General features: G+C 64.6%; 50 protein-coding genes (2 of these 50 cut by a window edge). 23 read left to right on the top strand and 27 right to left on the bottom strand.

Annotation, left to right across the window (positions count from 1 at the left end):
• The 3 genes from BB934_RS08005 to BB934_RS07995 form a co-directional block, all read right to left on the bottom strand.
• Nucleotides 1-594 carry the 5' portion of an MBOAT family O-acyltransferase gene (locus BB934_RS08005; protein WP_099509158.1) on the bottom strand. Its footprint begins 780 nt before the window's first position, so the window shows 594 of its 1,374 coding nt (coding positions 1-594); its start codon is at nt 592-594; its stop codon lies off the left edge, out of view.
• A gap of 350 nt (nt 595-944) precedes the next feature.
• Nucleotides 945-1,781 carry an LssY C-terminal domain-containing protein gene (locus tag BB934_RS08000; protein WP_099509157.1) on the bottom strand — a complete coding sequence of 279 codons (837 nt, stop codon included), beginning with the start codon at nt 1,779-1,781 and terminating at the stop codon, nt 945-947.
• A 57-nt stretch (nt 1,782-1,838) separates the two neighbouring features.
• Entirely contained in the window at nt 1,839-3,371 is a 1,533-nt protein-coding gene (locus tag BB934_RS07995) for a sensor histidine kinase (RefSeq protein ID WP_175608881.1), read from the bottom strand.
• A 688-nt stretch (nt 3,372-4,059) separates the two neighbouring features.
• On the opposite strand from BB934_RS07995, the gene BB934_RS07990 reads away from it, so the two are divergent.
• Entirely contained in the window at nt 4,060-4,350 is a 291-nt protein-coding gene (locus tag BB934_RS07990) for a hypothetical protein (RefSeq protein ID WP_099509155.1), read from the top strand.
• A gap of 119 nt (nt 4,351-4,469) precedes the next feature.
• On the opposite strand, the gene BB934_RS07985 is transcribed toward BB934_RS07990, so the two are convergent.
• From BB934_RS07985 to BB934_RS07965, 5 genes are all read right to left on the bottom strand, one after another.
• Entirely contained in the window at nt 4,470-5,309 is an 840-nt protein-coding gene (locus BB934_RS07985) for a hypothetical protein (protein ID WP_099509154.1), read from the bottom strand.
• A 1,165-nt stretch (nt 5,310-6,474) separates the two neighbouring features.
• On the bottom strand, nt 6,475-7,938 hold the full coding sequence (locus tag BB934_RS07980) for a metal-dependent hydrolase family protein (RefSeq protein ID WP_099509153.1): 1,464 nt from the start codon (nt 7,936-7,938) through the stop codon (nt 6,475-6,477).
• Nucleotides 7,939-7,951: 13 nt separating this feature from the next.
• On the bottom strand, nt 7,952-8,197 hold the full coding sequence (locus tag BB934_RS07975) for a hypothetical protein (protein WP_210422178.1): 246 nt from the start codon (nt 8,195-8,197) through the stop codon (nt 7,952-7,954).
• Nucleotides 8,198-8,252: 55 nt separating this feature from the next.
• On the bottom strand, nt 8,253-9,254 hold the full coding sequence (gene glsA / locus BB934_RS07970; protein ID WP_099509152.1) for a glutaminase A: 1,002 nt from the start codon (nt 9,252-9,254) through the stop codon (nt 8,253-8,255).
• A 133-nt stretch (nt 9,255-9,387) separates the two neighbouring features.
• On the bottom strand, nt 9,388-9,960 hold the full coding sequence (locus BB934_RS07965) for a DUF1269 domain-containing protein (protein ID WP_099509151.1): 573 nt from the start codon (nt 9,958-9,960) through the stop codon (nt 9,388-9,390).
• A gap of 251 nt (nt 9,961-10,211) precedes the next feature.
• On the opposite strand from BB934_RS07965, the gene BB934_RS07960 reads away from it, so the two are divergent.
• Complete coding sequence (locus tag BB934_RS07960) at nt 10,212-12,131, top strand: metallophosphoesterase family protein (protein ID WP_099509150.1); 1,920 nt, start codon at nt 10,212-10,214, stop codon at nt 12,129-12,131.
• Here the strand turns inward: BB934_RS07960 and BB934_RS07955 are convergent.
• Nucleotides 12,025-13,053 (bottom strand): AI-2E family transporter, encoded by a 1,029-nt coding sequence (locus BB934_RS07955; RefSeq protein WP_237050299.1) that lies wholly within the window; start codon nt 13,051-13,053, stop codon nt 12,025-12,027. The two genes, BB934_RS07960 and BB934_RS07955, sit on opposite strands and share 107 nt — an antisense overlap.
• Before the next feature lie 394 nt (nt 13,054-13,447).
• On the opposite strand from BB934_RS07955, the gene BB934_RS07950 reads away from it, so the two are divergent.
• The 3 genes from BB934_RS07950 (at nt 13,448) to BB934_RS07940 (ending at nt 18,217) form a co-directional block, all read left to right on the top strand.
• Nucleotides 13,448-15,001: an AbgT family transporter gene (locus BB934_RS07950; RefSeq protein ID WP_099509148.1), complete on the top strand. Its 1,554-nt coding sequence runs from the start codon at nt 13,448-13,450 to the stop codon at nt 14,999-15,001.
• A gap of 64 nt (nt 15,002-15,065) precedes the next feature.
• On the top strand, nt 15,066-16,268 hold the full coding sequence (locus tag BB934_RS07945) for a M20/M25/M40 family metallo-hydrolase (RefSeq protein WP_099512693.1): 1,203 nt from the start codon (nt 15,066-15,068) through the stop codon (nt 16,266-16,268).
• A gap of 116 nt (nt 16,269-16,384) precedes the next feature.
• Nucleotides 16,385-18,217 (top strand): SLC13 family permease, encoded by a 1,833-nt coding sequence (locus BB934_RS07940; protein ID WP_099509147.1) that lies wholly within the window; start codon nt 16,385-16,387, stop codon nt 18,215-18,217.
• 22 nt (nt 18,218-18,239) lie between these two features.
• On the opposite strand, the gene BB934_RS07935 is transcribed toward BB934_RS07940, so the two are convergent.
• Nucleotides 18,240-18,812: an HdeD family acid-resistance protein gene (locus BB934_RS07935; RefSeq protein WP_099509146.1), complete on the bottom strand. Its 573-nt coding sequence runs from the start codon at nt 18,810-18,812 to the stop codon at nt 18,240-18,242.
• Nucleotides 18,813-19,193: 381 nt separating this feature from the next.
• Between BB934_RS07935 and BB934_RS07930 the strand changes: the two genes are divergently transcribed.
• Both BB934_RS07930 and BB934_RS07925 read left to right on the top strand, forming a co-directional pair.
• Entirely contained in the window at nt 19,194-19,469 is a 276-nt protein-coding gene (locus tag BB934_RS07930; protein ID WP_099509145.1) for a glycine zipper domain-containing protein, read from the top strand.
• 163 nt (nt 19,470-19,632) lie between these two features.
• Nucleotides 19,633-20,547 (top strand): hypothetical protein, encoded by a 915-nt coding sequence (locus tag BB934_RS07925; RefSeq protein WP_175608880.1) that lies wholly within the window; start codon nt 19,633-19,635, stop codon nt 20,545-20,547.
• A gap of 64 nt (nt 20,548-20,611) precedes the next feature.
• Here BB934_RS07925 and BB934_RS07920 read toward each other — a convergent pair whose 3' ends face one another.
• Nucleotides 20,612-21,115: a single-stranded DNA-binding protein gene (locus tag BB934_RS07920; protein ID WP_099509144.1), complete on the bottom strand. Its 504-nt coding sequence runs from the start codon at nt 21,113-21,115 to the stop codon at nt 20,612-20,614.
• 343 nt (nt 21,116-21,458) lie between these two features.
• Between BB934_RS07920 and BB934_RS07915 the strand changes: the two genes are divergently transcribed.
• A complete protein-coding gene (locus BB934_RS07915) occupies nt 21,459-22,268 on the top strand; it encodes a class I SAM-dependent methyltransferase (protein WP_099509143.1) in 810 nt (269 codons plus the stop codon).
• Between the two features lie 68 nt (nt 22,269-22,336).
• Here the strand turns inward: BB934_RS07915 and BB934_RS07910 are convergent, their stop codons facing one another.
• From BB934_RS07910 to BB934_RS07900, 3 genes are read right to left on the bottom strand one after another with little or no spacing between them, the layout of a single operon-like run.
• Nucleotides 22,337-22,612, bottom strand: coding sequence for a hypothetical protein (locus BB934_RS07910; RefSeq protein ID WP_099509142.1), 276 nt, complete (start codon nt 22,610-22,612; stop codon nt 22,337-22,339).
• Nucleotides 22,613-22,640: 28 nt separating this feature from the next.
• Complete coding sequence (locus BB934_RS07905; RefSeq protein ID WP_099509141.1) at nt 22,641-23,054, bottom strand: hypothetical protein; 414 nt, start codon at nt 23,052-23,054, stop codon at nt 22,641-22,643.
• Between the two features lie 5 nt (nt 23,055-23,059).
• Nucleotides 23,060-23,665 (bottom strand): hypothetical protein, encoded by a 606-nt coding sequence (locus BB934_RS07900; protein ID WP_099509140.1) that lies wholly within the window; start codon nt 23,663-23,665, stop codon nt 23,060-23,062.
• Between the two features lie 286 nt (nt 23,666-23,951).
• On the opposite strand from BB934_RS07900, the gene BB934_RS07895 reads away from it, so the two are divergent.
• Genes BB934_RS07895 through BB934_RS07885 form a run of 3 tightly spaced genes read left to right on the top strand, consistent with a single transcriptional unit; the run spans nt 23,952 to nt 27,072 of the window.
• Nucleotides 23,952-24,248, top strand: coding sequence for a hypothetical protein (locus BB934_RS07895; RefSeq protein WP_099509139.1), 297 nt, complete (start codon nt 23,952-23,954; stop codon nt 24,246-24,248).
• The gene (locus tag BB934_RS07890) at nt 24,245-26,080 is read left to right on the top strand and encodes an AAA family ATPase (protein ID WP_099509138.1); all 1,836 of its coding nucleotides are present in this window, start codon (nt 24,245-24,247) and stop codon (nt 26,078-26,080) included. The genes BB934_RS07895 and BB934_RS07890 overlap by 4 nt, the downstream gene beginning before the upstream one ends.
• Nucleotides 26,077-27,072, top strand: a complete 996-nt coding sequence (locus tag BB934_RS07885; RefSeq protein WP_099509137.1) for a metallophosphoesterase family protein — start codon at nt 26,077-26,079, stop codon at nt 27,070-27,072. Before BB934_RS07890 ends, BB934_RS07885 begins: the two co-directional genes overlap by 4 nt.
• A 210-nt stretch (nt 27,073-27,282) precedes the next feature.
• Here BB934_RS07885 and BB934_RS07880 read toward each other — a convergent pair whose 3' ends face one another.
• Nucleotides 27,283-27,933 carry a hypothetical protein gene (locus BB934_RS07880; RefSeq protein WP_099509136.1) on the bottom strand — a complete coding sequence of 217 codons (651 nt, stop codon included), beginning with the start codon at nt 27,931-27,933 and terminating at the stop codon, nt 27,283-27,285.
• A 355-nt stretch (nt 27,934-28,288) separates the two neighbouring features.
• Here BB934_RS07880 and BB934_RS07875 point away from each other — a divergent pair, with 355 nt between their 5' ends.
• The 3 genes from BB934_RS07875 (at nt 28,289) to BB934_RS46960 (ending at nt 31,467) form a co-directional block, all read left to right on the top strand.
• The gene (locus BB934_RS07875; RefSeq protein WP_099509135.1) at nt 28,289-28,954 is read left to right on the top strand and encodes a trna delta -isopentenylpyrophosphate transferase; all 666 of its coding nucleotides are present in this window, start codon (nt 28,289-28,291) and stop codon (nt 28,952-28,954) included.
• Nucleotides 28,955-29,047: 93 nt separating this feature from the next.
• Nucleotides 29,048-31,237 (top strand): SF1B family DNA helicase RecD2, encoded by a 2,190-nt coding sequence (recD2, locus tag BB934_RS07870; RefSeq protein ID WP_099509134.1) that lies wholly within the window; start codon nt 29,048-29,050, stop codon nt 31,235-31,237.
• Between the two features lie 62 nt (nt 31,238-31,299).
• On the top strand, nt 31,300-31,467 hold the full coding sequence (locus BB934_RS46960; RefSeq protein ID WP_157934080.1) for a hypothetical protein: 168 nt from the start codon (nt 31,300-31,302) through the stop codon (nt 31,465-31,467).
• Here the strand turns inward: BB934_RS46960 and BB934_RS07865 are convergent.
• Nucleotides 31,464-33,290, bottom strand: coding sequence for a glycosyltransferase family 2 protein (locus BB934_RS07865; RefSeq protein ID WP_099509133.1), 1,827 nt, complete (start codon nt 33,288-33,290; stop codon nt 31,464-31,466). The two genes, BB934_RS46960 and BB934_RS07865, sit on opposite strands and share 4 nt — an antisense overlap.
• Nucleotides 33,291-33,357: 67 nt before the next feature.
• Between BB934_RS07865 and BB934_RS07860 the strand changes: the two genes are divergently transcribed.
• The gene (locus BB934_RS07860) at nt 33,358-34,245 is read left to right on the top strand and encodes a transporter substrate-binding domain-containing protein (RefSeq protein WP_099509132.1); all 888 of its coding nucleotides are present in this window, start codon (nt 33,358-33,360) and stop codon (nt 34,243-34,245) included.
• 107 nt (nt 34,246-34,352) lie between these two features.
• Nucleotides 34,353-36,086: a lysine--tRNA ligase gene (locus BB934_RS07855; protein ID WP_099509131.1), complete on the top strand. Its 1,734-nt coding sequence runs from the start codon at nt 34,353-34,355 to the stop codon at nt 36,084-36,086.
• Nucleotides 36,087-36,093: 7 nt separating this feature from the next.
• Here the strand turns inward: BB934_RS07855 and BB934_RS07850 are convergent, their stop codons facing one another.
• Nucleotides 36,094-36,726, bottom strand: coding sequence for a S24 family peptidase (locus BB934_RS07850; protein ID WP_099509130.1), 633 nt, complete (start codon nt 36,724-36,726; stop codon nt 36,094-36,096).
• A gap of 154 nt (nt 36,727-36,880) precedes the next feature.
• On the opposite strand from BB934_RS07850, the gene BB934_RS07845 reads away from it, so the two are divergent.
• Nucleotides 36,881-37,225 carry a DUF952 domain-containing protein gene (locus BB934_RS07845; protein WP_099509129.1) on the top strand — a complete coding sequence of 115 codons (345 nt, stop codon included), beginning with the start codon at nt 36,881-36,883 and terminating at the stop codon, nt 37,223-37,225.
• Complete coding sequence (locus tag BB934_RS07840) at nt 37,222-38,307, top strand: quinone-dependent dihydroorotate dehydrogenase (RefSeq protein ID WP_099509128.1); 1,086 nt, start codon at nt 37,222-37,224, stop codon at nt 38,305-38,307. Before BB934_RS07845 ends, BB934_RS07840 begins: the two co-directional genes overlap by 4 nt.
• On the opposite strand, the gene BB934_RS07835 is transcribed toward BB934_RS07840, so the two are convergent.
• Together BB934_RS07835 and BB934_RS07830 are read right to left on the bottom strand one after the other, a co-directional pair.
• On the bottom strand, nt 38,304-39,644 hold the full coding sequence (locus tag BB934_RS07835; protein ID WP_099509127.1) for an MATE family efflux transporter: 1,341 nt from the start codon (nt 39,642-39,644) through the stop codon (nt 38,304-38,306). The two genes, BB934_RS07840 and BB934_RS07835, sit on opposite strands and share 4 nt — an antisense overlap.
• A gap of 18 nt (nt 39,645-39,662) precedes the next feature.
• The gene (locus tag BB934_RS07830; protein WP_099509126.1) at nt 39,663-39,926 is read right to left on the bottom strand and encodes a DUF6460 domain-containing protein; all 264 of its coding nucleotides are present in this window, start codon (nt 39,924-39,926) and stop codon (nt 39,663-39,665) included.
• A 96-nt stretch (nt 39,927-40,022) separates the two neighbouring features.
• Between BB934_RS07830 and BB934_RS07825 the strand changes: the two genes are divergently transcribed.
• Nucleotides 40,023-40,964 (top strand): alpha/beta hydrolase, encoded by a 942-nt coding sequence (locus BB934_RS07825; RefSeq protein ID WP_099512692.1) that lies wholly within the window; start codon nt 40,023-40,025, stop codon nt 40,962-40,964.
• On the opposite strand, the gene BB934_RS07820 is transcribed toward BB934_RS07825, so the two are convergent.
• From BB934_RS07820 to BB934_RS07805, 4 genes are all read right to left on the bottom strand, one after another.
• Nucleotides 40,961-41,632, bottom strand: a complete 672-nt coding sequence (locus tag BB934_RS07820) for a response regulator (protein WP_099509125.1) — start codon at nt 41,630-41,632, stop codon at nt 40,961-40,963. The two genes, BB934_RS07825 and BB934_RS07820, sit on opposite strands and share 4 nt — an antisense overlap.
• A 236-nt stretch (nt 41,633-41,868) precedes the next feature.
• The gene (locus tag BB934_RS07815) at nt 41,869-42,321 is read right to left on the bottom strand and encodes a secondary thiamine-phosphate synthase enzyme YjbQ (protein ID WP_099509124.1); all 453 of its coding nucleotides are present in this window, start codon (nt 42,319-42,321) and stop codon (nt 41,869-41,871) included.
• Nucleotides 42,322-42,323: 2 nt separating this feature from the next.
• The gene (locus tag BB934_RS07810; protein WP_099509123.1) at nt 42,324-44,198 is read right to left on the bottom strand and encodes a cisplatin damage response ATP-dependent DNA ligase; all 1,875 of its coding nucleotides are present in this window, start codon (nt 44,196-44,198) and stop codon (nt 42,324-42,326) included.
• On the bottom strand, nt 44,195-45,250 hold the full coding sequence (locus BB934_RS07805) for a ligase-associated DNA damage response exonuclease (RefSeq protein ID WP_099509122.1): 1,056 nt from the start codon (nt 45,248-45,250) through the stop codon (nt 44,195-44,197). The genes BB934_RS07810 and BB934_RS07805 overlap by 4 nt, the downstream gene beginning before the upstream one ends.
• A 76-nt stretch (nt 45,251-45,326) precedes the next feature.
• Between BB934_RS07805 and BB934_RS07800 the strand changes: the two genes are divergently transcribed.
• Nucleotides 45,327-46,250 carry a class I SAM-dependent DNA methyltransferase gene (locus BB934_RS07800; RefSeq protein WP_099509121.1) on the top strand — a complete coding sequence of 308 codons (924 nt, stop codon included), beginning with the start codon at nt 45,327-45,329 and terminating at the stop codon, nt 46,248-46,250.
• Between the two features lie 148 nt (nt 46,251-46,398).
• Here the strand turns inward: BB934_RS07800 and BB934_RS07795 are convergent, their stop codons facing one another.
• Nucleotides 46,399-47,220 (bottom strand): SDR family oxidoreductase, encoded by an 822-nt coding sequence (locus BB934_RS07795; RefSeq protein WP_099509120.1) that lies wholly within the window; start codon nt 47,218-47,220, stop codon nt 46,399-46,401.
• 267 nt (nt 47,221-47,487) lie between these two features.
• On the opposite strand from BB934_RS07795, the gene BB934_RS07790 reads away from it, so the two are divergent.
• The 3 genes from BB934_RS07790 to BB934_RS50865 all read left to right on the top strand — a co-directional run bounded on the left by BB934_RS07790 (nt 47,488) and on the right by BB934_RS50865 (nt 51,445).
• Nucleotides 47,488-50,112, top strand: coding sequence for a ligase-associated DNA damage response DEXH box helicase (locus tag BB934_RS07790; protein ID WP_099509119.1), 2,625 nt, complete (start codon nt 47,488-47,490; stop codon nt 50,110-50,112).
• Nucleotides 50,109-50,810, top strand: a complete 702-nt coding sequence (pdeM, locus tag BB934_RS07785; RefSeq protein ID WP_099509118.1) for a ligase-associated DNA damage response endonuclease PdeM — start codon at nt 50,109-50,111, stop codon at nt 50,808-50,810. Before BB934_RS07790 ends, pdeM begins: the two co-directional genes overlap by 4 nt.
• A 266-nt stretch (nt 50,811-51,076) precedes the next feature.
• Nucleotides 51,077-51,445, top strand: a complete 369-nt coding sequence (locus BB934_RS50865) for a double zinc ribbon domain-containing protein (protein WP_418294734.1) — start codon at nt 51,077-51,079, stop codon at nt 51,443-51,445.
• Between the two features lie 50 nt (nt 51,446-51,495).
• Here the strand turns inward: BB934_RS50865 and BB934_RS07775 are convergent, their stop codons facing one another.
• The 3 genes from BB934_RS07775 to BB934_RS07765 all read right to left on the bottom strand — a co-directional run.
• Complete coding sequence (locus BB934_RS07775) at nt 51,496-52,260, bottom strand: TIGR02186 family protein (RefSeq protein ID WP_099509116.1); 765 nt, start codon at nt 52,258-52,260, stop codon at nt 51,496-51,498.
• On the bottom strand, nt 52,257-53,186 hold the full coding sequence (locus tag BB934_RS07770; RefSeq protein ID WP_099509115.1) for a sulfite exporter TauE/SafE family protein: 930 nt from the start codon (nt 53,184-53,186) through the stop codon (nt 52,257-52,259). The genes BB934_RS07775 and BB934_RS07770 overlap by 4 nt, the downstream gene beginning before the upstream one ends.
• A 103-nt stretch (nt 53,187-53,289) precedes the next feature.
• Nucleotides 53,290-55,912, bottom strand: the 3' portion of a protein-coding gene (locus tag BB934_RS07765; protein ID WP_099509114.1) for an SEL1-like repeat protein. It continues 569 nt past the right edge of the window; 2,623 of the gene's 3,192 nt are visible here — the last part of the coding sequence; its start codon lies beyond the right edge, outside the window; its stop codon occupies nt 53,290-53,292.

Raw genomic sequence — 55,912 nt, 5'->3', positions numbered from 1 at the left:
CGCCAGACCGCAGACCAGCAGCATGAGCCCCCGCGCGAAGCGCTCGGCGGCATCGGGCCGCCGGTACGGCCGCTCCCCGAACTGGTGCATGATCTCGCTCCAGCGCACGAGAGGCCCTGCGAGAACCTGCGGGAAGAAGGCGATGTAGAGACCATAGCGGACGGGATCGTAAAGGGGCGCCGTGCCCTTCTTCAGATCCGTCAGGTACATGATGTGATGAAACGTGAAGAACGAGATGCCGAGCGGCAGCGCAATCTCGAAATGGCGCGTCGGCAGACCCGGGATGTAGGCCGCGAGATCGGCGAAGAAGTTGAAGTACTTGAAGATCGCGAGGACGAGCAGGTTGGCGGCGATTGCAAGCGGAATCAGAATGGAGAGCCCCGAGCGCACGAAGGCGTTCGCGACGAGCCAGTTGAGAACGATGGAGCCAGCCAGCAGCGGCACAAACCGCCAGTCCCAGTAGCCGTAGAAGAACAGCGACAGTCCCAAAAGCACAGCCAGCCGCCATTCCGGCCTAAACCGCTCCACGGCCCAGTGGGCCAGCAGCGCAGCCGGCAGGAAGGCGAACAGAAAGATGAAGGAGTTGAAGAGCATCCCAGCTGAAACATCGTTGACGCGGAACGCCCTGTTCCGCACTTCGAGAGCGCGTTCTTGTGCGGGAATGCGGGCGCAGCGTCAACTTTCGACGACGGAAGTTAACGAAGGCTGCCCGGATGCGTGTCACACCGGATCCACTTGCTGCACGATGCGCCAGCGGCGGTGTATGTTACAATATTTCTAATAATTTCTGACAAGGTTAAGGAGGAGTAGGCGGTCAGAGCCGTCAGCGGTCTCTCGTCGAGAAGTCCGTCCCAAGCGCAGCAGGCCGCCTCCAGACCACCTCGCAGTCGTCCAGCACGCGATGGAAGAGGTAACGCTCGCACAACGTTCACACTGGCTTCGCGTCAACGGCCATCGACCACAAGGCTCGCCAACGTCACTCGCCCGTCGGTCGTGTAATGGTTGACGCGTTCCGTGGCGAGACATTGGCCGGCCTGATACACTTTCACCGCCTCGATGGACCCGATGTTCTCCAGTTCGGCGATGATAAAGTCGCGTTCGACATTCGTATCCGAGTCCGTGGCGTGGGTGACCTGGAAGGTGAGGTGGGTCAGGGACAGGCCCGTGTCTCTCGTGCCCGCCCCGACCCAGAGGACGCGTTCGTCGTCCGGCGGTCGGTCGGTGTTCAGCCAGAAGTTCGCGGATCCCCCTGCCCAAGTTTCCTCGGCCCGCACGAGGCTCAACGACCAGAACCGGATGTGATGGCGCTTGCGAGGGCTGTTGTCGATTGCCTTCTGAAACCCGACGTCCTGACCGCGGCCGAACAGGTAGAGGGTGCTGAACGGAGCCGTCGGATAGGGTGAGTTGAACACGAAGGCACGGATCATGCCCCAGGAACTGGCCAGGCCGAGCCGGTCGGCCTCCGACCAGCCGAGGGCTGCGAAGGCGGCGCGGAGCTGTGCGAGCGTTCCGACGAGCGCCACGTTGACGGGATCCCCCGGCAATCCATCGCCTGTCGTCGTGAAGCTCGGCACCCGCTTCCGGTGGAGAAGCTTGAGGCCCATGCGAATGACCCGTGGAAGGATGAGATAGGCGGCAATTCCGTAGGTGAGGCCCACGGCCAGAATCCACGGCAGCCTCCGGTCCGCGGTGTCGAAGACCACGAAGACGATCAGCCAGACGGAGAAAATGCCCAGCCCAAGGATCACGAGACGTTGCAGGAGGCGGTTCAGCATTCTCATGAGCCCAGCTCCGTCAGACGACGGCCCTCGAGATCGCGTTCGCCACGCATTGGACGATCACCGTACAAGATTCGCGAGCGGCACCGTCAGCCGGATGACCAGTCCCTCAGGCGCCCATTCGTGTTCGATCCCGCCGCCGAGCTGCTCGGTCGAGCTCCGCATCGCCATCACGCTGCCGAATCCCAGCCGCTGCGGCGGGCCGGGAACCGTTGGTCCGCCGCTCTCGCTCCAAATGATCCTGTAGCTGCCTTCCGACCGGCTGCCCTGGATGCGGATGCGGCCGATGTCGGTCGAGAGAGCGCCATACTTCATGGCATTGGTGGCCTGCTCGTGGATGATGAGGGCAAGAGCCGTGGCAGCATTGCCTCCGACCAGCGCGTCGTCTCCCGAGATTTCAAACCGGTCATGGAGATGCCCGGCATAGGGCGTCAGCAGTTTGGCCACGAGATCCTGGAACGTATGCCGGTCCGATCCGGCGAGGCCTTGAGGGCTGGCATGCTCATGCGCACTCGCAAGAGCGCCGATGCGCTGTTGGAACTCCCTGGCGAATGGCATGGCGGCCGGATATCGGCGGGCCGTCAACGTTGCCAAGCCGCCGACGACCGTGAAGACGTTCTTAATGCGGTGCGACAGCTCCCGTGTCAGCAGCTCGCGTGCTTCCTCGGCCTGCTTTCGCTCGTGAATGTCGAGGGCGATGCCGATCCACTGGACAACCTCGCCGTTCGCGTCATGGACGGGGCTCGCGCGGACGACGAACCAGCGATATTCCCCGTCGCCGGACCGCCGGAAGGGGATCTCGACCTCGAAGGCCGTGAATGAGCCGAGCGCATGCTGCCATCGCCTGACGATGCCGTCGCGATGATCCGGATGAATGACGTTCGCCCATCCGCCGTCGCGCGTCTCCTCGAGAGTGAGGCCCGAGAATGCGTGCCAGAACGGGTTGCAATATGTCATCTGACCGTCGGCCCCGCAGAACCAGACCACCTGCGGGCTGAGCTCGACGAGTGCGCGGAACCGCTGCTCGCTCTCGCGCAAGGCCTGATCGGACAGGTGGCGTTCGATGACGAGTGCGGCGGTATGGGTGACGTGCGCGATCACCTCGAGATCGTCGGCCGTCGGACTCCGCGGCTCGCGGTAGTAGTTGCCGAAGGTCCCGAGCAACCGTCCGTCCGCTCCCCTGATCGGGATCGACCAGCATGCGCGCAGGCCGTGCGCCAGCGGCAGCTCCGCAACCGCGCCCCACAGCGGGTCGGTCGCGATATCCGTCACGAAGATGGCCTCCCCACGGTGCGCGGCGGTCCCGCACGACCCGACGGCCTCGCCGATTTCCACCCCGTGGATCGCCTCATTGTAGGCGGCCGGCAGGTTCGGGGCGGCCCCGTGCAGCAGATGCCGGCCCTGCTTGTCGAGCAGCAATATGGATCCGAGCAACTCGCCATTGGCCTCAGCCTCGACCGCGAGCACCAGCTCCTCGAGAACCTTCGCGATCGGAACGCCTGCTGCGACCTGGCCCAAGACCCTCTTTTCGCTTTCGAGGAGCCTGAAGATCTTGCTGTCCGGTGCGCTCCGATAACCGGTATGAATGGGCATTGCATCTCCCCTTGCATCCCTTGTCCCGGCTGCACGGCCCGCACGACGAGACAGACGCTGCGGCCGGAAGCGGGCCATGGGATCGCACCGCACACGCCCTTGAGCATCGGACCCGAAAGTGGACACCACTTTTGGGATCCGCCCGATGCTTCTTCCCTACACCGGCGCATCGTTCGGCGCGGCCCTTCGGGTCCGCACGATGCGCTAGAATGCACTTCAATGACGCACCGATCCAGCCCGGATCTCCCAAGCCGCAGCCAGAATACAGAGATTCATCTCCTCCCGCTTGACCGTTCGCGACGTATCCTTGGCAATTCGGGACACCGGATGCACCGTGCAGCGGCCCGAAGGCTGAGCGTAGAACGATGAACGTCTCCATCCTGGCGACCTCCGTGCTCGGGCGACTTGCAAGATCGTCATCGCGCTCCTTCGGATCGCAGGATTGGAAAAGTCTGCTTGTCGCCCGTTTGGCGGATCAGGGTTTGACCTCCGTGCGGTGCCGTCAAGCGAGGTTCCGGTTCATCGATTTAGCCGAAGGCCGTGTATGGATTTGCGCACGCTATGCTGCCTTCATTGTCCATAAGCAATAGTTGTGGACGCTTTCCGTCCGAAAGCGCACAGTGGGCTGCGCGATCCGGGGGCAATCGTCTGCGTCATTCGCAGAAGACGCTTAACGGAGGAAAGAGCCATGCACGCCGTGGTCAGAACCTATTCTGGTGAAGGAGCCAAGGAGCTCTTCGATCTGCTGGAGAAGCGTAAGTCGGATGTCGAAAGCCTGATACGGACGGTAAAGGGATTTGTCAGTTATTCTCTTGTTCGCACGGCTGATGGCGGCATCTCCGTCACGGTCTGTCAGGACAAGGCAGGCGCGGATGACAGCGTCCAAAAAGCCAAGGACTGGATCGGCGGCAACGCGTCGAACATCGGCGCGAGTGCACCGAAAGTGTCGGAAGGTTCGGTCATTCTTCATTTGAAATAGCGTGAACGGCCACGCGCGTCGTGTTGGTTCTCCGGAAGATGGCCCGCGCAATCCGACCGCCGATACTTTCTCATGCTCGAACGGGATCCGTTCAGGAGGGCCTCGCCCATCGACTGCGCCTATTTCGGGAACAGGAGTTGCACCTGGGCCCTGAGTTGCCAGTCGGCGCCGCCGGTGGGCCTTGCGACGTTGTAATAGGCTTCGAGCACCATGTTGACGGGCTGGCGGTCGATTTTGAACACGCGCCCGAAGCCGCCTCCGACCGGCACGGTCCAGCGGTCGCCGTCGTCGGCTTCCCAATCGGCGGTAATGATCGGCGACGACGTCAGGTACCAGCCGCCGGGCAGGTTGTAGTTCACGAAGGGCTGAAGCGTCATCTGGTTGACGGGACCGCGGTTGCTCTTGCCCGCGAAGGACCAGACGTTGTTGACGAGCACGCCGAGCACCCAGGGGCCCTGGATCGTCAGGGCGACGAAGGTCGGACCGACCGAGTACTTGCCGGCCGTGAGGGTCTTGTCGGTGCCGGTCGGGAACACGAAGGTCGGGCCGATGCCCCAGATGATGCCGTGCGTCGGCAGCTTGGGCGAGAAGAAGAAGCTCGGGTTGATGTCCCCGAGGCCGAACTCGCGCTCGCCCGTCACCGTCAGCGGCGGTTGCGAGATCACCGGCGTGATCCAGCGCGTGATCAGGTTCCAGTCCCGGTCCAGTGTGATCGGAATGACGGGCTGGATGTTGAGGATGTCCTGAAGCTGGTTGTGCGGGCCGACATGGAAGTTGAAGTTGTTCTGGAAGGGCACGCTGATCATGTCGGCAATGGGGTTCTGCGCCGCCTTGGCGAGATCGCTCGTGCTTGCCTCGTGCTGCTCCTGAGCGAAGGCGAGAGAGCTTCCGAAGCCCGGGGACATGGCGAGCGCCAGCCACAATCCCAACAGCCCGCAGGTCGAGCGTCGTTCAGCCATGAGATGCTCCGTCCGAACTCCTCAGCCCGCCCACGATAAATCAAGCAGAATTCCGTTCGGGGCGATAGACGGCGGGCCGCCTGGCCTGCGCAAAGTTGCAGCCTGTTGTTCACGGGTCACATGACGGCACGACGGGTTGCGACCGGTATACACCGGCGGTAGGCGGCAGGTTGGAACTCTTGTCACGCAAGCGCTTTGAGAGTGCGCTACCCCAGTCCTCTTCTGGGCGCTGCCCATTGCACTTATGTGGCTCTTCCGTCCAACTCTGACCAAGTATCGTTCGGCTTTTCAGCCAACGCGGTCACTCTTGATCTCCCTATAATTGACAGATCGGATGCCGAGGGATCACCATTCCTGAGTGGGGCGCCACAGACTTACACATTCCGGCCGCTCAACAAATGTCAGGTCACTAGCGGCGAATTGGTCCAAGCTCGTTGGTCCGAGGAGTGCCGGGAAACGACATTTGGAGCAGAGGTCGGACGGCATCGTTCAGTCGACAAATGTCCTTACGGCCTTGGGATGAGCAAATTCGCTTCAAGAGGAGCAGCCCTGGCAGAGGTCGCTGTGAGCGCTACCTGATTACGGCAGCGGAACCGTAGCAGCCAAACTGGCAATAAGGATGATCCATGCAAATAAGGGTTCTCGGGCGTGCAGTCGCAGCGGTTCTGTCTCTGACGGCGTGCAATACGATCACTCGTGGAGTCGAGGAAACCGTGACCATCAGCGCGACACCAGCCTCGGCACGTATCTGGACTTCGCTCGGGCACGATTGCCCTCGGTCGCCGTGCGTTGTGAAAGTCAGTCGCAAGACGGAGTTCACGGCCCACGCTTCAGCCAAAGGATACCGATCCGGCTCATTGCTCGTGAAATCGACACTCACCGAGAAAGCCGCTCCCGGCGTGATCGGGAACGCGGTTCTCCCCGGTGGATCGTTAGGCCTTGTTCTGGACGCGGCCAACGGGGCTATGCTGGATCACATGCCTAATCCGGCACACATCGACCTCGTTCCACTGGGTCGAGCAAGAGCCCGCTAGCGCATCGTGCGGAAAAGTGGATCCGGTTTTCGCTTGCGCGGCCCGCTGGGTCCGCGTTCAACGATGCGCCAGCCAAGGGAAGGAGCATCGGATTTGATCCCAAAAGTGGGTCCACTTTTGGGTCCGATGCTCTAGCCCGGCAGCGTGTTCTTGTACACCGTTCCGTCCTTCATGATGACCAGGAAGGTCTTGTCCGGATTGGCGACAGGCGCGATGTCGTCAAGGGGATTGACGTCACTCACCAGCAAATCGGCAAACGCTCCTTCTTCGATGACTCCAAGCTTTCCGGGGTAGGGGTTGCGCTGGCCGGACATCGCCAACAGCTCGGCGTTGCCGGATGTCGCCATCGTGAGGATATCGGCGTTGTCGTACCAGCGGGCCAGATGGGTCAGCATGATGCCCTGCCGCTCTGCAATCGTGCTGGAGAACAGGAGATCCGAACCGAAGGCGGTCTTGATCTTGTGCTTCTTCGCAAGTGTGTAAACCGAGTCGGTGCCCGCGATCACCTGCAGCAGGTTCGTCCGGCTTTGCCCGGCCAGCGGAGGCGTATCCTCATCGCTGACGAATGGTTGCGTGCTGAGCCATATGCCGTTGTCCGCCATGAGTCTGGCGGTGGCCTCGTCCATCAGATGCCCGTGCTCGATGCACTGAGCGCCTGCAGCGATCGCCCGCTGGATCGCCGCAGACGGATAGGCGTGCACCGCCGCGTAAGTGTTTCGGTCGCCCGCCGCCTGGACGCCGGCACGGAGCTCGGGCTCGCTGAACGTCAACATGTCCAATGTGGTTCGCGGCGATGCGACGCCTCCGCCGCCCACGAGCTTGATCTGGGAAGCGCCCTGGAAGAGCTGTTCGCGCACCCGCAAACGGACCTCGTCCGCGCTGTCCGCAACATTGGCGGCGCCCGTCTGCTCCATGAAGCTCAGTGGACCGCCCGGACTCCTCGGCAGGTCGGACAGAGATCGCATGTCTCCGTGGCCGCCGGTCGTCGTGATCATGGCGCCGGAGGGATAGATGCGCGGCCCGGTCGCGAGCCCGTCGTCGATGGCCTGCTTCAGCGCGAAGGAAGGGCCGCCGAGATCCCGGACGGTGGTGAAGCCGCGCATCAGCGTTCGCTCGGCCTCTGCGCTCGCGGCAAGGAAGATATAGCCTATGTCCGCCGTCAACAGCGTGGCGACCGGAAGCGCCGCGAAGACCGCATGCCAGTGTGCGTCGATCAGGCCCGGCATCAGGACGCGCCCGCCGCAATCGATCATCCGCGCGCCGTCCGGCGGAGGCGGATCGCCGCTGGCGAGCTGCTTGATGCGATTGCCCTCGACAAGGATGCGAAGGCCTTCTCGAAGAACTTTTGACCTTCCATCGAAAAGCTGGAAGTTTGCAAACACGATCGGGGGTGTGGGGCGAGGCGAAGCCGGTTGCGCACCGGCCGGCCGGGTAAACCCGAGCGAGGCGAGCGAGGCACCCGCCCCGGCGATGAACCCGCGCCTGGAGAGGTCCCTGTCGATCCGACGCGCGACGGCCTGAAGTTGCGGCTGGCAACAGGAGCAGCTCGAAGGGCCGGAAATGTCGGCTTGGTCGGCGGACACGCACGAAAACATGGACAACCTCCCGCTATTCGAAGGGGATCTCTCCCTGACGGTAATTCCGAAGACGGCTCGCAAACATGGAATAGACCACGATGCCGGTGGCGATTGTGGTCGGCGGAACGCCGAAGCTCTCCACCATGCCTCCCAGCACAACACGCAGGGATGACACATTGAACGACATGATCGCCTGGCCGAGCGCAATGGCGATCATGGGGATCCAGGATGCCTTCTCGCCGGCATGCACATGGTTGACGGTCGTTGTGCCTGTCATCGATGTCCTCGTGATTGACCGGCCTGAAGGGATGCAGAGGAATGGCGGAGCGCACTCAAGTCTGCGGCACCGAGACGAGCAGATCGAGGCCGAGGCGCTGCGACAGGAACTGCGCCACCAATTGCCCCTTGATGCTGTTGCCGGCTTCGTCGAGCGGCGGAGCAAAGGTGCCGAGGCCGCCCTTGCCGGGGGAGACCGTGACGATGCCGCCGCCGATGCCGCTCTTGCCCGGCAGGCCGATCTCGTAGAGCCAGTCGCCGGAGGTCTCGTACATTCCGGCCGTGAGCATGACGGCGAGCGCGCAGTGGCAGATATCGGGGCTGACCACCTGCTCCCGCGTTACCGGATTGAAGCCGCCGTCGGCGAGAGTCGCGCCCATGATCGCGAGGTCCTTGGCGCTCACGTCGAGCGAGCACTGGCGTGTGTAGAGATCCGTTGCCTCGGCGGGATCGCAGTAGATGCGGCCGACGCTCTCGATCATCCAAGCGATGCTGCGGTTGCGGAAGTTCGTTTCCGAGGCCGAGGCGTAGACTTCCTCGTTCAGCGACAGCTCCCTGCCTGCGAAGCGGGAGAGCCCCTCGTGGATGAAGCGCCACTTCACGTCCGTGTTCTCGCCGGGCACGAGGCTCGTGGTCGCGATCGCGCCTGCGTTCACCATCGGATTCGTGCACCCGTCGGGATTGCGCTCGATGCCGGCAAGCGAATTGAAGGCGTGCCCCGTCGCGTTGACCCCCAGCCTCTCGCGGGCCTCCGTCGCACCGATCAGGTCGCAGACGAGTGCGAACAGGAAGGGTTTGGAGACACTCATGATCGTGAACTCATGCTCGACATCGCCGGCTGAATAGACATTTCCCTGAGCACTCACGACGCAAATCCCGAAAAGGTCGCGTGGAACGCGCGCAAGTGCCGGATAGACCTGCGAGACCTGTCCCTGGTCGACAGACCGAAAGCGCTCGTGGGCGTCGACCACGAGCCGCTTGACATCCTCCGCCGCCGGCAGGTGTCCGGTGGAGACGAAGGAGACTTCGGATTTCACGCTCGGGTTCAACAAATCCATGGTTCGGCTTCCATGAGATGTCGTCCTGCCTGATGTGATCGACCCTGTGCGACCCGTCACCGCCTGAGCCGATGAGTCCTGGCCGTTTGGGACGGCGCCACCGTCGATGCTGCCGTCCCGAGCGGGTTAATCATCAGGTCTTCGGCTGCGCCGCTACGGCGCCCGCGGCCTCGACGCCTTCACTCGGGCTCGGCGGGTGCGCGCTCTCGAGAGCAGCCTGAAGCTTGGCTTCCTGCTCCGGCGACAGCGAGGAACGGATCACGCGCCCCTTGAATCCCGACAGCTCGGCGAGAACCTTTTCGGGCTGTGACTTGCGGATCAGCAGGAACAGGGCCGAGGTCTCAGGCTTGAGCGTGTCGCCGATCGACTTGATGAAGTCGTCGTTGATGCCGTAGTCGATCATATTCCCCGACAGGGCACCCGAGCCCGCTCCGACGGCGCCGCCGATGGCGAATCCGGCAATCGGGTTCAGGAAGAGCAGACCGATGAGGCTGCCCCACATCGCGCCGGACAGGCCGCCCGAGGTCGCTCCAAGCTTCACCAGGTTGACGCTCTGTTTGATGCGGACTGCGCCGTCCTGGCCTCGGATGGCCACGACGGCGTCCTCGAGATCGATGAGATACTCCTTCTGCAGACGCGTGAGCTCGGTCAGGACGCGATCCGCATCGGTCGGGTTGTCGAACCCGACGACCACCAGTTCAGCCATGGGTTACACTCCTCAAACGTCGATAGTGCTGCGCTTCGCGCGATGGGTAGGCTACCAACAGCCTTCATGCGGGACCATCGGGTGAAACCCTCATTGGCCGCGAAAAACTCCCCCATGTGCCTCAGTGTTTCGCTTAAGCGGCACCTGAACGCTATCGAAGCCCGAAGCAAGGGAAGAAGACCGGCTCCTTGACATGAGATGACTTGAGGCGGAGCAATGATTGCCTTGGATGCCGGCCTCGGAGCTAGGCTATGCCGATCGACGCGCAGACCATCGAAGGCGGCGGCTTCCGAGGCGAGGGTGACCCGGAGGACCAGGATCCGACTCGCCCAGCGTCGTTGCATGGATGGCAGCCCTTGCTGATAGATCCCCGCCTCGGAGATGCGGAGGATGATATTGCCAGCACCAAGAGCCGATCCCTTGTCGCCATCGGTGGACGTCTCCTCGCGGAAATCAGTCTTCCGAAGCTCCTCCTGGCCTGGATCATGCTGATCGGCCTGCCTGCCGTCCTGCTGGGCCTTGCGCCGTTGGTCGTTCTGGGATGGGCAACCACGATACCCGGAAGGGTTGCGGCGGCGCTTGCGGGATTCTGGTCCCTGCTGATCGCCGTCGGTCTCGTCGCCCTTGCCTGGTTCGGCGGCAGGCCCGTGCTGCGTGTGGCCGAGCAGAGCTTCTGGTCGCTCAATGCACTGGCCATCCAACCGATCTATGCTCTTTTCCGAGAGGGGCTGAGGCACATCGGCGTCAAGCTCGCTCCCAATCTCGGTCCTCGCCGTCGCACACAGCTTTACGCGGCGGCTGCGATCGGAGGCGGCATCCTGGTCAGTGCTCTGTCCGTCTGGTGCGTGACCCTTGCCTGGCCCGCATCACGCTGGGTCGGCGACGCGGCAGACCTGATGGCGCCGCTCCACCTGATTGTTCCTGTCCTGGCAAATGCCGTCGTCATCGTCGGGTGCTATGTCATGGTCGCCGCGCTCGTCTGGGCGCTGGCGGACGGCGCGATGGGCCGGCCGGCCGATCTGATGGCTTTCGACGAGATCCCGTCCGGGTCTCGCACATGGCGCGTTGCACATCTTTCCGACCTTCACGTGGTCGGGGAGCGGTACGGGTTCCGGATCGAAAGCGGGCGGACAGGGCCTCAGGGCAACGAGAGAGTGCGTCGGGTCTTCGATCAGCTGGAAGCCTTCCACGACGATCAGCCCTTGGATCTCGTTCTGATCACGGGCGATATGACGGATGCGGGACGATCCGCAGAATGGGCCGAATTCCTCGACGCCGTCGCGGCTCACCCCCGTCTCGCCGAGCGCATCCTGATCCTTCCCGGAAACCATGACGTGAATGTCGTCGACCGCGCCAATCCGGCCCGGCTCGAACTGCCGACGAGCCCTGGGAAACGGCTTCGCCAGCTGCGCACCCTGTCTGCCATCGAGGCCCTGCAGGGTGACAAGGCTCTGTGCTTCGATTCTCGGACGGGCCGATTCGGCCCCTCCGTAACGGAGAGTCTGCGTCCCTATCGGGACGATATCGACGCCTTTGCGGATCTGGGCGGAATCCGGCTGTCGCATCGACTGGTCGAGGTCTGGGACGACGCCTTTCCGATGATCGTTCCACCTTCGGTGGAGGATGGGCTCGGCGTGGTGCTGCTCAATTCGAATGCGGAAGCGCATTTTTCCTTCACGAACGCCTTAGGGATCGTGTCGGTGCTTCAAGCACAGGCCCTCGATGCCGCCATGAAGCAATATCCGCGCGCCGGATGGATCGTGGCGCTCCATCACCATCTCGTGGAGTATCCCACACCGGCAAAAGCATTCTCCGAGCGCATCGGGACCGCTCTCATCAATGGATCCTGGTTCGTGCGGCAATTGCGGCCCCTCGCCGAACGAGTGATCGTGTTTCACGGTCACCGGCATACCGAATGGATCGGACAATGCGGCGGCGTTCGCATTGTCTCAGCCTCCTCTCCCGTGATGTACCCGGCCAGGAACGGCGAGGTTTCCTTCTTCGTTCATACCCTCGCAGCCAATGACGGTAAGGTACGACTCGCGGTACCGGAGCGGCTGAAGGTCAGCCTTCGAGGCGAGCAGGGTCGGGAGCGGGCAGGTCCCCTTCATCCGGCGGACCGAACTGAACCGCCAGCCAACGGGTCGCTGGATCCTGAGCACAGAACGTAAGGATCGCAATCGTGATCGGCAGGCCGATGAAGGTTCCCGGCAAACCCCACAGGAATGTCCAGAGAAAGATCGAGAACAGGACGACGAAGGGCGACATCGCCAGAACGCTGCCGGAAAGGCGCGGCTCGATGTAGCTTCCGACCACGAACTGAATCACATTCAGGCAGGCGAAAACCACGATGACGGCCTGCCAGGTTTCGAACTGGACCATCGACAGCAAGGTCGGAAACAAGGTCGCGATAAAAGGACCGATGAACGGGATGTAGTTCAAGGTGAAGGCAATCACTCCCCATTCCTGGGCGAGCGGCAAGCCGGAGAGCATCGCAAAGCCCCAGACGAGCGCGCCGGTCAGAATGCTCATCTGGGTTCGCACAATCATGTATCGCCTGATCTTGAGGGCCGTCTCCGCGCTGCCGGAGAGCAGAATGCGTGCGGCGCGGCGGCTCGGGAGAGACCCGATCTTCCTGACCGTCCCTTCGACCTCGAGCAGGCCGAGGATCACGTAGACGAGAACGACCAGCCAGAAGCTCAGGGTCGTATTCACCTGACCGGTCAATCTCTGTGCGAAGCTTACGACCCAGCGGACGTTGAAGTGGTCGGCCCAGAGGCCTGCCATCACAACCCCATGGTTCTCGAGCCAAAGCGTCACTTGATTATAAAGCGCTTGAAACTGACTCAAGTTGAAGATCACCCAACGCCCGACGCGGCCGAAGGCCCAGACGGCGAGCGAGGCGAAGGCGCTGAATGCCACCACGAGCACCATGATGCTGATGGCCAAGGCGATAAGGCGTGGAACATGGGCTTGGAGACGCGCCTGCAACGGCCAGACCATCGCGATGAGGAACAATGAGAAAGCAACAGGGGCGATAACGGCCTTGGCGACATAAACCGCTCCCAACAGGCTTAGAATCACGAGGACAATCCAAGCCCATTGCACGGAGAAAAAGTCAGATGCTACGCGATGCGCTTCGTCCAAGGGAGTTTGAGGTCGATCCACTTTGTCTCTCCCGGTTGCTATAGCGTCGAAGATCGCAGAACGACCTGCTCCTTGCAGCACTCGAAGATTTTATTGCTTGTCAACCTGTAGGAAAAGGACCATATTCGGGCACTTAGTGATCCAGGTACAGGGCATTTTGTCCGTAGGAGACAACGGTTTCTCCTTATCGGGTCGTGATTTCCGTCTCAATACACACGCCATTTTAAAAGACGAACGATTTAGATCCGCCAGTGCTGAGTGTTGCTGGGTAACCGACTTGTAAGCACAGCTGAGTGTCTTGATCCCCTGCCGTGGGATCGTTTTGGCTCAAGGGCTAATCATGACGAGCAGCACGGAAGCCGCATCGAAGACCGCCATGCAGCGGTTTCTCGACGGTGTCGAACGAGTGGGGAACATGGTTCCCCATCCCGTGGTCATTTTCCTGATCCTCATCGCTATCGTCGTCGTGCTCTCCGCCCTGCTCAGCCTGTTCGGAGCGGCCATCTCCTACGAACGCATCAACCCGGACACGCACCAGGTCGAGACCGCGACCACGGAGATCCGCAGCCTGCTCAACACCGACGGCATCCGCTTCATCTACGCGTCGCTGATCCCGAACTTCATGAGCTTCACCGCGGTCGGGCTCATGATCGCCGCGATGATCGGCGCCGGGGTGGCGGAAGAATCCGGTCTCGTCACCGCGCTGATCCGCAAGCTCGTCATCGTATCGCCGCACTGGGCGCTGACCTATATCCTGTCCTTCGTCGGCATCATCTCCAGCATCGCCGCCGATGCCGGCTATCTGGTCCTGATCCCGCTCGCCGGCATCGCTTATCTGGCGGTTGGACGGAATCCGCTCGCCGGCCTCGCGCTTGGCTTTGCTGCCGTGGCCGCCGCCTTTACCGTCAACATGCTGATCAAGCCGCTCGACGCCGTGCTCGTCGAATTCACCAACGACGCAGCTCATCTCGTCGATCCCAACCGTTCCATCGGCCTCACCGCGAATGTGTGGTTTTCCTTCGCCTCGGTGCTGTTCCTCACCGTTGTCATCGCCTTCATCACCGACCGCGTGATCGCGCCCCGCCTGGGGGCCTACGATCCGAATCTCGCGGCGGAAGGAACCACGACCGAGCAGGGCGCCGTCCTGTCGGAGCAGGAGTCGCGCGGCCTGCGTTTCGCCGGCTTTGGACTGCTCGGACTGATCGCGGTCTTCTGCCTCCTGACCCTTCCTTCGGGGGCACCGTTGCGCAATTCCGACACCGGGGAGCTCATCGGCAACTCGCCGTTCATGAACGGGCTGATCGCGCTGATCATGCTGACGTTCCTCGTCACGGGCTGGACCTACGGCATCGGCGCCGGCACGCTGAAGACGCTGCCCGAGGTGATCGCGGCGATCGAGAAGTCGATCAGGAATCTCGGCGGCACGATCTTCCTGTTCTTCGTCCTGAGCCAGTTCGTCGCTTATTTCACCTACACCAACATGGGCACGGTGATGGCGCTCAGCCTGTCGGGGGCTCTGCAGGCCGCCAATATCGGCGCGCTGCCGCTGCTGCTCGGCTTCATTGTCGTCGTCGCGATCATCGACCTGCTGCTGACCGGCGCCATCGCCAAATGGGCGATCTTCGCTCCGGTCTTCGTGCCATTGCTCATGAAGCTCGGGGTCGAGCCGGAAGCAGTGCTCGCAGCCTATCGCGTTGGTGACTCGCCGATGAATGCGATCACGCCGCTGAACGCCTATTTCGCGCTCGTTGTCGGCTTCGCACAAAAGTACGACCGGTTCGCAGGCGTCGGCACTGTCGTATCGCTGATGCTTCCTTATGTCGTGTGGATCTTCATTCTCTGGACTGCCCTCTTCGCCATCTGGCAGATGCTCGGGCTCCCATGGGGACTATGAGCCGATGCCAAGGGCCGACCGGCCCCTGTCGGAGCAAGGCAACCGCAAGCAACGGAATAAGACGATGAGCAGCACTGCGATTCCCCTTGATGTCGCCGCCGCGGAGGATCACCTGATGCGGTTTTTATCGGTCGAGGGCGTCACCGGACAGGAGGCCGCCATCGCGGCGGCCGTTTCCGACACGCTCAAGACGGCCGGCGTGCCGGCGTCCGCAATCCGCTTCGACGAAGCGCACAGGCGCATTCCCGTCCCGACGGAAACCGGCAACCTGATCGTCGATCTGCCCGGAACGCGGCCGGGAGCGCGGCTGCTGTTCTCGACCCATCTCGACACCGTGCCGCTCTGCGCCGGCGCCAAGCCGAGGCGCGAGGGCGACCGGATCGTCGGGGATGGCACGACGGCGCTTGGCGGCGACAATCGCACGGGTTGCGCCATTCTCGTCGTCCTCGCGGAGACGCTCCTGAAGCATGACCTGCCGCACCCGCCGATCACGCTGCTCTTCACGGTCCGCGAGGAGAGCGGCCTGCACGGCGCACGCGAGCTCGATCCCGCCGATCTCGGCGGCGCCGTAATGTGCATCAACGTCGATGGCCAGGACCCGTCGGATCTGATCGTCGGGGCGGTCGGCCAGGAGAATTGGGAGGTCGAGATCACCGGCAAGGCCTCGCATGCGGGCGTCGCGCCCGAGAAGGGCATTTCCGCGACCCTGGTCGGATCCGTCGCTCTCGCCGAGGCGAAGCGCGACGGCTGGTTCGGCAAGGTGGCGAAGGCCGGCGGCCGCGGCACCAGCAATGTCGGCATCTTCGGCGGCAAGGACGGCAAGGCTGCCGGCGATGCCACCAATGTCGTGACCGATTACGTCTTCATCAAGGGCGAGGCGCGAAGCCCGACATCCGCCTTCGCCGAGGCGATCGCGAAGGGCTTCGAACAGGCCTTTCAGAAGGCTAGGGGAGAGGTGAAGGATGATGAAGGCGAGATGGCCAAGGTCACCTTCACGCATACCCCGTCCTACCCGCCGTTCAATCTGGACGAGACGTCGCCCGTGGTGCAGCGCGCGACGAGGGCGATGACCATGCTCGGCCTCAAGCCCAATTATCTGTTCTCGAACGGCGGCCTCGATGCCAATTGGCTCGACAAGCACGGTGTCCCCACCGTCACCATCGGCGCCGGCCAGGCGGAGATCCATACGATCAAGGAATACGTCAACCTGCCGGAATTCGCGACCGGGTGCCGCCTCGCGCTGCTGTTGGCCACAATCGACGACTAGGTGGGCGTCCACATCAAGCCATTCGACCCGGACGCCGTTCGCCGGTTCATGCTCCGAATATTCTCTGCAATGTTTTTCGGTGACGCGTCCAGACGGTCTCATGAGGAGATGAGCGATTGAGTCCCTTAGCTTATATCGCCACCATCATCGCTGCCGTCGTCGTCCTGTTCATTTGGAACAAGCTGCCGGTCGTCATCGTCGCCATGGCGACAGCGTTGGCATTGTGGGCGACGCAGGTTCTCACTCTGGGCCAGGCATTGAGCGGTTTCGGCGACCCGGCCGTCATCTTCATCGCCTGCCTCTTCATCGTCAGCGCCGGTCTCGAGACCACCGGCGTCACGGCCTGGGCCGGTCAACTTCTGATCCGGGGTGCGGGGGCGGAGAGCCGGACGCGCCTTCTTCTTCTCACCATGAGCCTCGTGGCCGTGCTGACCGCCATGATCAGCGTCAACGGGGCAGTTGCCGCTCTGCTGCCTGTCGTGGTCGTCATGGCGGTTCGTCTCAAGCGGAAATCGTCGCAGCTCTTGATGCCGCTCGTCTTTTCCGCCCATGCGGGATCGATGCTTGCGCTGACCGGCACGCCGGTGAACGTCCTCGTCTCGGAGGCTGGATTCGAGGCTGGCGTCGGTGAGTTCGGTTTCTTCGAGTTTGCCCTCGTGGGCATTCCTCTGCTCGCTGGCACGATGGCGATCATCGTCCTTTTCGGCGAACGTCTTCTCCCCCAGCGCAACGGTGCCAAGATGCCGGCCGATCTCAGTCGTCATGCCAAGACGCTGGTGGAGCAATACGGTCTCGCCGACGGCATTTTCCAGATGCGGGTGCGCGCGACCTCGCCCTATGTGGGTCTTTCCCCGTCCGACATCGATCTCTCGTCCTTTCCGGGCGTACAGCTCGTCGCCGTCCAGGAGGGCGAGAGCGCCGCTCCGCTTCGCCGGACCTTGATGGATGGCGATCACATGCTGTTGCGTGGAAGTGCCGAGGCGGCAGCATCGCTCGCTGCGCAGATGCATCTGTCGTTTCGTGAGGATGCGCCTTCCGGCCAAGGCGAAGAAACCCTGTTCAACCGCCGTTCCGGTCTGGCCGAAGTCGTGATCCCGCCCCGCTCGGGTCTCGTCGGGCAAACAGTGTTTCCGGGAATGGTTACCGATAGCGGCGATCTCATCGTTCTCGCGATGCAACGGGCCGGAGCCAAGATCGATAGCGGCAATCCGAAGTCCGACCGGAGTGGCATCGCGTTGCGTGCGGGCGACACTATGCTGCTTCAGGGAACCTGGAAGGCTCTCGATCTTCATCTCAGCGATCCGGATGTGCTGGTGGTGAACTCGCCCGAGCTCGTGCGACGCCAGGCCGTGCCCCTTGGACCGGGAGCATATCAGGCGATCGCTGTCCTGATGGGCATGGTCATTCTGCTTGCGACCGGCCTCGTGCCACCGGCCGTGGCCGGTCTCCTCGCCGCGGGTGCCATCGTCCTTTCGCGCATCCTGACTGTCGAGCAATCCTATCGCGCCGTCGATTGGACGACGGTAATTCTCGTCGGCGCCTTGATGCCGCTGTCGATAGCAATGGTGGAGACAGGAGCAGCCCAGCTTATGGCCGAAGGACTCGTCTACGTGATCGGCAATGCCGGACCCTATGCCTTGCTCGCTGGTCTCTTCATGCTCACCGCGATCCTTGGCCAGCTGATCAGCAACACCGCGACCGCGCTGATCGTCATCCCCATCGGTGTTGCAGCCGCGACAAGCATGGGGATCTCGCCCCGTCCCGTTCTCATGAGCACCGCTGTGGCCGCGGCTGGAGCTTTCTTAACTCCCATCGCAACGCCCACGAACCTGATGGTCATGGGCCCGGGAGGTTATGCGTTCGGCGATTACTGGAAGCTGGGACTGCCTCTGCTCATCTGGTTCTTCGTCGTATCGGTCTTCCTCGTGCCATTGATCTGGCGGTTCTAACCGGCTCTTTGACAGTCTATCGTCAGCTCGTCCGCACCTTCCAGGCGAGATAGGCGATGGCCGTACCGACGCTGATCAGATTGAGACCAAGCAGAAATCCCAGCAGCCATACGGATGTCACTGGCAGATAGGCCCAGAGCACGAGAGACAGCAGGATGCCGACCATGCCGCTTCCCAGCACCCAGCCCCAATTGGGGAACGGCCGGATGGTCAAGGCGAAGACGACCTTCGAAATGCCTTCCATCATGAAGAAGACGATGAGGAGAAGCGTGATCGTCGCCATTCCCTGCGCCGGGTCACGCAAGAAGAGGAAGCCGATCAGCATGGCAAGGCAGATGGAGATGAGCTGCAGCCAGAAATGCGGTACGTGCCGCGCACTGATGAGACTGAGCCCCTGCACCAGGCCGCTGATCACCAGCAGCCAGCCGAGAAGCACGACGACTGCCGTCGAGGAAAACACCGGATAGATAATCGCCAGAAACCCGGCGGCGATCAGAAGCAGCCCCTCGACAAGGTACCACAGCGAGTAACGCTTGACGGCGTCGCGCATCGCTTCGCGAAACACCTCCGCTGCAGCATCCAACGATATCGCCATGGAACCCTCCTCTATCGAAGACCCTCGCCACCATCCGCCTTCAATATAATCCTCATTCGATCAAACGCATCGTGAAATAACGATGTGCAAGAAAGGCCTGAATGGTCGCATCGGCCGACGAGGTCCATCGGGTCTAACCCCGAGCCGGGACCGGGATTGTCATGAGGCCGGGCTGAAATTCCACCCGAACCTGGATCGGGAAGCCGTCGCCGACAGATAAAACCCGGTCACGTCCTGCTTGTCGCCGACCCGTGAGATCCCGCTTTATACCGCCGGAAACAGGGGATTCACCGGATGGTCAAAAGCAAACGGGCGGTTGAAGCTGTGTCTCATTCTGGTCCCATAGCGAGCCTACGTTGTGAAACACGGGAGGGAAGTGCGATGAGGAAGATCATGTCAGCCGTCGCGGCGGGTGCGGTGGTGCTTTCCATGGCCGCTTGCAACACCTCGGGCGAACGCGCTGCTGGCGGCGCAGTCGTCGGCGGCCTCGCCGGCGCCGCGGTCGGCGGAGCGGCCACAGGCCGGACGAGCGGAGCCTTGGCTGGAGCAGCGGTCGGCGCGGCCGGCGGCGCTGTCGTCGGCGCCGCGACCGCCCCACGCAGCCCCTGTCCGCGAGGCACCTTTCGGGATGCCGCCGGCAACCTGTATTGCCGATAACGGTATAGAGCCTAAGACCGGCTTCTCTCCGGCGTCCTCACGCGGTGCCACGCCCGCCGATGAGGCGTGAGGAGTTTTGCATCTGCGAGGCTGGACCGGATCCATTCCCCTGACAGAATGTTGTGCCTGCAGGGGAGCACTGGAGACTGGAGAGCCGGTCGCGATGGAGATTGCATTCGCCTTTCGGGTCGATCCCTCCGACGACGCCGAGCGGCCGGGCGCCTATGCGGCCTTTCCCTATGACCGCGATCTCGTGCGGCGGTTCCGCGAGCGCTTTCCGCGCGCCCGGTGGCGGGGAGCGGAACAGCGCTGGTTCGTGCGGGGAACCACCGCCGTGCAGCGGCTCGAGGCGTGGATGGCGCAGGAGCTGGAGACCCTCGATCGCCACGCCGATGCCAAGGGGCGGGACGCATACATCTTCGATCCTCTGGAGAGTCCCTATCTGACCGTCGCCGACGACCTGAAGGTGCGCACGCCCTATTCACGCACGGTCGTCGAGGCACTGCGCCAGATCCCCTGGGCCCATTGGGATTCCGAGGAGAGGATCTGGCGCGTGCCGTTCCGCTCCTACGAGGAGCTGAAGGCGCGCTGGCCCGAGATCGAGGAGGCGGCGCAGCGCAACGAGCCCGAGGCTCGGAAGAGACGGCGTGAAGAACGCAAGGCGGCCGTGCCGGAGGAGACAAGCCGGGTCCAGGCCGAACGCCGCCGCAGGCGCTATCCGGTGCCGGGCGACGATCTTCCGCCGCTTGGCTTCCCGTTGGCGACCCTCCAATGGGGCGTCGTGGTCTTCGAGGAGATCGAGAGCGACCTCATCGACGATCCGGCAGCTGGAGAGGTCTACCCGCAGATCGAGACGGACATGTCCCGCTACGTGTGGGCGCGATGGCGGATGCCGGCACTGCCGGAGATCTACCGGACCCGGCCCGTCCGCAGCGACGGCGACCCGGATCTCAGGTCCAACCGGGGTTGGTGGTGGCCGAGCCGGGATGAATTGCAGGAGAGAGCGCGCAAGCTGCGCGAGATCGAGCGGGCGCAGCGCTCGCGGCATCCGGCACGCAAGGCCTCTGCCGAAGCATGAGGATTGACCGGAGCCGGCACAAAAAATCCGGGCACGAGGCCCGGATTTTCGGATGGCTCATTGTTTAAAACGGGATGTCGTCGTCGAAATCGCCGTGGCGGGAGGATCCTGCCGGCTCGGGCCGGCGCTCCATCGGGGAGGAGCGTCCGAAATCGCCGCCGCGTGCGATCTGGCCTTGCTCCTCGTCGCCGTACTCCGACGCGCCGCCACCGCCGCCGCGGCTGTCCAGGATCGTCAGCTCGCCGCGGAAACGCTGCAGCACCACCTCGGTCGAATACTTCTCGACCCCGCTCTGGTCCTGCCACTTGCGCGTCTGCAGCTGGCCCTCGATGTACACCTTCGAGCCCTTCTTCAGATACTGCTCCGCCACACGCCCGAGGTTCTCGTTGAAGATCACCACCGAGTGCCACTCAGTCTTCTCCTTGCGCTCGCCCGTGCCCTTGTCCTTCCAGGTCTCGGACGTGGCAATGCGCAGGTTCACCACCGGCTCCCCGTTCGACAGCCGGCGCACCTCAGGGTCCCGCCCCAGATTGCCGACCAATATCACCTTGTTCACACTGCCAGCCATAGCGGCCTCTCCACTTCATCTCTCCTGAACGGCCGAGGCATTCTGGACGCCCCCGTTTTCAGGTCGGTTGCACACTCCTGCCCATGGCGGGCATCACCTATTGTTCTATCTTTGTTCCACGTGAAACACAAGAGCCCGGGGGCTTCCGGAGGGATTGTGGGCTGGGTGCTTGCATTGCCGGAGAACCGGGATTGGAGTTAAAGATTGAGGCTTAGCGCATCGTGCGGAAAAGTGGATCCGGTTTTCCGCGTTCAACGATGCGCCAGCCAAGGGAAGGAGCATCGGATTTGATCCCAAAAGTGGGTCCACCTTTGGGTCCGATGCTCTAGCTTCGGGGGCTGCCATGGCCGAGAAGACATTGGATGAGGCGGCAGTCGCGGCCGCCTGGAACCGCAATGCCGCTTTCTGGACGGAGGAAGTGCGGTCAGGCTTCGACTTCTATCGCGAGCTTTATACGTTTCCCGCTTTCCTAGATTTCATGCCGGACATCGCAGGGCGGCGGGTCATCGATCTGGGTTGCGGCGAGGGCTCCAATACACGCCGCTTCGCAAAGCTTGGGGGCTCGATGACCGGCGTCGACATCTCGGCCGAGATGATCGCGCGAGCCTGGCAGAGGGAGGAAGAGGAACCTCTCGGCATTGCTTACCATATCAGCTCCTTCAGTGACCTCTCGTCCTTCGCGGACGCGCAGTTTGATTGCGCGCTGTCCACGCTGGCGCTCATGGATGGGCCTGACCTGCCGGCTGCGATTCAGGCCTGCTCCCGCGTGCTTAGACCCGGTGGCAGTCTGTGTTTCAGCGTGCTGCACCCTTGCTTCATCACGCCTGCAATCCGATGGCTGAACGACGGGGAGGGCAACCATGTCGGACTCCGCATCGGCCGGTATTTCGAGAAGGAGCCCTTCGTGGAATATTGGCGTTTCGGCCGACGTCCTCACACGGCCGAACTTCCGGCCTGCGATCAGCCGTTCGAAGTGCCGCGATTCCCGCGAACCCTCTCCGACTATATCAATGCCGTCAGCGAGGCAGGATTTAAGATTGTGAAGATTGCGGAGCCGCGGCCTAGCGAGGAGATGGCCCGCGCGCACGATTGGCTGAACCGCTGGTACCGCCATGCGCCGCTGGTGTTGTTCTGCTTGGCTGAGAAGATGTAACGCCGACAAACAAAAATAGCGGTGACAGGATCACCGCTATTCGAAAGCAAGAGCTGCTCAGGTAAGCATCACTCGGCAGCCTGCAGATACACCACCTTCGACTGCTCGCCCTGAACCTCGCGCAGGGTGCGCGCCATGTAGGTGAGTTGCTCGATGGCTCTGTCGAGATCGAGCTTGGTGCCGTCTTCGAGGTCGTAAGCCTGCCGTCCCCGGTAGAGCCTGTTGACCTGGCTTTCCATCTCGGCAGTCGCCTCGCGGATGCGGTGGACGAGGTTGTCCGCAATCACGTTGGCGTTGTCGTCGACAACGCAGAAACCGACATCGCTTGCGCGGAGCTTGGCCATGGGTCGATACCTCTTCTTGTTGTTCGTGTCAGGCAACCGCTCGTTCGGCCTGCAGCGCGTAGACGCCGAGCCGGCGGGCGAGGGAATGTTTCGTCACCGGTCCGATTCCAGGCAGCGTCGCGAGATAGTGCAGCTTGTCCGCACTGGCCTTGTAGTCTTCGAACAGGCTTTCGCGCTCGCGCCAGATCGTATCGATGGCCTCGGCCTTCGCCGGATGACGGAAGCCGACCCGGGCCGTCGAGCCGCAATCGAGCGCGCGCATGCAGCGCTCGAAGGTGCGGCGGCCGATGGCCGGCGTGACGCTGGCATGGCAGATCGTCTCGATCACCTGCTGCGCGAATTCGTCCGCCGTCTCGGGTGCGATGTTCTCCGCTTCCGAGAGATCGTTCCGAAAGGCATTCGCCTCGTAGCGCATCGTCTCCTCAAGGCCGAAGCTCGGCATAGTCCTCACCGTAGTGTCAAGGCCGCCTGAAGCAGCCGGACAAGCGTCGTTCCGGTTTCGCGAATCCGCTGCGGCGCCCGCCAGGGAAGGGCGGGATCTTGCAGGGGACCCATGCGGTCGGAACGGTTACGCGGGGTTGTCGAAAACGGGCGCGCGCCCGTTTTCGAGCGGATGCGCCACACATCGTCCGAGCCCTGAAAACCTTGACCGTTCAAGGATTTCTGCGCGGAGCGCGGTTCGATGAAGATGGGGATTTCCCTCTTCGGATGCAAGACGCCCGGGACTGGCGGGACGGTGCGATAAGCGGGCTTGGCGGCCTGTGGCCACGGCGCGATTTCGGAGCGCGCGACCTTCAGCGTTTGCGCAAGCTCCGCACCAGTCGCGACCCCGTAGAGGGAGGCTGCGCGGGAGAAGGCCTCGGTGAAGGATTTCATTGCGCACCAGCTCTTCTCGGCCATGTGCAACGGCCAAGCCCAGAGCCCGTCCTCCCGGCGCTGGCCGAGACTGTCGCGCTCGATGAAATAGCCGGTTTGCTTGTGCTCGAGGCCGCTCTCGGTCACGAGCCAGTCCTCGTTCTCGAAAATCGGGCACTCATCCGTCATGGCGGTCATCGGGTATCCTTTGCGGTCGGGCGCGGCTGCCCTAATGGCGTCACATCCAAGACGCATACAAAGGATGCGAACAAATCAAGAACATAGCCTCAACCGCCTCTGTGTCAAGCAAAGACCGCGTGTCGAGACTGTAATCTTGGAGTAACCGATACTATGTGGAGGGTCCGATGCCGGCATTGAAGAGATTGCCTCCGATCCGGTCCAAAAAGAGGCGAAGTCATTGCGACGAAATACCGCTCGCGATAACTGAAGCTCGACCATTGCAACCCAGCGGATTCGCCACGCCATGACCAGCCTGACACGCCTCGAAACGGACCAGCTGCGCCGCCTCGAGGAGATGCGCAAAACCTTCGACAGGCTGCGGGCCGAGCGGATCCGCGCCGAGGGCGAGGTCGAGCGTCTGACACGCGACCTCGAGGAAGCACGCGCCTTGGCGCTGTCCGAACTGGGCACCGACGACGCAGGGCAGATCCAGGCCTTGATCGAGGACGCCCAGGCGAAGAACGCCAGGCTTGCCGAGGAATTCGATGCCGCCCTGCGCGAGGTCGAAGCCCGTCTCAAGCAGCTCGGAGACGAGCGGTGATCGTGCAGGCCGTCGATCACGCTGTGGCGCGGGCGGAAGCCGCTCTTGCGCGGCTCGAAGGACGGCGCGATGCCGTTGCAGCCCGCATCGCGGAGCTGACGCGCGACGTCGAACTCGCCAAGGGGCGCCTGGTTGTCAAGGACGAGGTCGAGACCTTCATCGAGGCGGTGCACGGCTCGGCCAGCCGGCGAAGCCTGTCCGCCTTCGAGACGCTGCTGACGGCGCTCGTGCAGGAGGTTCTGCCGGGCGAGAAGCCCGTGGCCCTGGACCTGTCGACGGAGCGCGGCCTTGCCTCGCTCGATGTCTGCGTGCGGCGCCCGGACGGAACGCTGGAAGACGTGCTCGAGGACAATGGCGGCGCACTGACGAACGTGGTCGGCATGGCGCTGCGGCTGATTGCCGTCGTGAAGGCCGACGTCGCCCGCTTTCTCGCTCTCGACGAAGCGGATTGCTGGATCGCGCCGGATCGCGTCTCGTCCTTCTATCGGGTGCTGGAGGACGGAGCGGCGCGCCTCGGCGTGCAATGCCTCGCCGTCTCGCATCATGACCTGTCGCAGTTCTCGGGCACGTTCCACATCGCCCGCATCGCCGGCGAACCGGCTTCAGGCGTCGAGGTGCAATCTTCCGATCCGAGCGCGGCTTGGGACGATGCGCAGCCCGGCCTGCGTTTCATCCGGCTCGTCAATGTGCAGGCCTATCAGGATGCGACGCTGCGCCTGAGTCCGGGCGTCAACGCGCTCATCGGCCCCAACAACCGCGGCAAGTCCACCTTCATCCGCGCCCTGCGCGCCGTGTTCTACGGTGAGGCGCGGGATAGCCTCGTGCGCGCAGGCGCGAAGGCCGCCCTAGTCGAGATCGGCGTTGCCGGCAACAGGATCTTGCGCTTCACGCGCCAGCCCCGCCGCTCGCCGGTCAACATCTGGTCGCTGCATGAGGCGGACGGCGCCATCGTCGAGAAAGCGGGGATGCGCTACGAGACTGGCGGGCGCGCGGTGCCGGATTGGGTGGCCGATCTCATCCGCATCCGCAAGGTCGAGGACCTCGACGTTCACATCGCGCATCAGAAGTTTCCTGTCTTCCTGCTCGGCGAAACGCCGTCCCGGCGCTCCGCCGTTCTGTCCATCGGGCAGGAGGCGGGCTATATCCGGGACATGCTCGTGATCCATCGCGAGCGCTGCCGGCGCGACAACGACCTCGTGCGCAACGGCGAGCGCGAATTGATCGCGCTTGGCGAGACGTTGGACGGATTGCGGGAGCTCGATCGGCTCAAGGAGAAGCTTTCAGTTGCTCGCGAAAGGTCGAAGGATCTCAAAAGCTCTGCCGCTCATCTGGATAAGCTGCGGCACGGCGCATCGCTGCTTGCCGACCTCGGATTCCGGCTGGACAAAGCGAAGAGGCGTGCCGCGATCACGGCAACTCTGCCCGCGGCCGAGCGGCTGGCCGACCTGACGCGGATGGTCGAGCGTTCGCGGGAGCGCGAGCGCGTGGGCCGGAATGTGATCCAGCTCAGCCGGCAGCTTGCCCGCAGCCACGCGCGGCTTGCTGCGCTGCAGGACATGCCGCAGGCCGTCCCGGTGCTTGACAACACCGCACCGGCACAAAGCACGCTGAAGCGCATCGACGATCTTCGCAAGGCGGCTGCGATTGCCCAAAGCCGCATCGCAACGATCGATGAAGGCCTGATAGCGATCCGATCTGAGATGGAGCGTTTCATCGCTGAGACGGGCGGGATCTGCCCCACCTGCGGCTCGCCGGTGAGACCCGAGACCTTGCTCGATCAGCATGCCCATTCCTCTCAATCCACTGTGCCCTCGGAGCGGCTGACCGCATGATCCTGTCCGGAGATCGTCTTCCCTCTGTTGCGTGCAACGGCGTCCTCGTGATCGGGGATCCGCATGTGGGTTCGAGGCGCCCGGGCCGGCGCAAGGATGTGGTCTGGCCGCAAGCGGTGCTCGGCAAGCTGGAGCGCTGCGTCGCCATCGCCAACGAGCGGCAGCTCGCGGTCGTGATCCTCGGCGATCTCTTCGACCGGCCGGTCGAGACCGACGTGGCGCTCAAGAACCAGCTCATCCGCGTTCTGAAGGGTTTCCACCACCGGCCTATCGTCAATGTGGGCAACCACGACATTCAGCATACGATGCTGACCGATGGCGACTCACTCGCCCTTCTAGGGCTATGCGACGTGGTCGACGTGGTCGCGGCCTCGTCGCCGGTGACCGAGATCCAGGTTGGTTCAAGGCGCATCGGCGTCGGCATGACGCCCTACGGCCAGGCCATTCCTACCGATGCGCGCGGCTCGTTCTCGGGAGTCGATCTCCACGCCTGGTTCACCCATCACGACATCGCCTTCGACGGCGGCTATCCCGGTGCCGTGCCGCCCTTCGCGGTCGAGGGCTGCGACCTTCTCGTCAACGGGCACATCCACAAGACGCAGAAGTCGGTTCTGGCAGGTCGCACGCGCTGGATGAATCCCGGCACCATCACCCGCCAGTCCGTCGATCTCGTGGATCATGTGCCGCGGGCCTGGATCCTCGACGAGGGCGGTGCCTTGGAGCCGCAGGCTCTGCCGTTCGAGAGCAATGTCTTCGATCTCACCGGGCGCGTGGTCGATGCAGCCGACGGGTCCGTCGTGGCGCGCGAGGTCGAGAGTGCCTTCGTCACGCTGCTGCAGGCGGAATCCGCGACCGAGCTCAAGCGCAGCGGCGACGGCTCCATCATTCGCGACGAGATCGAGGCGAAATTCGCGGCCGACGAAACCTCGGATGCCGTGCGCGCCATCGTGCGCTCGCTCCTCGGCGAGGCGGTGGAGCGCCACGCGACCTAGAGCATTTTTCGGCGAAGTGGATCCGGTTCGTCGTCAAAAAATGCGGCAAACCAAAGAAGAGGAGGTGATTCCACGCCAGTGGAAACAGCTCTAGAGCATCGGACCCAAAAGTGGACCCACTTTTGGGATCGATTCCGATGCTCCTTCTCTTGGCTGGCGCATCGTTCGGGGCGGAAAACCGGATCCACTTTTCCGCACGATGCGCTAGTCTTAGAACGCGAACGGGTCGGAATAGGGCAGGCGCCGCCGGCGCACCTGCGTCTCCGGCAGGATCGGGCGGCCGATATCGACGGCGACCAGTCCTTCGCAGGCGAGCGCCAGCACGGCAGCGACGCCGTCCTGCGTGTTCATGACGGCGCTGGCACAATCCACCAGCCGCATGGCGCCAACCTCGTCGAGCTGATGCAGGATGCGCACCCGGTCGCCGGCGGAGACGGGCGTGCGCCTGCAGGCCATGATGAGGCGCGTGGTGGTAAAGCGCGGCTCGGCCCGGATGCTCGCAGCGGTTTCGATCATGAAGGGCCGTCCGTCTTCTGCAGCGATGCTGTGGATCGCTGCTGCGCGCAGAGGATGGCTGAGCAGGTCCTCGTCGCTCACCACATCCACCAGGCAGGCTGCGCCGTCGCGCACGATCTCGAAATCGGCGACATGCTCGATCGTCTCGTCGCCGATGGCGAAGCGGGCCGGATCGGCCGGTGCGCGCAGGGACTCGATCTCCGCATCGAGCTCGCAGGCTGCCAGGAAATCCGCGATCAGGGCGTTGCGCGTGAGCGGGGTCGACGGGCGCTTCGCCGCCCGGCGGGAGCCCGTGCGGCGGGCGGGGCGCCGATCCGACAGATCGAGGAGCGCTTGCGCGGACATCAGGTCCTCCAGCGTGGTGTTCAGACGATGGGCGGGCCGGAATCCCGGCAGAAAGCAGCCCAATGGCGAATGAGAACATATATAGAACATAAAGTCGTCGGTCAAATTCGGGCCTGTGTGGGTCCCAAGCAGCGCGGCCGATTGCCTATGGCTCCGCTTCAAAGCCGTTGAGACAAAACAACGCATCATTTAAGATATTGAAAATAAATGGTTTATGGGCGCACTGGCGAAGGTCGGAAGTGGACCGGAATGGTGAAATTTGGTATAGAACAAATAACGAACGCGCCTGTCGAATCTCGCGATTGAAGAAGAGCGTGAACCGGATTGCGGGCTCCTGTGAAAGTTAGGATCGAGGATGAATACGACGGACAAGAAAATTTCCGAAGTGCTTGCGAAATTCGGCGAGCCGATGGCCGGAAACGTCTGGCGCGTCCAGGGTACGGCGGTCATCTACCACAAGACCCTCGAGCGCATTGCGGCTCAGGCGAAGGTCGTCTTCGACGAGCCGAAGATCATTCGCGCCGAGCGTGACGAAGCCGTCATCCAGGTGACGGGACGCATGGGCGAGCGCGTGGAATGGTCGATTGGCGAGGCGCTTATCGGCGTGAATTATCGCGTTTCCGGCAAGCAGGCGGCTTACGTCTACGCCATGGCCGAGAAGCGTGCGAAGGACCGCGTGATCCTCAAGCTGATCGAGCTGCACGGCTACGTCTATTCCGAGGAAGAGGCCGACGAGTTCAAGCAGGGCCGCCCCGGCTTCACCGACCCGCAGGTCGAGATCGAGAAGACCGAGCCGCAGAAGGGCAGGGTCGAGGCCGCTGCCGGCGTCGGCAAGGTCGAGGATGACCTGAAGACCAAGATCAAGAAGGCGAAGACCATCAACGCCGTCACGGATCTCATGCTTCACGCCGACACGCAGAAGGTGCTGGCCGATCTGCCCGAGGGCATCCGCGACGAGATCCGAGACTTCGCCAAGGCCCGCCTCGTCGAGCTCGGTTGGCCGACCAAGAAGGCAGCCTAAATTTTGCTTCGATTACGGACGAGACGGTATCGACTGTCTCGTCCTTTTTCCCATTCCTCGATGGCGTCCCGGCGCTCGTGGTCTCGCTGATCGATGCAGAAATCGTCCGCTCTGGCCGCTTCCGATCAGGAGGCGCTGTCCCTTGCCGAACATCTCGTCGGCTCGATCGAGCGGGTGACGTTCCACAGCGATGAGACCGGCTTCTGCGTGCTGCGCGTCAAGGCACGCGGCCACCGCAAGCCTGTGACTGTTGTCGGCCATGCGCCGGCGGTCGCGATCGGCGAAGTCGTGGAAGCGAGCGGGGAATGGCTGCACGACCGCAACCACGGCGTTCAGTTCCGCGCCGGCGTGCTGAAGACCGCAGCGCCGACCACGGCGGAAGACCTGCAGCGCTTTCTCGGCTCCGGCCTCCTGAAGGGCGTCGGCCCCTCCGTCGCACAAAGGCTGATCGCCTCCTTCGGATCGCGCGTTCTCGACGTCATCGAGACGAAGCCGCATGAGCTGACGCGCGTGCACGGCATCGGCATGGCGAAAGCACTCGGCATCGGCGAGGCCTGGGCGGAGCATCGCGCCCTGAAGGACATCGCCACCTTCCTCAATGCGCACGGGGTCGGCGGCTTCCTGCTCACGCGCATCTACCGGGCCTATGGCGTCGGCGCCATCGACATCGTCTCGGCCAATCCCTACCGGCTTGCCCTCGAAATTCCAGGCGTCGAGTTTTCGCTTGCCGATCAAGTGGCGATGCAGCTCGCCATCGAGCCGACAGCAGAGATGCGGCTGCAGGCCGGGCTGATCGATGTTCTGTCGGAAGTGGTGAAGGAGGGCCATTCCGGCATGCCGGCCGAGGATCTCCTGCGCAAGGCAAGCGCCCTGCTCGACGTTCCCAAGGTGCTGCTCGCCCCGGTGCTCGAAGCGCAATGTGCCTCCGGCCAGCTCGTCGTCGACGAACTCGACGGGCGGCGCAGCATCTTCCTGAAGAATCTCTACGGCGCCGAACTTTTCATCGCGCAGCGCCTGAAGGAGATCGCGCAGGGCTTTCACCCCTGGCGCGGTCTCGACACGGCACAGGTCATCTCTGAGGCCGAGGCCGCCATCGGCGTAAGATATTCGGCAAGCCAGCGCGAGGCGCTTGCCGCATCGTGCCGCTCGAAGGTGCTGGTCGTCACCGGAGGGCCCGGCGTCGGCAAGACGACGCTGATCAGAAGCCTGACGCATCTGTGTGCGAAGCATGAGCTGCAGGTGTCCCTGTGCGCGCCGACCGGGCGGGCTGCGAAGCGCCTCGCGGAGAGCACGGGCTTTCCCGCCAAGACCGTTCATCGACTTCTGGAGGCGTCAGAGGGCGGCTTCCGGCGCAACGCCAAGGCACCGCTCGCGTGCAACCTTCTCGTGGTGGACGAAGCCTCGATGCTCGATATCCGCCTGACGGCGGCGTTGCTGCGGGCGCTGCCGGATGAGGCCTGCCTGCTCCTCGTCGGCGACGTCGATCAGCTGCCCTCCATCGGGCCCGGGCAGATCCTGTCCGACATCATCGCATCGGATGCCGTTCCCGTCGTGCATCTGAAGGAGGTGTTCCGCCAGGAGCGGGAAAGCCGCATCATCACCGTCGCGCATGCCATCAATCACGGCCTCGTGCCCGATCTCGCGCACCGGCCGGATTCGGATTTCTACTTCGTCGAGGCCGACACGCCGGCCGATGCGATGGCCAAGATGACCATTCTGATCCGCGACCGCATTCCGCGAAAGTTCGGCTTCGACCCGGTGCGCGACGTCCAGGTGCTGTGTCCGATGAACCGAGGGCGTCTCGGCACGCAGATGCTGAACGGTGAGTTGCAGCGGATCTTCAACCCGCCGGGCGCCGACAGCCTGCATCGGGCCGGATGGATCTATGGCCCCGGCGACAAGGTGATGCAGGTGCGCAACGACTACGAACGCGATGTCTATAACGGCGAGGTCGGCATCGTGCGTGAGGTGAGGCGCGACCATGGCGAGCTCACCGTGGCCTTCGACGAAAGGCAGGTGGGCTATACGCTGAGGGAGCTCGATGAGCTTTCGCTGGCCTATGCGGTGACGATCCACAAGGCGCAAGGGTCGGAGTATCCCGCCGTGATCGTCCCGATCGCCGCCCAGCAGGCTTCCATGCTACGGCGCAAGCTGCTCTATACGGCGGTCACGCGGGCGAGCCGCCTCGTGATCATCGTCGGAAGCCGGGCGGCGCTGGCCGAGGCCGTGACCCATGAGGACGAGCCCAGGCTGACGCGATTGCGGAACTGGCTTGGGGCCTGATCCCTTTCGCTCGGATCCGGAGCCATCTATATTCGTTGTCAGGCAGCCTCGGGACAGCAGGAATGAGCGTCGAAGCGGAACAGGCAGGTCAGCAGGAACGGCGGGCGCGCGTGAGCCTCATCGCGGGGGCCGTCCTGTGCCTTGTGGCCTCCGGCGGACTGCTCTGGTGGCGCTACGGCGGCGCGGTTTTCAACGATCTGGTGCTGACGACGCTTGCCTGGTGCTTCTAGACCATTCCGCTTCGCGAGGTCCGGGCGTGCCCGTGGCTGGTCTTGTTCCAGCGGAATGTGGCCGTCGCCAGCTCCCATAGGCCTCTCCATGCTGCGATGCTGACGAGCCCGTAATAGAGCGGGAGCAGGGGCATCCAAGGAAGGAGCCGCCATAGCCGGCGTCGATGCAGGGCAATGCAGGCCGGAACGAAGATCGACACGACGCCGAACGCCGAAAGCACGACAACGTAAGCGAAAACGATCCGCTCCTTCTGCGATGTGAAGAGCCAGGTCGCCTCGGACAGCCACCAGATCAGGATCAGCCCGGAAAACAACGGGTAGACCAGGGCGCTGAGCGCGATCCCCCAGGTCAGGCAGAGCGCACCGAAGCATTTCCAGATCCCGAGCTGGCGCAGGAGGAGGCGGGGCTTGCGCGAATGGCTCGTGGCGGTCTGCACGAAGCCTTTCATCCAGCGGGTCCGCTGCCGCATCCAGGCTCCTAACGTGCCGGGAGCCTCCTCGAGGGTCGAGGAGGGGAGGTCCTTCACCGCATAGCCCAGCCGTGCCAGGCGGATGCCGAGATCGGCATCCTCCGTCACGTTCCAGGCATCCCATCCATGAATGTCGCGCAGGACGGAGGTGCGGAAATGGTTCGAGGTGCCGCCTAAGGGAAGCGGGCTTCCAATCTCTGCAAGGCCCGGATTGAACGCATCGAACAAAGCTGCGTATTCGATGGTGAAGAGGCGTGTGAGCCAGGTATCGTCGGTGTTGTCGATGGTCAGGCGAGCCTGCAGGAAGGCGACATTCCGCGAAAGCTGCGCGAACCGGGCAACGGCGAGACGCAGCTGTCCCGGATCGGGTATATCCTCCGCATCGTAGACGACGGTATAGCGGCCCCGTGCGAGAGGCAGGGCCACGTTGAGCGCCCGCGGCTTGGTGCGTGGCGAGCCTTGTGGCGCAACGAGGATCTCCACATTGCCGGGGAGCGCAATGGCATGGAGAGCGTCCAGCGTTTCCCGGTCGTCGGCTTCGAGCACGAGCTTTATGTCGAGTTTGGCGGCAGGATAATCGAGCTGCGACAGGGCTTGAATGAGGCGAGCGGCAACGCGCTTTTCCCGGTAGAGCGCCGCGATGATCGTATAGACCGGAAGATCCGCGTCGCTGGCACGCGGCAGCCCGCTGCCCGGCTGGATGGAGCCGCTCAGGACCGACGCCGCAATCCGCAGGGCGATCATGCCGAAGAACAGGGGGCTGAGGCTGGCGCCGAGCAAGCCGAAGGTCTGCGCCGGAAGCTGCAGGCCATAGAAGACGAGCGCGGTGAGAGCGACGAAGAGGAGGGCGATCTGGCCATAGCTGAGATCGGTCGCCAGATCCGGCGATGTCTCGCGGAGATCGGAGGCGGCCTTGATGGCAATCATTCGTGCCTTTGCGCGGAAGACAGCTTGTCTCAAGCCCTTCGGCGTGGTGATCGCAAGCGCTCGCGCCTGTCGTATGGTCAAAAGCCGGATGAGCGCCGCGCCGCGGGGGGCGGCGACGAAGCCTGCCTGCGAACCGGGCAACGGGGCAAGGCCCGACAGAATGCTGTGAGGGTAACGCGCTGCCCGCGAAAGGTTCGGCTGAGCGAAATAAGGTAGCCCGAGCTCGGCCGCGAGGGCTCGGTAGAACTCGGTTTCTCCGATCAGGCCCTGCTTCAGCAACGCCTCGTCCGCGGTGACACCAGCAAGTGAGGCGAGAATGGCGGCTCGGTGCAGGATCTCGGGCGGATGGCCGTGATCGGCCAGGAATCCGATCTCGACCGGCAGCGCGGTTGACTGTAGCCGCCTCTCCGCTAGACCCTGCTTCATGAGCAGGGGGCGCTTTCAAGAGACGTTCTTGATGGATGCAGGGCCGCGTGCAAGAGAATGTCGGTTAATGGTTCGAGATATCGTTACATTGGTTGCGCGCTTCCTCTCCAAGATCAAGCCCCCCGGGCTTCTTGGGCTTTTGGGGCTTTTGGGGGCGTTGCTGTTCGCGTCGAGCCATGCCCAGGCGCAGGGCGTGACGATCCCGAACTTCTGGGACCCCAAGGCGCAGCTCGACCGGCCGGAAATCCCGGCCACGCGCACGATCCGCTTTCTCGTCGATGACGACTTCCCGCCGTTGCATTTCCCGGGATTGGACGGCAATCCGACTGGGCTCTCCGTGGAACTGGCCCGTGCGGCTTGCGAGCGCCTGAGCCTCACCTGCACGGTCCAGGTCCGCCGCTTCGATATGCTCCTCGACGCCTTGAACGACAGGCAGGGAGACGTGGTGGCGGCTGCCATCTCCGTTACGGCAGATCTGCGGCGGCGCTTTGCCGTCACGGCACCTTATTTCAAGTTCCCGGCCCGCTTCGCCGTGCGCAAGGACCGCAACCAGCCCGCTCCCGAGGCGAGAGCCCTGCAGGGCAAGGCGATCGGTGTCGTCGGCGGAACCGCCCACGAAGCCTTCGCGAAGGCTTTCATGGCAGGCGGGACGCTCAAGCCCTATCCGGAGCTGGCGGCTGCCCAGGCCGCACTGAAATCTGGGGAGATCGATTATCTCTTCGCTGACGGTCTCGGCCTTGCGCTCTGGATCGGCGGAGAGGATGCCGGTGGCTGCTGCGATTTCTCAGGCGGACCCTATCTGGAGAGCCGCTTCTTCGGCGAGGGCATCGGCTTCATAACCCGCACCGAGGATGAGCCTCTGCGCCGGGCTCTCGACTTCGCCCTGCAGCAGCTTTGGAAAGAGGGGAAGTACGCCGAGCTCTATCTGCGCTTCTTCCCCATCAGCCCGTTCTGAGGCCTTCTCGCTCAAGGGAAGACGGGTTTACCGCATTGACCCTAACGGGTCTCGTCCCTAGTGTGCCGCGCTTCCGGAAGCACTTTAATCCTTCAAGCACTAGGCCCATGTCCCGACCCCTGACCCTCGATCCTGCCCTGATTGAAGCCGCCCAGACTGCCAATGCCTGGCCTTTCGAGGAGGCGCGCAAGCTCATCGAGCGGCTCAAACGGACCGGCAAGAAGGAGGCTCTGTTCGAGACGGGCTACGGCCCCTCGGGCCTGCCGCATATCGGAACCTTCGGCGAGGTCGCCCGCACCAGCATGGTGCGCCATGCCTTCCGGGTGCTAACCGGCGACACCATCCCGACGCGCCTCGTCGCCTTCTCTGACGACATGGACGGCCTGCGCAAGGTGCCGGACAACGTTCCGAACAAGGACCTCGTGGCCTCGGCGCTCGGCAAGCCGCTGACGCAGGTGCCCGATCCGTTCGGCACGCATGAGAGCTTTGCCCATCACAACAATGCGCGCCTGCGCGAATTCCTCGATGCCTTCGGCTTCGATTACGAGTTCCTGTCGGCGACGGAATGCTACAAGGCCGGGCGCTTCGACAAGACGCTGCTCACCGTGCTCGAGCGCTACGATGCCGTGATGGCGATCATGCTGCCGTCCTTGCGCGAGGAGCGCCAGCAATCCTATTCGCCGTTCCTGCCGGTTCATCCGAAGACCGGCATCGTGATGCAGGTGCCCATCGACGAGCGCAAACTCGACGCCGGCACCATCGTCTGGCGCGATCCGGAGACGGGCGAGCGCTTCGAGACGCCGGTCACGGGCGGCCATGCCAAGCTGCAATGGAAGCCCGACTGGGCCATGCGCTGGGTGGCGCTCGGCGTCGATTACGAGATGGCCGGCAAGGACCTGATCGACAGCGTGAAGCTTTCGGGCGAGATCGCCAAGGCGCTCGGCGGCCTGCCGCCGGACGGGTTCAACTACGAGCTTTTCCTGGACGACAGGGGCCAGAAGATCTCCAAGTCCAAGGGCAACGGGCTGACCATCGACGAGTGGCTCACCTACGGCACGCCGGACAGCCTGCGGCTGTTCATGTTCAGCAAGCCGCGCGAGGCGAAGAAGCTCTATTTCGACGTGATCCCGCGGCAGGTGGACGATTACCTGACCTTCCTGGAGAAATACCCGGCGCAGGACGCCAAGGCGCGCCTGATGAATCCGGTCTGGCACCTCCATGCCGGCGAGCCGCCGGCTCCGGAGCTGGTCTCATCCGGCGGCGGCAACCAGCCCGGCACGACGATCTCCTTCTCCATGCTGCTCAATCTGGTGGCTGTGGCGAATTCCGAAGATCCCAACGTGCTGTGGGGTTTCATCCGCCGCTATGCTCCCGGTGTCTCGCCGGAAACGCACCCGCGTCTCGACAGCCTCGTGAAGCGCGCCGTGCGCTATTTCGAGGATTTCGTGAAGCCGCAGAAGACCTACCGTCTGGCGGACGAGGTCGAGGCAGCTTCGCTGCGCCGGCTCGAAGAGGTGCTTGGCTCGTTCGAGTCCGGTGAGCGGCCTGCGACCGCCGAAGCGATTCAGGAAGAGATCTACAATGTCGGCCGCGCTGAGCCGCGCTATCAGGATCTCAAGGCGAAAGGCGCGACCCCCGATCGGCCGGGCGTGTCAATCGAATGGTTCAACACGATCTACCAGGTGCTGCTGGGCGAGCCCCGCGGCCCGCGCTTCGGCTCGTTCGTCGCCCTCTATGGCGTGACGGAGACGCGGGCGCTGATCCGGAAGGCGCTCGACGGCGACCTCGTGCGCGAGCACGACGCGTTCCTGAAGCAGCGTGAGGCCGGACGCGCGGCTTGAGCCGAGCCTATTGGCGCGCCCACATGATGCGGGCGGACCAGGCGATCTCCTCTGCCGGGATCACCTGGTCTTCCTGATCCTTGGCGAGCGACGTCATTTCCAGAGTCTTGGCCGAGCGGCGCTTGAGCTCCTGGGCCAGGATCTGTCCGCCCGTGGTGCACACGACGATGCGGTCGCCCTTGCGTGTGCTGGCGGTCGGCGAGACGATGAGAATGTCACCGTCGCGATAGAGCGGGCCCAAGCCGTCGCCGGTGACCTCCAGGGCAAAAACCTTCTCCTGCCCGAAATCGGGGAACTCGATCTCGTCCCAGCCGGGACCCTCGTTCGGCATGCCCTCCTCGTTGAACACCTTTCCCGACATGGCCTCCTCCATGCCGATCAGCGGGATCATGGAGCGGCGCAAGGACCCGGAAGGCTCGACGAGGCGGAGAAAATCCTCCAGGGTCGCACCGGTGGCTTTAAGAATTTTGGAAATCGACTCCGTGGAGGGCCATCGCTCCCGACCCTCCGGGCTCACACGCTTCGACTTGTTGAAGCTGGTTGCATCGAGACCGGCCTTGCGCGCCAATCCGGATGCAGTCATGCCGTGCCGCGATGCCAACGCATCGATAGCAGCCCAAACGCGCTCATGAGATAACATCGTGCTGGCCTCGCAAAGAGCGAAACTCGATGAAATGGAACCTATGATTAGGAATTAAGTGTGGCCGAAAACGGCGACGATTACCAACAAACTCTTGAGACAATAAGTCTAATCCGGGTTGCTCCGGACGCGACGCATCGATAATCGAGGTTTCATGCACGTTATTTATAAAATCTGCCCCGCTTTGCTCTGGCAAACCGCCGAAAAGGCCGGATCCTTCGCAGGTGCGCCCATTGACGTCCAAGATGGGTACCTCCATTTTTCCACGGGAAAACAGGTCCGCGAGACGGCGGCGAAGCACTTTGCAGGCCAGAACGATCTCCTGTTGATCGCCATCGATGCCGACTCGCTCGGTCACGCCTTGCGCTATGAACCCTCGCGCGGCGGCGATCTGTTTCCCCATCTCTATGCCCCGCTGAATCTCTCCGCCGTGCTATGGGTGAAGCCGCTTCCCCTCGGCGCCGACGGGGGCCACGTCTTTCCGGATCTCTCGCAATGATCGGCTCGCTCTTCTCCCTCGCCAAACCCGCTCTTCACGCGCTCGATGCCGAGACGGCGCATCAGCTGACGATCCGCGCGCTGTCGCTGATGCCCGTGTCGGCGCCGCCTGCGGACGATGCGCGCCTGTCCGTCAACGTGCTCGACAGGCACTTCCCCAATCCCGTCGGTCTTGCGGCGGGCTTCGACAAGCAATGCGAAGTGCCCGATCAGCTTCTCGGCCTCGGCTTCGGCTTCGTCGAACTCGGAGGCGTGGTGCCGAAGCCGCAGGAAGGCAATCCCCGCCCGCGGGTGTTCCGGCTCGCGCGCGACGAGGCTGTGATCAACCGCTTCGGCCTCAACAGCGACGGCCTCGATGCGGCGCGCCTGCGCCTCGTCAATCGCCGCGGTCGTCCGGGCATCGTCGGGGTCAATATCGGCGCCAACAAAGATTCGGCAGATCGCATCGCCGATTACGTGCTCTGCATCGAGCGCCTGTGCGGGCTTGCCGATTTCCTCACCATCAACGTGTCGTCGCCGAACACGCCGGGCCTGCGCGACCTGCAGGGCGAGGCATTTCTCGACGACCTGCTAGCCCGCAGCATCGAGGCGCGCGACAAGGCGGATCACGGAAGGCGCAAGACGATCATTCTGCTGAAGATCGCGCCGGACATTTCGCTCGATGCGCTCGATGCCATGGTCACGACGGTCCTGAGGCGCGGCGTCGACGGGCTCACCGTGTCCAACACCACCGTCGCCCGACCCGACAGCCTGCAAGAGAAGGAACTGGCTGCGGAAGCCGGAGGCCTCTCGGGCAAGCCGCTGTTCGTTCCCTCGACCAGGCTGCTTGCCGAAACATTCCTGCGTGTGGAGCGCCAGATCCCGCTCATCGGCGTCGGCGGCATCGATTCAGCGGAAGCTGCCTGGACCAAGATCCGCGCAGGAGCAAGCCTCGTTCAGCTCTATTCGGCGATGGTCTACAAGGGACCGGGCCTCATCGGCGACATCAAGCGCGGGCTGGTGCAGACGCTCGAAGCCGAGAAGACGTCGCTGACCCAGGCCATCGGCCGCGACGTGGTCGCGATCGCGCGGGGCCGTTTCTAAGAGGTCATAGCGGCGAAGGTCTTCCTGGCCAGTCGCGGATAGAGCAGGAACTGGCCGAGGCCTCGCGCGCTCAAGAAAGCGAGAAGGGCGATCCAGAGCGCCGTGTTGCCGAGGCTGCCGGCCGCCAGGAGAACGGCGCCGTACAGGGCGAAGGCCAGAACCATGAGGTCGCGCATGTGCCGGGTCCAGGTCGCGCCCGTATAGATGCCGTCGAAGGCGAAGGCGGCGGCGCCGAAGAGCGGTGTCAGCGCTGCGAACACCAGATACTCCCGCGCATAGGAGCGCACATCCGCATTCGTCGACACGAAGTCGATGAAGAAGCCGCCGCCGATCAAGAAGAGCCCTGAGACGGCGAGGCCGAAGCCGAGGCTCCATCCCAGGCTCAAGTTGATCGCGCGGCGGAAGCTGCGCTCGTCGCGGGCGCCGATGCTCTGGCCGCACAGGGTCTCGGCGGCGGTGGCGAAGCCGTCGAGGAAATAGCCCCCGATCAGGAACATGTTGTAGAGCACCGCATTGGCGGCGAGCGTCACGTCGCCCGATCTCGCGCCCAGCGCGCTGAAGATCGAGAAGGCGAGGATCAGCGCCACGTTGCGGATCATGATGTCCCGGTTCATGGCGAGATTCTGCAGCATTGCTGCACGGTCCAGCACTTCCCGCCACGTGACGGCGAGCGGGTTCGAGCCGAGGCGGCGCAGCACCGCGATGCCGAGACCCACGCCCAGCACCTCCGCCAAGGCCGTGCCGATGGCGGCACCCGCGATGCCGAGGCCGAAGCCCAGCACGAGCGCCATGGTGAACGCGATGTTGGCCACGTTGATCGCCACCTGCAGCAGCAGGCCGAGATCGGTGCGGCCGCGTCCCAGGGTGGAGCCGAGGATCACGTAGTTCGCGAGCGTGAAGGGTGCAGCCCAGATGCGGATGAAGAAATAGGTCGCCAACGCCTCGGTCACCGCCTGGCTTGCGCCGGCCATGGAAAAGGCGAGCGCCGCGATGGGCCATTGCAGCAGGATCAGCAGGAGACCCGTCGCGCCTGCGACCAGGAAGGCCCGGGCAAGGGTCAGGTCGACCTCGTGCCGGTTGCCGGCGCCCGTCGCCTGTGCGGTGAGGCCGGCGGTCGCCATGCGGAGCGACCCGAAGCTCCAGAACACGAAATCGAAGATCACGGCACCGAGTGCCACCGCGCCGAGCAGATGCGCCTCCCCGAGCCGCCCGATCACCGTCGCGTCGACGAGGCCGAGGAGCGGCGTCGTCACATGCGACAGGGTCATCGGCAGGGCGAGAGCCAGCATGCGGCGATGGGAGACGTCGAGCCGCCGGGCGGGGGAGGGGCCGTCCATGATGATCCTTGAGCGGCCTCAGCGCCGGCTGCTGAAGAGGCGGGAAATCAGCCACAGCGGGACGACGATGATCGCCCCGTAAAGGACCCAGAGGCCAACCTCCTGCACCGTCTCGAAGCTGAGGTCCAGGACCGAACTGATCCAGTTGAACAATCCCTCGATCAGCCCGAACGGCGTGATGCCGAGGAAAGCCAGGAAGGCGCCGACGAGGAGGGACAGGAAGATCAGCTTCACCAGCACGGAGCCGGGGGAGCCGCCGAGAAAACGATTCAGGTTGGACATTATCCTCGATCTCGTCAGAAAGCGTAACTGGACCTGTGGCTTTGCGTGTGCTTCATCGCAGGCACCGGCGACGAACGCAACCACCCCGAGACTCGCATGATCGATCCCGCCCTCTTCGACCCTGCCGCCGTCAGCGACGAGATCCGCGCCCAGAATGCCGATATCGTGGCCAAGCTCGCGGCTCTGCCGGACCCGATGTCGGTGCCTCCGGCTTTGGTGCGCGAGCGGCGGCGCCAGGGGCTCGGGCCGTTCCCCCTGATGCCCCTGAGCCCCCGGGCGCAGACCATCGCCATCGACGGGCCGGCCGGACCCATCCCGCTGCGGATCATCGCGCCGGAGACCCCGCGCGGCGTCTATCTCCATATCCATGGCGGCGGCTGGACCTGGGGTACGGCGGACGAGCAGGATCCCTGGCTCGACCGCCTTGCAGAAAGGTGCGGCCTCGCGGTGGTCTCCGTCGAGTATCGTCTGGCCCCGGAAGATCCTTATCCGGCCGCACCCGACGATTGCGAGGCGGCGGCTTTGTGGGTGATCCGGGAAATGGAGAGCCGCTTCGGCACCTCGCGCCTGTTCATCGGCGGCGAGTCGGCCGGCGCCCATCTCTCGGCGGTGACGATCCTGCGCCTGCGGGACCGGCACGGCCTCAACCCTTTCCGGGGCGCGAACCTCTTCGCCGGCTGCTACGACCTCACCCTGACGCCCAGCGTCCGGCACTGGGGCGCCGAGCGTCTGATCCTCAACACCAACGATGTGCGGGTCTTCGCGGAGAATTTCTGCGGGCAGGTCGACGACCGGCGCGATCCCGATGTCTCGCCCCTCTATGCCGACCTTAAAGGTTTGCCGCCGACCCTGTTTTCCGTCGGCACGAAGGATATGCTGCTCGACGACACGCTGTTCATGGCCTCGCGCTGGGCGGCGGCGGGCAACACAACCGACCTCGCGATCTGGCCCGGCGGCTGCCACGTGTTCATCCGCTTCGACAGCGCCATGAGCGAACGGGCGCTGTCGCGGATCGACGGGTTTATCGAAGCGCTTTAATCCGCCCCGGCCGGGGAGGGGCGCTGGGTCATGCCGATCTTCGCGGCGGCAATGACCGCCTGGGTGCGGCTATCGACGCCGAGCTTGTCGAGGATGGCCGAGACGTGGGCCTTCACGGTAGCTTCCGAGACGCCGAGCTCGTAGGCGATCTGCTTGTTGAGCAGGCCCTCGGAGAGCATGGTCAGAACGCGCACCTGCTGCGGGGTCAAGGTGCCGAGACGGCGCACGAGGTCGGCGGTCTCGGCGTCTTCGGCGGCGGACAGGTCCACGTCCGGCGGGGTCCAGGTGTCGCCGGCGAGCACCGCCTTGATGGCTTCGCCGATGCTGTCGACGTCGACGGATTTCGGAATGAATCCGGAGGCGCCGAAATCCATGGCCCGGCGGATCACGGTCGGCTCTTCGGTCGCGGACACGATCATGACGGGCAGTTCGGGATATTGAGCCCTGAGCGACATCAGGCCGGAGAAGCCCTGCACGCCCGGCATGGTCAGGTCGAGCAGGATCAGGTCAACGTCGCGCTCATGGGTCAGGGTGGCGTTCAGATCCTCCATGCCGCTCGCCTCGACGACCCGGGCCTGCGGCATGGTGGAGGCGATGGCCTGCCTCAGGGCGCCACGAAACAGCGGATGGTCATCGGCGATAATGATCGTGGTGGTCTGACTTTGCACGTGGGCCCTCTCCCCCGAGACGCATCCCTGATGCCTTAGCCGCTTCCCTCATGAAATGGCAAGGCGGCATTCGAACGCCTTGGCCATTCTGAAGCATCGGACCCAAAAGTGGGACCCACTTTTGGGATCAATCCGATGCTCGCTTTTCTATACCGCGCATCGTGCGGAAAACCGGAACCACTTTTCCGCACGATGCGCTAGGGAAAGTACCGAGGCATCCCATCCAATCATGTGGATTACGCCCCGATCAGGTGAAAAATAAGATCGCGGGTCTGGGGGCCGTCCCGGTGCTCGACGAGGTAGATCCCCTGCCAAGTGCCCAGGACCATCTGGCCCTCCACCACCGGAATGCTCAAGCTCACGCCGGAGAGCATGGTCCGGATATGGGCGGGCATGTCGTCCGCGCCTTCGGTGGAATGGACATAATCGGCGTCCCGCGGCGCCAGCCGGTCGAAGGCGGCAAGCAGGTCCTGGCGCACATCCGGGTCGGCATTCTCCTGAACGGTCAGGGAGGCTGAGGTGTGACGGCAGAACACGGTCAGCAGGCCGTTCAGGACGCCGGTGCCGAACACCCAGCGCGAGACGGCCTCCGTGATCTCGGTGAAGCCCTGGCCTTCGGTTTCCACCACGAGCCGGCCGTTCACCTGCTGCGTCACGCTTCCCTCGGAAAGGGTTTCCACATTCAGCATCGTCACGCCTCTTTCGTCTGCTGCTCCTTGAGGGGATGGATCTCCTTCTCGCCGCGCTCCAGGATCTTCTCCAGGGTCTCGATCCGGTCGGCCTCGGCCGCCGGCTTGTCCCAGCGGATGCGGCTGATGCGGGGAAAACGCATGGCGACGCCGGATTTGTGCCGAGTCGAGCGCTGCAGCCCCTCGAAGGCAACCTCCAGCACGAGGCCGCGATCCTTGCCGTATTCCACCTCCCGCACCGGGCCGAAGCGTTTGACCGTGTGGTTACGGACATAGCGGTCTAGCTTCAAGAGCTCCTCGTCGGTGAAGCCGTGATAGGCCTTGCCCACGGGCACCAACTCCTCACCGTCCGGCCCGCTGCGCCAGACGCCGAAGGTGTAGTCGGAATAGAAGGACGAGCGCTTCCCGTGGCCGCGCTGGCCGTACATCATCACAGCGTCCACGAGGTAAGGGTCGCGCTTCCACTTGTACCAGTAGCCCTTGGGGCGGCCGGGCAGATAGGGGCTGCTCGCCCGCTTGATCATGCAGCCCTCGATGGCATCCGCATCGGGACCTGCCCCGACCGAAGCCGGGTCGCCGCGGGCGGCAGCGAGATCGTCCCAGGTCGAGAAGGGCACCATGGGCGAAAGGTCGATGCGTGGGTCGTCGAGGCGGGCGACGAGGGCCTCCAGCCGACGGCGTCGCTCGGCGAAGGGCAGGGCGCGCAGGTCCTCCTCGCCCTCGAACAGGATATCGTAGACGCGCAGATGCGCCGGAAACTCCGAGATGAGCTTTGGCGTCACGGCCTTCCGGTTCAGGCGCTGCTGCAGCACGTTGAAGCTCTGCACCCGGCCTTCGCGCACGATCAGCAATTCGCCGTCGATAGCACCCTCGAAATCGAGCGCCTCGACAAGATCGGGAAAGGCGCGGGAGACGTCCTCGCCGGTGCGGGAGTAGATCCGCCGCACCGGTCGCCCGTCGCTGCCCTGGCCCGACGCGGCCTGAAGGCGGATGCCGTCCCATTTCCACTCGGCCAGGAAATCGGAGGCTTCGAGCTTGGCGAAATCCTCGTCCTCCAGAGGGTGCGAGAGCATGGAGGGGCGAAACGGGGCGGGATTGCCGGATTCCGGCTTCGGCCCGCGGCCTTCGACCCAGGCGAAGAGATCTTCGTAAGGAGCCTCCAGCCCGTGCCAGACGAGCTCGACCTCGTCGGGCTCGATCTCACCGAGCTGAGCGACAGCCGTCTTCGCAAGCCTGGCCGAGACGCCGACCCGCAGCTCTCGGGTGATCAGCTTGATGAGCGCCCAGCGCCCGGTTTCGTCGAGAGCGTCCATCCAGCCTGCAACCCGAGCCGGCAGGTCGCTCTTGCTCGTGGTCGCGAGGGTCTCGATGACCTCCGTGAGGGTCGGAACATGGGGCGGCGGGTTGTTGTGGCCGAGCCCTATCCCTCCTCCCCCTTGCGGGGAGGAGTTGGAGGTGGGGGTGGAACGACCGGGTGAGAGGGCGCCTTTTGAAGTGCTGGCAGAGCCGTCGGTGGAGACATCGGCTCCCGACTGCTCCGGCTTTCCGACCCCCACCCCTACCCCTCCCCGCAAGGGGGAGGGGGGCGCCACGCTCTCATGCCCCGGGGCAGGCCAGATCAGGGCTACCGTCTCCGCCAGATCGCCCACATAGTGATAGGACATCCGAAAAAGCTCCGGATCGGTCCGCTCCTCCACCAAGCCGCGGATCAGGCCGGCCTTGGCCTCCTTGAACATCAGTGCGCCGGTCATGGCGGCGAGCGCATAGCCGCGGTCCGGGTCGGGGGTGTGGCGGAAATAATCCGCAAGCAGCCGCAGCTTGGCGTTGCGGCGGGGCTCATAGCCGAGACGGTCGAGGAGGGCGGCGAAGCGGTTCATGCGGCGCCTCCCGCTTCCGCGACGGCCGCTTGAGCTTCCTCGGCCTCGCCCTCGTCGCCATAGCCCAGCATGTGCAGGGGCCGCGCCTTGATGCCGTGGGTGGTGCACCAGTGGACGAGGGCGTCCTCCTGACCGTGGGTGACCCAGACCTCGCCGGCGCCAGTCTCCCGGATCGTGCGGCAGAGATCGTCCCAGTCGGAATGGTCGGAGATCACGAGGGGCAGCTCGACCCCCTTCTGCCGGGCCCGTGCCCGCACCCGCATCCAGCCGGAGGCGAAGCAGGTGACGGGATCGGGAAAGCGGCGCGACCATAGGTCCTGGATCGAGGAGGGCGGGCAGATCACGATGGCGCCGGCGAGCTTCGAGCGCTCGGCGGCCACGACCTTCGGCGTGTCGCCCAAGGGGATGCCTTCGGATTTGTAGAACTCGGTCAGGCGCTCCATGGCGCCGTGGAGATGGATCGGCTTGTCGTAGCCTTCCTCCCGCAGCAGCGCCATGACCCGCTGCGCCTTGCCGAGCGCATAGGCGCCGACGATATGGGCGCGCTCGGGAAACAACGCGACGGAATCGAGGAGCTTCCTCACCTCCGCCCGCGTGTCCGGGTGGCGGAAGACCGGCAGGCCGAAGGTCGCCTCGGTGATGAACACGTCGCAGGGCACGACCTCGTAGGGCAGGCAGGTCGGGTCCTCGGCGCGCTTGTAGTCGCCGGACACCACGATGCGGGTGCCGCCGGCCTCGATGGAAACTTGAGCCGAGCCGAGCACGTGGCCGGCGGGGGAGAAGCGCACGCTCGCATCGCCGATGCGGATGGTCTCGCGTAAGGGCGCTTCCTGGGTCGAGCCGGCGAAATCCTCGCCGTAGCGCACTGCCATGATGCGCAGGGTCTCCCGCGTCGCCATGACGGAACGATGGCCCGAGCGGGCATGGTCGGAATGACCATGGGTGATCAGCGCCCGTTTGACGGGGCGGACCGGATCGATGTGGAAGTCGCCGAGGGGGCAGTAGAGCCCTTGCGGGGTTTGGGTAAGGATGTCGGTGGAACGCAGCGCCATGGGACCGATATAGGATTGCCGGAGGGGTAATCCGAGTCACATTGACACTGTTCCGTCTCTCCCTCATGCCAGGCCCATGCCGCAGACCACGACTGTCCGATCATCCGGCGATTTTCGCGCCGACCGTCGCTATGAATATGCCCGAGCCGCCTTCGAGGAGCGCGATTTCGAGGCTGCCGCCGATCTCGCCCGGCAGGTGATCGAGCTGACCCCCGGCTTCGCGCCCGCCCATGCGATGCTCGGCCGTTCCGCCGCCGAACTCGGCCTGCGGGAGGAGGCGGTGACGGCCTTGCGCCAGGCGCTGGCGCTCGAACCGGAGGACGTGCTCGGCGTGCGGCTCGATCTCGCCCGGCTCGGCGCGCTCGCGCCCGGGGAGGCGATCACCGACGGCTATGTGCGGGCGCTCTTCGACGATTATGCGCCCAAGTTCGACCGGCACCTGACCGGGAGCCTCGCTTATCGCGGACCGGAGCTGATCGCCGATGCTCTGCGCCGCGCCTGCTCCAAGCGCCTGCGCGAGTATCGCTTCGTCCTCGATCTCGGCTGCGGCACCGGGCTGATGGCGCAGGCGCTGGAGGGCGTCTTCTCCTCCATGGAAGGCGTGGATCTCTCACCGCGCATGCTGGAAAAGGCGGAAAAGACGAAGCTCTACGATGCCCTGCACGAGGGCGAGCTCGTCTCGTTCCTCGCCGCGCGTCCCTCGGCTGAGGCCGACCTCGTGGTGGCGGCGGACGTGTTCGTCTACATGGCGCCGCTCGATGCGGCGTTTCGCGAGGCGCATCGGGTGTTGAAGCGCGAGGGGTTTTTTGCCTTCACCGTCCAGGCGCATGAGGGCGACACCTTCATCCTCGGCGAGGATGCCCGCTATGCCCATGGTGAGGCCTATCTGCGTGAGCTCGCGGACGCTGTTGGCTTCACGATGGTGATCTTCGAGCGCGTCTCGACCCGGGAAGACCGCGGCGTGCCGGTTCCGGGATTTTTGGTTGTGCTGCAGCGCTGAAGACTATCGGCAAAACACCCTCCACTCTCATCCTGAGGAGGTCGCGGAGCGACCGTCTCGAAGGAGGATCCAGCGCTCTCTGGACCATCCTTCGAGATGCAGACTGCGTCTGCTCCTCAGGATGAGGTGGTGTTTATGAGCTGGGCTCTCAGACCTGCGCCGGCGTCGAGGGGTGCGGGGCGCTCTCGTAGCAGCCTGCCACCGATTGGTCGAAATCGATCACCGAGCCGGTCATCATGCCGGATTCCGAACTCGACAGGAACGCCACGGCGCGGGCCACTTCGCGCGGCTCCAGCAGGCGGCCGAAGGGCTGATCCTTCACGGCCTTCTCCAGCCATCCGTCCTGGGCACCGTGATAGAGCCGAACGATCCGGTCCTCGCCCGGCGTGTTCATCCAGCCGATGTTGAGCGCGTTGACGCGGATGCGCCAGGGCATGAGGCTGAAGGCGGCATTCTTGGTGAGCGTGGCGAGCGCGCCTTTCGAGCCACTATAGGCGGTGATGAAGGGCTGGCCGCCATGGGCCGACATGGACAGGATGTTGACCATCGCGCCCTCGATTTTTTCCCGCCGCATGATCTTGGCGGCCTCCTGCATCAGGAAGAAGGGGGCGCGCACATTCACGGCAAACATGCGGTCGAAGAGTTCCGGGCTCGTGTCGAAGATCGTGCCGCGGTCGGTGATGCCGGCGGCGTTCACCAGCACGTCGACGCGCCCGAACACGGTGTCGGCCCGCGCGGTGACCTGGCGCGCCTCCTCGACGCTTTCGAGATCGGCCTGCACGAATTCCGTGTGGCAGCCCTGACCCGAGATCTCGCGCGCCACGGCGTGCCCGCGCTCCGCGTTGCGGCCGCAGATCACGAGGCCCTTGGCGCCGCGCTCGGCGAAGGTGCGGGCGATGGCCTCCCCGAGGCCCTGCGTGCCGCCGGTGACGACGGCGACGGCGTTCTGGAACTGGAATTCTTGCGACATGGCGTTTGCCTTCTGGTGATCGCGGTTGGCGTGCCTCGACCTGAAAGGATCTTAGGTCGGATGGCAAGCAGGCATTGGGAGGCGTTCACATGTTCTGGAAAGGCGCCAGGCTGTCATCCCCGGCGGCCCGCGGGGCCGGGAGGGGGATCAACAAGACAGCGCAGATGCATGGTTTCCCTTCCCTTCCGCTTCGCTCGGCCTGGAACGACAAAAGGGGCGACGCCCGGCCATGGCGGAACCTTTCCGGCAGCCTTATCTTGAGGCCACATGTCTCAAACGCCGCCCTCCCTTCTCCCGAAGACCTTCCGCGACTGGTTCGAGAGCCGAGGCTGGGCGCCCCGGTCGCACCAGCTCGACCTGCTCGCCAAGGCGCGCGAGGGCCGCTCCGTCCTGCTCGTGGCCCCGACCGGCGCCGGCAAGACGCTCGCCGGATTCCTGCCGAGCCTCGTCGAGCTCTCGGAGCGGGGACCCGGCCGGGGCACGGCCAAAGACAAGCGCGGGCTCCACACCCTCTACATCTCGCCCTTGAAGGCGCTCGCCACCGACGTCGCCCGCAATCTGGAAATTCCCGTGGCCGAGATGGGGCTGCCCGTTCGCATCGAGACCCGCACGGGCGATACGCCCTCGCACAAGCGCGCCCGGCAGATCGAGCGCCCGCCGGACATCCTGCTCACCACGCCGGAGCAGCTCGCGCTGCTGCTTGCCCATGCGGAAGCACGGACCTTCTTCAAGGATCTGCGCCGCGTGGTGCTCGACGAGCTCCATTCCCTCGTCACCTCGAAGCGCGGCGATCTTCTCTCGCTGGGCTTGGCAAGGCTGATGACGATCGCCCCGCAGGCGACCGCCGTGGGACTTTCCGCGACGGTGCGCGAGCCGGACGATTTGAGGCGCTATCTGGTGCCGCAGCGGGACAGGCCCTCTCCCCCCTTGTGGGGGAGAGATGGAGAGGGGGGTGTGAGCGATAGCCTATCCGCGTATGGCGCCAGCACCCCCCTCCCTAGCCCTCCCCCACAAGGGGGGAGGGAATTGGCACCCCTCGCCGATCTCGTCGTGGTGCAGGGCGGGGCGCAGCCCGATATCCGCATGCTCCAGCTCGACGAGTCCCTGCCGCTTGCGGGGCATACGGCGTCGCTGTCGATGCCGGCGATCTACGATCTCATCCGAGCGCACAAGACGACGCTGGTCTTCGTCAACACGCGCCTGCAGGCGGAGTACACGTTCCAGGAACTCTGGAAGCTCAATGACGACGGGCTCGCCATCGCGCTCCATCACGGCTCGCTCGACGTGTCGCAGCGCCGCCGGGTCGAGGAGGCGATGGCGGCGGGAAAGTTGAAGGCCGTGGTCTGCACCGCGACGCTCGATCTCGGCATCGACTGGGGCGATGTGGATCTCGTGGTGAATGTGGGCGCGCCGAAGGGCGCCTCGCGCATCATGCAGCGCATCGGCCGCTCGAACCACCGCATGGACGAGCCGTCGGAAGCCTATCTCGTGCCGGCGAACCGCTTCGAGATTCTGGAATGCCGTGCCGCGCTCGATGCGGTGCACGAGGCGGCGCAGGATACGCCGGATGCGCGCATCGGCGCCCTCGACGTGCTCTGTCAGCACATCCTCGGCATGGCCTGCGCCGAACCGTTCAGGCTCGAGGAACTCTACGACGAGGTGAGTTCGGCAGCGCCTTACGCGGATCTGTCGTGGGAGGATTTCGAGGCCTGTGTCGCCTTCGTCGCCACCGGCGGCTATGCGCTTCGGGCGTATGAACGCTTCGCCAAGATCGTGAAGGGCAAGGACGATCTGTGGCGCGTGCGCGATGCGCGGATCGCGCAGCAATATAGGCTCAATGTCGGCACCATCGTCGAGTCGAGCATGATCAAGGTGCGGCTCGGCCGGTCCATGCGCTCGCGTCCGGGTACTGTTTTGCCGCGTGGAAGAATCCTCGGCGAGATCGAGGAATATTTCGCCGAGACCCTGACGCCGGGCGACACCTTCCTGTTCGCCGGCGAGGTGCTGCGCTTCGAGGGCATTTCCGAGGACGAGGTGCTGGCGACCCGCGCCGGTTCCGGCACCGATCCGATGATCCCGTCCTACGAGGGCGGCAAGTTCCCGCTCTCGACCTTCCTCGCCGCCCGGGTGCGCGAGATCCTCGCCGATCCGTTCGAGTGGGACCGCCTGCCGCCGCAGATGACGGAATGGCTGCTGCACCAGCGCCGCCGCTCGATCCTGCCCGGGCCGCGCGATCTTCTGGTCGAGACCTTCCCGCGCGCCAACCGCTATTACATGACCTGCTTCCCCTTCGAGGGCAGGCTCGCGCACCAGACGCTCGGCATGCTCATCACCCGCCGCCTGGAGCGGGCGAAGCTCAAGCCCCTGGGCTTCGTGGCGAACGATTACGGCATCGCGGTCTATGGCTCGGGCGACATCGCCGCACGGGCCGCGCGCGATCCCGGCTTCATGGACGAACTGTTCTCCGAGGACATGCTTGGGGACGATCTCGAGGCCTGGCTCGCCGAATCGTCGCTGATGAAACGCACGTTCCGCCAATGCGCGGTGATCGCCGGCCTGATCGAGCGCCGCTTTCCCGGCGAGAAGAAGACGGGGCGGCAGGTCACGATCTCCACCGATCTCGTCTATGACGTGCTGCGCAAGCACGAGCCCGATCATGTCCTGCTGCGGGCCGCCCGGGCAGATGCGGCAACAGGACTCCTCGACGTGAGGCGCCTCGGCATGATGCTAGAGCGCATCCGGGGGCGAATCATCCACAAGCCGCTCGACCGGGTTTCTCCCTTGAGCGTGTCCGTCATGCTGGAGATCGGCCGCGAGCGCGTCTATAGCGACGATGCGGACGAGATTCTGGCCGAGGCGGAGGCGACGCTTCTCGACGAGGCTTTGGCGTGACGGCATTGGTCAAGAACAAACAGACAACACACGAAATCGGCCTCAAGGGGCAGGCGGCCATCCTCGACCTGACGGGGGCGATGTATCTCGCCGATCATGATGTGCTGCTCGTGGCCGATCTCCATTTCGAGAAGGGCTCGTCCTTTGCCCGGCGCGGCATGATGCTGCCGCCCTACGACACCCGCGAGACGCTGGTCGCCCTCTGCGACGCGGTGTTCCGGTTCGACCCGAAGACCGTCATCGCGCTCGGCGACAGCTTTCACGACATCGGCGGGCCCGAGCGCCTCGGGGACGAGGAGCGCGCGACGCTGACTGACGTGCAGAAGGGCCGCGACTGGATCTGGGTCACCGGTAATCACGACCGCGTCCTCCCCGACAGCATCGGCGGGCAGGTGGTCGAAGAGTTGGCGCTTGGATCGCTCACCCTGCGCCACGAGCCGGCAGCCGGCGAGCAGGCGGAGATCGCGGGTCACCTTCACCCGGTCGGCAAGGTGGTGATGCGCGGGCGCGCCACACGAAGGCGCTGCTTCCTCACCGATGGCTCACGCTGCATCATGCCGGCGCTCGGCGCCTATGCCGGCGGGCTCAACGCCTGCGATGCCGCCTTCAAGCCGCTCTTCCCGAAAGGTTTCACCGCGCATCTCATCGGCTCGGAGCGCATCTTCGCCATCGCGAAATCGATGCTCTGCCGGGATTAGCGCACCGTGCGAAAACGCGGACCCCGCTTTTCGCGCTCAATGATGCGATCAGGTCCTTCAAGGCCAGATTGCCTGCGTGCAGGTTGTAGCTCGACCCGCTCGAGCGTGCCGGCCGAATCCGAGAACATGAATGCCGGTTCGGAGTATTCCCACGCACAGTCACAAACGCCCATCTCAATCGATTGTTGTTGCCAAGACTCGATCCCGATCCTTACCATCATCCCCGGTGGATCTTTCCGCCAAGCTTGTGATGCAAGGCGGGTGCAATGTCCGAACAGCAGACCTTAGCCCACGAGTGTCCACTTTGCCGGGAGGCCATTAAGGAAGGCGCTTCTCGGTGTCCTCACTGCCAAGCCGACATTCCGCCTGGGCCGACCCACGGAGGAACGTGTCCCCTCTGCAGGGAGAGCATTCATCCCGAGGCGATCCGGTGCTTCCATTGTAAGTCCGACCTGACCGTGCAGCAAAGGCCGAGGGCATTCGCAACACGCCTGGGCCGGATGCGGGTCCGCCGGTCTCCAACATATGCAAGCGCTGCGCACTGCCCGCCTGCAATCATGGACGGCTCGGAGATGTGGTGCCTGTTCGCAGAGACTGACGAGTACTGCGAATACGAGAAATGCGGTTACGTCTGAAGAGCAACAAGTCGGGCGATCTCGTCCTTTAAAACTTGGTCCCTCGGCTATTAATCCCGTCTGAAGATAGCGCTTGCGAGCCATCCGCAGAAGAGGGCGATGGCGGCGGTGGCGAGGCCGTATGCGAGCGACCAGTCGCGGGCGATGACGCCGACCTGCTCCTCGAAGCCGGTCTTGACCAGTTCGAAATGCGTCTGCGTGCGCGCCAGGATCACGGTGTCGGCAAACAGCGTCACGTCGACCTCGTAGTTGCCCGGCGGCGCGGTCGCCGGCAGGCTGATGCTGGCGCGGAAGATGTCGGGCGTCAGGAAGGTCACGCCGCGCTCGTCCTGGAGATAGAGCCCCTCCTGGGCTTTCAGCCGGGCGAGCGCCTCGCGGAAGGGCCGGTCGGCGCCGCCGCCGCGATCGAGGGTGAAGTCGGGCGCGTTGACGATGGCGCTCAACCCCACCTTCTGGCGCGCCTGCAGCTGCTCTGAGGTGATCTCCTCGATCGGGCGCGAGGAGAGCACGTTGAGATAGGCCGGCGCGGTCGGGAACTTCTGCTGGTCCTGGTTGATCCAGATCGGCCCGAGGCGCTCCTTCTCGCGCACGGTCAGGAACTGGCGCGGGCCGCGCACGGTGACCACCACGTCATAAGCCGTGGCGCGCGCCACCGTCTGGGCATCGCGCTCGATGGCGCCGAACACCGCGATCTGGGTGCCGGTGTAGTTCGAGTTGATCAGCACCCGGTGGTTCGACAGCGAGGTGATCAGGCTCTCGGCCCGGGCCGGGCTCAGGCCGCACAGCAGCAGCAGCAGGAGGCCGATCGCCCTCACTGGCGCGCCTCCTGCACGGAGATCGAGAACGGCTCGGCCGGCTTGAGCACCAGCTCGAGGCCGAAGCGCAGGCCGACCGCGAGCAGCAGGATGGCGAGCAGGAAGCGGAACAGCTCGGCCCTGAGATGGCGGCCCATGCGGGCGCCGAACTGGGCCCCGAAGACGCCGCCGACGATGAGCAGGATGGCGAGCACCATGTCGACGGCCTGGTTGGTGACCGCATGCAGGATCAGGGCGACGAGGGTGGTGCAGACGATCTGGAACTGCGAGGTGCCGACGACCACGTTGGTGGGCACGCGGAAGACGTAGAGCAGGGCCGGCACGACGATGAAGCCGCCGCCGATGCCGAGCAGCGCGCCGGCAAAGCCGATGAAGAGCGAGAGCGCGAGGATCGGGATGACGCTGACATAGAGCTTGGAGCGGTAGAAGCGCATGCGCAGAGGCCAGCCGAGATAGGGCGCATGCTCGCCGGCGCGCCGGCGCAGGCGCAAGGCGCCGCCTTTGCGCCGGTGCCAGAACTCGCGGATGCTCTCTTTCAGCATCAGGCTGCCGACGACGGTGAACAGGGTGACGTAGGAGACGACGATGACGAGGTCGAGCTGGCCGGCGCGGCGGGCGGCGGCGAAGAACCAGACGCCGAGCGCCGAGCCGACGAGGCCGCCGGCGACCAGGATGGCGCCGAGCTTGTGGTCGAGGGCGTCGCGGCGGATGGCGCCAAGCACGCTGGTGGTGGAGGAGGCGACGATCTGGGCCGACTGGGTGGCGACCGCGACCGCCGGCGGGATGCCGAGGAAGATCAAGAGCGGCGTCATCAAAAACCCGCCGCCGATGCCGAACAGCCCCGAGATGAACCCAACCGCCGCACCCATCCCTAGGATCAGCAAGACACTCACCGGCATCTCGGCAATGGGCAAATAGATTTGCAAACCGGTTCCCCCAATGGCCGGTGCAGCCACGTCGTTGTTACAGCATCGTGCAGGGGATGTAACGGTGACGGTCTGAACGTAAGATGACAGACCGTGCCCGCTCTCAGCTCCTGCCGGCTGCCGTTCGGTCCAGGGCGGCGGTCCGGCCATCGTCCGCAGCCGGCGGCCGGTTGGCGATGGGATCGACGGGCCGCGCACGCCAGAGGTCGAGGGCGGATTTCGCTGCCTTCATGTCGCCCGCGCTGAGGCGCGAGGCGAGCTCGTCGCGCTTGCGGGCGGCTTCCTCGTCGCCCTGGGCGGCGGCAAGGGAGAACCATTGGAAGGCCTTCTGCAGGTCGGATCTAGCGCCGATCCCGCGCACGAGCAGGATTCCCATGTTGAACTGGCTGTCGCGAAAGCCCGCCTCGGCGGCTTCGCCGAACCAGCGCAGGGCGGCGGCGTAGTCCGGCTTGCCCGCGCTTCCGGAGGCAAGAAGGGTGGCGAGATTGTGCATGGCGCGGATGTTGCCGCCCAAAGCCGCCCGCTCGTACCAGAACGCGGCCTGCTTGAGGTCGCGTGTCGCGCCGATGCCCTTCTCGTGCATCGTCGCCAGACGCTCCTGGGCCGGAGGAAGGCCCGCCTGGGCGGCGCGCTCGAAGAGGCGTGCGGCCATCGTCAGGTCCTGGACCATGCCGCGCCCTTCGGCCAGTTGGGCCGCGATCTCGTAGAGCGCCGCCGCGTCGCCGGAGAGGGCCGCTTGCCGGAGAGGCGCGGGCGCCTCGGCCGGAATTACGCCGATCGTTGTCGGATCGACCAGGAACTGGCCGGATGCCCACGGAGCGGGAGACACGGAGCCTGTGGCCAGGCTCGATGCCTGGAAAAGGTTCGTTTCCACCGCGACGGGACCGCTTGCCGCCGTCTTCGGCCCGGAAAGAGGTCCCGGCTCCTCGACCGCCGCCGAGGAGGAGGCTGCCGGGGCAGGGGTGCCCCGGTCTCCGGCCAGGATCAGGGCGGAGCCGGCCGCCAGGATCAGGAAGGCGAGACCGAAGAGAAGCGGGCGGCGCTGACTGTCGAAGTTTCGGCGCAGACGCTCGAAGAGGGTGGCTGAGGCCGGTTCATCCTCGCGCGCCTCCGCCTGCCCGTCATCCGGCATCGATGCCGCGTCCGGTGGCGGCGGGGCCGAGATCCTGTCCGTCTCCGCCGCAAGGCTCTGGGTGGCGCGTCGGGCGGCCGCGATGAAGCTTGCCCGCAGATGGCCGCGCTCGGCTTCCGGAATCGAGAGAAGACCAGCGCCGCCCGTTCCGCTCTCCGATGCGGGCGGCTGGATCGTCGGGATCTCCCGGCTCGCCTTGTCGACGGCAGGCGCATCGACGGCAGGTGCATCGACGGCAGGTGCGGCGGCGTCCTCGAGCTGGGACAGGGTCGCCGCATGGAGCCGGCGCACGGCCGCTTCGAGGCGGTCGGCCGGCGGCAGCGGATCCGGTGGGACCTTCGCCGCGGCAGGCGGCACGGCCTGGCTTGGTAGGCGCGACACGAGGGCCTCCAGGGCCTCGTGCACGGCGCGCAGGGTGTCCTGCGTCTTGCGGTCCGATCGGTTGTGAAGGGCCTTCAGCTCCACGAAGCCGTGCTTGAGCGTGTCGAGATCGGCGGAGGCGGGCAGGGTGGATCGGATCTCGGTCAGGGCGGTCCGGGCGGCGCGTTCGGCGATGCCCGCAGCCTCGTCCTGAAGCGCTTTGGCCTGGCCGCCGACTAGATCCGCCGCCTTGTCGAGACGCTCGCCCAAGGCCGCGATCTGCCGTTCGACCGCTTCGAGGCCGGTCGGCTGGGCTGTCCCTTTCAGCTTCTCGTCGAGGGCGCGCAGCACCTGCTCCGCCAGGCCGGCGGTGTCGGTTCTCTCGCCGAGCTGGCGTAACTCCTGCTCGATGCGATCGAAGCGCTGGATCAAGGGTTCGTGGGAGGTGGCCTCCCGTTCGGCGGCCGCCTCGATCCGGGAGGAGAGGCGTTCCATCATGTCCGACAACATGCCGCCCTCGTCCGGGCGGCCGCCCGACAGGTTCGCCATGCGCTCGGTCAGGAGGGCGAGCTGCGCGGTGACGGGGGCAAGATCGACCGGGGCAGGTTCGGGGCGGCGGGCCAGCAGGTCGATCCGCCGGCCGAGGCTCTCCAGCTGCTCGGGAATCCTGCTCGTCTCCTGCGCGGTGGCGGTGACGTAGAGGGCCGAGCAGACATCGTCGAGGGAATTCTTCAGGGCCGCGAAGTCGCCCTTGTTCACCTGATGCAGGCGCAGCTCTGCGATCTGGCGGCCGAGGGTTCCGATCTCGTCCGAGAGCCGGCCGAGCTGCTGCGGCTCGGCGCGGGCGGCGAGATCCTGGCGCAGGTCGACGATCTGGCCGCTCAGGAAATCGACGACGGAGCGGTCGACGCCCGCCTTCGCGATCGCGTCGATCCTGGTCCTGATCAGGTCGATCGCACCGGCGAGGCGTCCATGCAGGTCGTCGCCCATCTCGGCGGACAGGGTCTGGACCCGTTCGTAGAGGACGGTGATGGAACTTGCGAGGGTGTGCAGGTCCTTGGCGGTGGGACCCTGTCCTAGATCCTTCGCGAGCGAGCCGAGGCTCGCATCGAGGGCGGCGATGTCGGCCCGGGTCGCCAGGGCATCGATGCCGGACCGGACTTCGGAGAGCTCGGTGCGGATCGTCTCCACGGCCGGCTGCAGCGCGGGACCGGCCTGTTCCAGATGCGCCGCG

The sequence above is a fragment of the Microvirga ossetica genome (assembly GCF_002741015.1).
GTDB lineage: Bacteria > Pseudomonadota > Alphaproteobacteria > Rhizobiales > Beijerinckiaceae > Microvirga > Microvirga ossetica.
Note: the sequence above shows the minus strand (reverse complement) of the source record. Positions and strands in the feature narration are given on the sequence as shown.

What these genes read in the sequence shown, in the direction of transcription:
- BB934_RS08000 (WP_099509157.1), bottom strand. Translation starts at nt 1,781, where the DNA reads ATGAGAATGCTGAACCGCCTCCTGCAACGTCTCGTGATCCTTGGGCTG.
- BB934_RS07995 (WP_175608881.1), bottom strand. Translation starts at nt 3,371, where the DNA reads ATGCCCATTCATACCGGTTATCGGAGCGCACCGGACAGCAAGATCTTC.
- BB934_RS07990 (WP_099509155.1), top strand. Translation starts at nt 4,060, where the DNA reads ATGCACGCCGTGGTCAGAACCTATTCTGGTGAAGGAGCCAAGGAGCTC.
- BB934_RS07985 (WP_099509154.1), bottom strand. Translation starts at nt 5,309, where the DNA reads ATGGCTGAACGACGCTCGACCTGCGGGCTGTTGGGATTGTGGCTGGCG.
- BB934_RS07980 (WP_099509153.1), bottom strand. Translation starts at nt 7,938, where the DNA reads ATGTTTTCGTGCGTGTCCGCCGACCAAGCCGACATTTCCGGCCCTTCG.
- BB934_RS07975 (WP_210422178.1), bottom strand. Translation starts at nt 8,197, where the DNA reads ATGACAGGCACAACGACCGTCAACCATGTGCATGCCGGCGAGAAGGCA.
- glsA (WP_099509152.1), bottom strand. Translation starts at nt 9,254, where the DNA reads ATGGATTTGTTGAACCCGAGCGTGAAATCCGAAGTCTCCTTCGTCTCC.
- BB934_RS07965 (WP_099509151.1), bottom strand. Translation starts at nt 9,960, where the DNA reads ATGGCTGAACTGGTGGTCGTCGGGTTCGACAACCCGACCGATGCGGAT.
- BB934_RS07960 (WP_099509150.1), top strand. Translation starts at nt 10,212, where the DNA reads ATGCCGATCGACGCGCAGACCATCGAAGGCGGCGGCTTCCGAGGCGAG.
- BB934_RS07950 (WP_099509148.1), top strand. Translation starts at nt 13,448, where the DNA reads ATGACGAGCAGCACGGAAGCCGCATCGAAGACCGCCATGCAGCGGTTT.
- BB934_RS07945 (WP_099512693.1), top strand. Translation starts at nt 15,066, where the DNA reads ATGAGCAGCACTGCGATTCCCCTTGATGTCGCCGCCGCGGAGGATCAC.
- BB934_RS07935 (WP_099509146.1), bottom strand. Translation starts at nt 18,812, where the DNA reads ATGGCGATATCGTTGGATGCTGCAGCGGAGGTGTTTCGCGAAGCGATG.
- BB934_RS07930 (WP_099509145.1), top strand. Translation starts at nt 19,194, where the DNA reads ATGAGGAAGATCATGTCAGCCGTCGCGGCGGGTGCGGTGGTGCTTTCC.
- BB934_RS07925 (WP_175608880.1), top strand. Translation starts at nt 19,633, where the DNA reads ATGGAGATTGCATTCGCCTTTCGGGTCGATCCCTCCGACGACGCCGAG.
- BB934_RS07920 (WP_099509144.1), bottom strand. Translation starts at nt 21,115, where the DNA reads ATGGCTGGCAGTGTGAACAAGGTGATATTGGTCGGCAATCTGGGGCGG.
- BB934_RS07915 (WP_099509143.1), top strand. Translation starts at nt 21,459, where the DNA reads ATGGCCGAGAAGACATTGGATGAGGCGGCAGTCGCGGCCGCCTGGAAC.
- BB934_RS07910 (WP_099509142.1), bottom strand. Translation starts at nt 22,612, where the DNA reads ATGGCCAAGCTCCGCGCAAGCGATGTCGGTTTCTGCGTTGTCGACGAC.
- BB934_RS07905 (WP_099509141.1), bottom strand. Translation starts at nt 23,054, where the DNA reads ATGCCGAGCTTCGGCCTTGAGGAGACGATGCGCTACGAGGCGAATGCC.
- BB934_RS07900 (WP_099509140.1), bottom strand. Translation starts at nt 23,665, where the DNA reads ATGACCGCCATGACGGATGAGTGCCCGATTTTCGAGAACGAGGACTGG.
- BB934_RS07895 (WP_099509139.1), top strand. Translation starts at nt 23,952, where the DNA reads ATGACCAGCCTGACACGCCTCGAAACGGACCAGCTGCGCCGCCTCGAG.
- BB934_RS07885 (WP_099509137.1), top strand. Translation starts at nt 26,077, where the DNA reads ATGATCCTGTCCGGAGATCGTCTTCCCTCTGTTGCGTGCAACGGCGTC.
- BB934_RS07880 (WP_099509136.1), bottom strand. Translation starts at nt 27,933, where the DNA reads ATGTCCGCGCAAGCGCTCCTCGATCTGTCGGATCGGCGCCCCGCCCGC.
- BB934_RS07875 (WP_099509135.1), top strand. Translation starts at nt 28,289, where the DNA reads ATGAATACGACGGACAAGAAAATTTCCGAAGTGCTTGCGAAATTCGGC.
- recD2 (WP_099509134.1), top strand. Translation starts at nt 29,048, where the DNA reads ATGCAGAAATCGTCCGCTCTGGCCGCTTCCGATCAGGAGGCGCTGTCC.
- BB934_RS46960 (WP_157934080.1), top strand. Translation starts at nt 31,300, where the DNA reads ATGAGCGTCGAAGCGGAACAGGCAGGTCAGCAGGAACGGCGGGCGCGC.
- BB934_RS07865 (WP_099509133.1), bottom strand. Translation starts at nt 33,290, where the DNA reads ATGAAGCAGGGTCTAGCGGAGAGGCGGCTACAGTCAACCGCGCTGCCG.
- BB934_RS07860 (WP_099509132.1), top strand. Translation starts at nt 33,358, where the DNA reads ATGGTTCGAGATATCGTTACATTGGTTGCGCGCTTCCTCTCCAAGATC.
- BB934_RS07855 (WP_099509131.1), top strand. Translation starts at nt 34,353, where the DNA reads ATGTCCCGACCCCTGACCCTCGATCCTGCCCTGATTGAAGCCGCCCAG.
- BB934_RS07850 (WP_099509130.1), bottom strand. Translation starts at nt 36,726, where the DNA reads ATGTTATCTCATGAGCGCGTTTGGGCTGCTATCGATGCGTTGGCATCG.
- BB934_RS07845 (WP_099509129.1), top strand. Translation starts at nt 36,881, where the DNA reads ATGCACGTTATTTATAAAATCTGCCCCGCTTTGCTCTGGCAAACCGCC.
- BB934_RS07840 (WP_099509128.1), top strand. Translation starts at nt 37,222, where the DNA reads ATGATCGGCTCGCTCTTCTCCCTCGCCAAACCCGCTCTTCACGCGCTC.
- BB934_RS07835 (WP_099509127.1), bottom strand. Translation starts at nt 39,644, where the DNA reads ATGGACGGCCCCTCCCCCGCCCGGCGGCTCGACGTCTCCCATCGCCGC.
- BB934_RS07830 (WP_099509126.1), bottom strand. Translation starts at nt 39,926, where the DNA reads ATGTCCAACCTGAATCGTTTTCTCGGCGGCTCCCCCGGCTCCGTGCTG.
- BB934_RS07825 (WP_099512692.1), top strand. Translation starts at nt 40,023, where the DNA reads ATGATCGATCCCGCCCTCTTCGACCCTGCCGCCGTCAGCGACGAGATC.
- BB934_RS07815 (WP_099509124.1), bottom strand. Translation starts at nt 42,321, where the DNA reads ATGCTGAATGTGGAAACCCTTTCCGAGGGAAGCGTGACGCAGCAGGTG.
- BB934_RS07810 (WP_099509123.1), bottom strand. Translation starts at nt 44,198, where the DNA reads ATGAACCGCTTCGCCGCCCTCCTCGACCGTCTCGGCTATGAGCCCCGC.
- BB934_RS07805 (WP_099509122.1), bottom strand. Translation starts at nt 45,250, where the DNA reads ATGGCGCTGCGTTCCACCGACATCCTTACCCAAACCCCGCAAGGGCTC.
- BB934_RS07800 (WP_099509121.1), top strand. Translation starts at nt 45,327, where the DNA reads ATGCCGCAGACCACGACTGTCCGATCATCCGGCGATTTTCGCGCCGAC.
- BB934_RS07795 (WP_099509120.1), bottom strand. Translation starts at nt 47,220, where the DNA reads ATGTCGCAAGAATTCCAGTTCCAGAACGCCGTCGCCGTCGTCACCGGC.
- BB934_RS07790 (WP_099509119.1), top strand. Translation starts at nt 47,488, where the DNA reads ATGTCTCAAACGCCGCCCTCCCTTCTCCCGAAGACCTTCCGCGACTGG.
- BB934_RS50865 (WP_418294734.1), top strand. Translation starts at nt 51,077, where the DNA reads ATGTCCGAACAGCAGACCTTAGCCCACGAGTGTCCACTTTGCCGGGAG.